The organism is Streptomyces sp. AC558_RSS880 (assembly GCF_019049255.1).
Lineage (GTDB): Bacteria > Actinomycetota > Actinomycetes > Streptomycetales > Streptomycetaceae > Streptomyces.
Window position 1 is genome coordinate 1 of record NZ_JAGMUJ010000047.1, and the last position, 57,671, is coordinate 57,671.

A 57,671-nucleotide genomic window follows, 5' to 3' on the forward strand; every position below is an offset into this window, starting at 1 on the left:
CCTCCCCCAGTGCCTTAAAGGCCTGGGAGGTGCCCCCAGGGCGGCACGGGTGGGCTGGGGGTACCCCCTCTGGGGGAGGCACCCCGCAAGCGCCGGGCCGCGCGACCCACCCCCGCCCAGCCCTCACACCGGGCACCCCATAAGCGCCGGCCCGCAGGACCACCCCCGCGCACCGGAAAACCAGTGACCCGTTGCCGGAAGGGCATGACATGCTCAGGACCGTGGAGACCAAGTCCGTCAGTCCCGTGTTCGTGGGCCGCAGCACCGAACTCGACACACTGAACACCGCCCTCACCCGCGCCGCCGCCGAGCCCCAGGCACTGCTCATCGGAGGCGAGGCCGGCGTCGGAAAGACCCGCCTCGTCGAGGAGTTCGCCGCCGCGGCCCGCCGCCGCGGCGCGATCGTCGCCCTCGGCGGCTGCGTCGAGATCGGCGCCGACGGACTGCCCTTCGCCCCCTTCTCCACCGCCCTGCGCCAACTCCGCCGCGAACTGCCCGGCCAACTGGCCGCCGCCGCCTCCGGACAGGAGGAGGAACTCGCCCGCCTGCTCCCCGAGATCGGCACCGCCGCCGCCCGCGAGGCCCGCCGCGACGAACAGGGCGTGGCCCGCCTCTTCGAACTCACCGCCCGCCTGCTGGAGCGCGTCGCCGCCGACCGCACCGTCGTCCTCGCCCTGGAGGACCTGCACTGGGCCGACGCCTCCACCCGCCACCTGCTCGCCTACCTGTTCCGCACCCTGCGCACCGGCCGCCTCGTCGTCCTCGCCACCTACCGTTCCGACGACATCCACCGCCGCCACCCCCTGCGCCCCCTCCTCGCCGAACTCGACCGGCTCCGCACGGTCCAGCGCGTCGAGCTCGGCCGCTTCAACCGCGAGGAGGTGCACCGGCAGATCGCCGGCATCCTCGCCCGCGAACCCGACCCCGACCGCGTCGACGACATCTTCGAACGCTCCGACGGCAACGCCTTCTTCGTCGAGGAACTCGCCGTCGCCGCCGACGAGGGCTGCTGCACCGGTCTCACCGACTCCCTGCGCGACCTGCTCCTGGTCCGCGTCGAGGGACTGCCGGAGAGCGCCCAGCGGGTCGCCCGGATCGTCGCCGAGGGCGGCTCCACCGTCGAGGACCGACTGCTGGCCGCGGTCGCCCGGCTCACCGAGGACGACCTCATCGAGGCCCTGCGGGCCGGCGTCAACGCGAGCATCCTCGCCCCCGCACCCGACCGCGACGGCTACCGCTTCCGCCACTCCCTGGTCCGCGAGGCCGTCAGCGACGACCTGCTGCCCGGCGAACGCTCCCGCCTCAACCGCCGCTACGCCGAGGCCCTGGAGGCCGACCCCACCCTCGTCCCCGCCGACGAGCGGGTGACCCGCCTGGCCAGCTACTGGTACCACGCCCACGACGCGGCCAAGGCCCTGCCCGCCGTCCTCGACGCCTCCGTCGAAGCCCGCCGGCGCCACGCCTACTCCGAGCAACTGGGCCTGCTGGAAAGGGCGATGGAGCTGTGGGACACCGTCCCCGACACCGTACGGGCCACCCTGCGCCCCCTCGACTACGCCGAGGTCTACCCTCCTCCCCCACTGCCTGAAGGGCGTGGGGGCACCTCCAGCGGCTGCGACCCCGGGACGACGCCGCTGCGCTACCTCGACCTGATGGCAGAGGCAGCCGTCGCCGGCCGCCTCTGCGGGGAACGCGAACGCTCGATGAAGATCACCAAGCGGGCGCTGCGCCTCCTCGACGAGGACCCCGACCCCCTGCGCGCCGCCTGGTTCTGGGTGCAGCGCTCCCGGCTCACCCAGGCCCTCGCCCGCGGCGACGGCTGGGCCGAACTCGGCACCGCACAGGACCTGGTGCGCGGACTGCCCCCCTCCGAGGTGCACGCCGAGGTCCTCGCCTCCGCGGCCAGCTGGTCGATGCTGCACGAACCCGGCCCGGAGGCCATGGCCGCCGCCGAACGCGCCGTCGAGTACGCCCGTATGGTCGGCGCCCACGACATCGAGCTCAACGCCCGGCTCACCCTCGGCGGCCTCATGGTCGACGCCGGTGACATCGAGTCCGGGCTCGCCGAGATGTACGAGGTCAAGGACCGGGCGACCGAACTGGGCGTGGACATGGTGGTGGCCCGCGCCCATGTCAACCTCCCGTCCGTCCTCGAAGGCGTCGGCCGCTCCCAGGAGGCCGCGGACCTCCTCCAGGAGGGTGTCCACGTCACCCGCAGGCTCGGGCTGCTGGACTCCGAGAGCTGGGTGTGGGGCAACCTCGCCGAGTCCCTCCACTCCCTCGGCCGCTGGGACGAGGCCGCCCGCGCCGCGGCCGACGCCCGGCGTCTCGAACAGAGCGCCAAGCAGCGTGCCGGGGGCTCGATGCGCCTGGCGTATCTCGCGTACGACCGGGGGGACACGGCCACGGCGGCCCGCCGGCTCGCCGACGCCCGCACCGTCTTCGGCACCCACGACCCGATGCCGCAGTACGCCCTCCCCATGAAGCGGGTCGCCATCGGCATCGCCGCCGCCGAGAGCCGCCTGGCCGACGTCCGTGCCGAACTGCTCGCCGTGCTCGACGCCGGACTCCCACCCGGCACCCAGCGCTACGGCTGGCCCCTGCTGCTCGCCGCCACGACCGCCGAGGCGGACGCCCACGGTGACCCGGCGACCGAGCCGGGCCGCCCGGAGATCCTGGAACGGATCCGCAGGGCGGCCAAGAACCTGGCGACCGGAGTGCCCGTGTGGCAGGCCTACGACCAGTGGCTGCGTGCCGAGTTGCTGCGCGCCGAGGCCAGGTTCGAACCGGACGAGTGGTCCGCGGCCGTCGAGGCGGTGGAGCCACTGGGGCGGCCCTACGACCTCGCACGCGTCCGGCTCCGGCTCGCCGAGGCGCTGCTCGCCACCGGAGCGGGCGACGACGAGCGTGCCCGCGCCACGGAACTGCTGCGGCTGGTCGACGCCGTCGCCGGCCACCTCGGCGCCGAACCGCTGGCCCGCTCCGCCGCCCTGCTGGCGCAGCGCGCACGCCTCGCGCTGACCCCCGCCGTCCGGGATGCGGCTCCCGGGCCCGCCGATCCGGCCGAGGCGCTCGGACTCACCAGCCGGGAGCGCGACGTGCTGCGCCTGGTGGCCGCCGGCCACACCAACCGCCGTATCGCCGGGGAACTGTTCATCTCCCCGAAGACGGCCAGCGTCCACGTCTCCAACATCCTCGCCAAACTGGGCGTCTCCGGACGGGGCGAGGCGGCGGCGGTGGCGCACCGGCTCGCTCTGTTCGCGGCGGAGACGGATGAGCGGCTGGCGGCGGGACAATAGGTGGACGACCCGGTCGCCCTTGGGAAGGGGAGCGATGTTCAACGCCTTCGAGGAACTGTTCGCCCCTGGCCGTAAGCACACCCGCGACGAGCAGAACCGCCTGGAACTGACCCGGGAGGACGTCGGTGACGCCGACCCCGGACGCGGACCGATAGACCTCGCCTCCGGAAAGGTCACCGTACGCCGGTCGACGGCGCCGGAGGAGGAGCCCGAGGAGGAGCCCGAGACGGACTGAGCGACTAGCTCACCTCCAGCTCCAGGATCCGGTCGTCCCCCTCCTTCGGATTGCCACGCCCGTCCGTATTGCTGGTGACCAGCCACAGCTTGTTGCCGCCCGACGCCGCCACCGTGCGCAGCCGGCCGTACTCGCCCTCCAGGAAGGCCTGCGGGGCCGCCGACGCCTCCGTGCCCTTCAGCGGGATGCGCCACAGCCGCTCGCCGCGCAGGCCCGCCATCCAGACCGAGCCCTCGGCGTGCGCGATGCCGCTGGGGGAGGCCTCGTCGGTGCTCCACTGGTCGACCGGGTCGTGGAAGCCGCCGTCGTCCGACTCGCCCTCCGCCTCCGGCCAGCCGTAGTTGTCGCCCGGCCTGATCGCGTTCAGCTCGTCCCAGGTGTTCTGGCCGAACTCCGCGGCGAACAGCCGCTGCTTGCCGTCCCACGCCAGGCCCTGCACATTGCGGTGGCCGTACGAGTAGACCGCGGAGTCGGGGAACGGATTGCCCGGGGCCGGCTCGCCCTCCGGGGTCAGCCGCAGGATCTTGCCGCCCAGGGACTCCTTGTCCTGGGACAGCCCCGTGTCACCGCTCTCGCCCGTGCCCGCGTACAGCATCCTGTCCGGGCCGAAGGCGATCCGCCCGCCGTTGTGGACCTCGCCCTTGGGGATGCCCCGGAAGACGGTGTCCGGCGCTCCCAGCTGCTCACCGGCCGGTTTCCCCTCGTCGTAGATCATGCGGACGATGCGGTTGTCGGAGGCCGAGGTGAAGTACGCGTAGATCATGTGGTCCGAGGCGTACGCGGGGGAGAGGGCGATGCCGAGCAGGCCGCCCTCGCCGGACGGTGACACCCCGGGCACCTCGCCCAGCTCGGTCTTCTCGCCGGTCTTCCCGTCGACCCGGGTGATCGTCGCCTCGTCCCGGGAGGAGACCAGCAGGTCGCCGTCGGCCAGCGGGGCCAGGCCCCAGGGGGAGCTCAGGCCCGTGGTCACCGTGCGGACCACCTTCACCGAGCCCTTCGCGGGCGGTGTCTCCTCCGCGCTCCCCTCCGGCGACGAGGACGGCGACGTCGCCGCCGTACCGGTCGGGGAGGCGCTGCCGTCTCCGCCCGGCGGTCCTCCGTCGTCGGAGGAGCAGCCGGCGGTCAGCAGGAGCGCGGCGGCGGCCAGTACGGCCGTCACGGCTCGTCGTTGCACGATCTCGTCCCTTCGACGCGGCGGGGTCCTACCTGTCATACACCGCTCGTGCTCCCGAAGTTCCCGATCGCGGACCCCCGAACCGCGAGATCGCCGCCGCCGGTCCGCCGTTCAGTCCCACGACCCCTGTGCCGCGGGCAGTTCCGCGATCTCCACGAGGTCGCGCTCCGTCAGGCGCAGGTCCACCGCGGCCGCGTTCTCCGCGACCCACCGCTCCCGCTTGGCGCCGGGGACCGGGATCACCTGGCGGCCCCGGCTCAGCACCCAGGCCAGCGCCACCTGCGCCGGGGTGACGTGCTCGCCGTGCCGGCGGGCGACGCGGCGCAGGCCGGCCACGATCGGCTGGTTCGCGGCCATCATCTCGGCCGTGAAGCGGGGGTGCCGGGCGCGCAGGTCGTCCGCCTCGAAGCCCACGCCGGGCGTCAGCGTCCCGGTCAGGAAGCCGTTGCCCAGCGGCATCGCCGCCAGGAAACCGATTCCCCGCGACGCGCACCACGGCAGCAGTGCCCGGAGCGCCTCCGGCGACCACACCGACAGCTCCGCCTCCACCGCGCTCACCGGGAAGACCTGCTGCACCCGCTCCAGCTGCCGGATCGTCGTGTCGTGCAGCCGCGCCCCCGGCCGCCGCGCCGAGCGGGCCCCCACCGCGCACAGCCCCAGCGCCCGTACCTTGCCCGCCCGCACGAGCTCGGCCATCGCACCCCAGGTCTCCTCGACCGGGACCTCCGGGTCGGCGCGGTGCAGCTGGTAGAGGTCGATGACGTCGGTCTGGAGCCGGCGCAGCGACGCGTCGCAGGCCCTTCTCACGTATCCGGGGCGGCCGTTGGCCACGATGTGCTGATCACCCACCAGCAGCCCGACCTTCGTGGACACGAAGGCGTCGGAGCGCCGCTCCTTCAACACCCGCCCGAGCAGCAGTTCGTTGGTGAACGGGCCGTACATGTCGGCGGTGTCGAGGAGCGTCGAGCCCGCGTCCAGCGCCCGGTGCACCGCCCTGAGCGACTCCTCGCCGCGCTGCCGGGACGTGCTGTAGGCCCAGCTCATCGGCATGCACCCGAGTCCGACGGCCCCCACCGCGAGCGCCCCCGCGCCGATCGTCCTGCGCTCCACCTGGTCGTGACCCTCCCTCTCCGGCCCCCCAACCTAACCTCTGCGCCCCCGGGCTCCTGAACTAGCCTCCGGACCATGACTGCTGCTGACGTATGGCTTCCCATTCCGCCGGACGAGATCGAGGGCCTTCCCGAGGGGCCGCACTACCGTTTCTGGGACGGCGCCGAGGAGTTCCCCGCCGACCCGGCCGACTGCGCCTTCTACGTCGTGCCCTACATGAAGCCCGCCGAGATCGGTGTGCGCCCGATGCCGCTGATGCGCTCCGTCCGCGTCGTGCAGACCCTGTCGGCCGGCACCGACCACGTGGAGCCCGGCCTGAAGGGCCTGCCCGCCGGCGTACGGCTGTGCAACGCGCGCGGTGTGCACGAGGCCAGCACCGCCGAGCTCACGCTCGCGCTGATCCTGGCCTCCCTGCGCGGCATCCCCGATTTCGTGCGGGCGCAGGACAAGGGGGAGTGGCGCGGCGGGTTCCGGCCCGCGCTCGCCGACAAGAACGTGCTCATCGTGGGGTACGGCTCGATCGGCGCGGCCATCGAGGACCGGCTCGTTCCGTTCGAGCTCGCGCGGGTGGCGCGCGTCGCGCGCTCCGCACGCACCACGGAGCGCGGGCCGGTGCACCCGCTCACCGAACTGCCCGCCCTGCTCCCGGAGGCGGACGTCGTCGTCCTGTCCACGCCGCTGACCGAGGCCACCCGGCACCTCGCGGACGCCGCGTTCCTGGCCCGGATGAAGGACGGCGCCCTGCTGGTGAACGTGGCCCGCGGCGGCGTCGTCGACACCAAGGCGCTGCTCACCGAGGTGGAGAGCGGCCGCATCACCGCGGCCCTCGACGTCACCGATCCCGAACCGCTGCCCTCGGAACATCCCCTGTGGCGGGCGCCGGGCGTCCTCATCAGCCCGCACGTCGGCGGACCCACCTCCGCCTTCCGGCCGCGCGCCGAGCGGTTGCTGGTCGATCAGTTGCGCCGTTATCTGAACCAGGAGGAGCTCGGCAACGTGATCCTGGTGACGGGAGCGGAAGCCCCGTAGTCCGCTTCGGGTACCGTCCGCGTTTCTCCGGGCGCGGTGGGTACTCATATATCAGTTGATCGTTACGGAGCGTAGAGAACCTATGTCCCTGAGTGACGATACTGGTGTATCGTCCCGACAGGGGCCGCGCCGCTGACCAACGGCGCGGGGGCAGGACACTGCGGACAGTGAGGGGGGCGACGGACGATGCACGGCCCATGGACGAGCGATCCGACGCGGCGGAGCCGTCGGCGACGACCGTTGCGCACGGCCGCGCGCAGCCGCGGTCACCACAGCGGCCACCGCACCCGGCACAGCGGCCCTCACGACGGTCCCGGCCGTCACCACCCCGGGCGCGGCAGCCGCCGCGGGCGTGCCCACCCGGTGCACCAGGGACCGAAGGGCCCGGGAGCGGAGCGGACCGGGAGGTGCCGGTGAGCGCGCCGACCCCCACCTCCACGCTCGACGGAGCACTGCGGCAGCAGCCCGCGCCGACGGCGCCGCCGTCCGGCGCACCGGCCGTCGGCCGCCGGCCCGGTCCGGCCGCCCAACTCGTTCTGGCCCTGGTCTGCGCCGCCTACGCCGTCGGCGCCGCGTTCGGCTGGGGCTCGGAGCGCCTCGCACTGATCATGGGCGACTTCGGGCTGTGCGCCGCGGCCGGTGCCGCCGCCGTGTCCTGCTTCGTCTACGCACGCAGCCCCCGCACCCGGTTCCGGCCCGCCTGGGTGATGTTCGGCCTCTCCTCGGCCATGGCCTCCCTGGGCAACCTGGTCTGGGGGTGGTACGAGGTCGTCCTCGGGCTTCCCGTGCCCAGCCCCAGCTACGCCGACCTGTTCTTCCTGTGCTTCGCGCCACCCGCCATCGTGGGACTGCTGGTGCTCGCCAAACGGCCCGTGACCAAGGCCGGCTGGGTCTGTCTCTCCTTGGACGCCTGGCTGATCGGCGGCTCCCTGCTCACCCTCGCGTGGAGCCTCGCACTCGCCCAGGCCGCCCGGGCCGAGGGGCCGGACGTCGCGCACACCGCGCTGTCACTGGCGTACCCGCTGCTCGACATCGCCCTGGTCAGCATGGTGCTCGCGCTGCACTTCCGGCGCTCGGAGGTCAACCGGTCCGCGGTCAACACCGCGATCGGCGCGCTCGCGCTGACCGTGATGTGCGACGCCCTGTTCACCTCTCCGCTGCTGCACGCCGGCTACCGCTCCGGACAGCTGCTCGACGCGGGCTGGTTCGCCGGCTCGCTGCTCCTGGCGTACGCCCCCTGGACCGCGCCCCGCGGCGGACGGCCCGAGCCGGACGGGCACACACGCGTGGTCCGCGAGCACCTGCCCGGCCGGTGCGGCACGCCGGACCACCACCACGGGCCGCCGCCCGGCGGGCCCACCCGGTATCCGCTCTCCCGGCCCATCGCCGGTTCCCTCGCCGCACTCACGCCGTACCTCGCCGCGGCCGTGTGCACCCTGGGCATCCTCTACAACGTCCTCAACGGCCGCAGCGTCGACCGCGTGGTCCTGCTCACCGGGGGCACCGTGGTGCTCGCGCTCGTCGTGCGCCAGGGCATCATGCTGCTCGACAACATCACCCTGACCCAGGAACTGGCGCAGCAGGAGAACCACTTCCGCTCCCTGGTGCAGGGCTCCAGCGACGTCATCATGATCGCCGCCCCCAGCGGCATCCTCCGCTACGTCTCCCCGGCCGCCGCCGGGGTGTACGGCAGGCCCGCGGAGGAGCTGGAGGGGACCGAACTGGCCAGTCTCATCCACCCGGAGGACCTGGGCTGCGTCGTGCACGAGGTGCGCCGCTTCCTCGCCGCCGACCCGGTCGAGGAACCCACCACCCGGATCGAGTGCCGCTTCCGCTCCGGCAGTGGGGGAGGCTGGCTGAACGTCGAGTCGACCGTCAACCGGCACCACGGCGGCCTGATCTTCAACAGCCGCGACGTGACCGAACGCGTGCGGCTCCAAGCACAGCTCCAGCACAACGCGGAGCACGACCCGCTCACCGACCTGCCCAACCGCGCCCTGTTCACCCGGCGCGTCCAGCAGGCCCTGTCCGGCCGCCGCGCCTCGGACCGCGGGGCCGCCCTCAGAGGCACGGCGGTGCTCTTCATCGACCTGGACGGCTTCAAGGGCGTCAACGACACCATCGGGCACCAGGCCGGGGACGAGCTGCTCGTCCAGGCCGCCCGCAGACTCCAGGACGCGGTCCGCAAGGGCGACACCGCGTCCCGGCTGGGCGGCGACGAGTTCGCGGCCCTGATCGTCGGCGACGGCGCCCGTGACCGGGACGCCCGCGAGCGGCACATCCTGGAGCTCGCCGACCGCCTGAGAGTGACCCTCTCCCAGCCCTACGTCATCGACGGCAACGATGTCCGGGTCAACGCCTCCATCGGCGTGGCCTTCGCCGAACCCGGCCTCGGCGCGGGCGAACTGCTGCGCAACGCCGACCTCGCCATGTACCGGGCCAAGGCCGCCGGCAAGGGCCGCGTGGAGCTGTACAAGCCGCAGATGCAGCAGGACGTGGTGCGCAGGGCGGAGCTGGCCACCCGGCTGCGCGCGGCGCTGCACCACGGCGAGTTCGCCCTGCTGCACCAGCCGGTGGTGTCCCTGGAGGACGGCCGGATCACCTCGGTCTGCGCCCAGGCGCGCTGGCGCTCCTCCCAGGGCGTGCTGTTCACCCCCGCGGAGTTCCTGCGCGTGGCCGAGGACAGCGAGAAGACCGCCGAGCTGGGCCGCTGGGTGCTGGAGGAGGCCGTCGAACAGGCCGCCGAACGGCACGCGATCGGTCTGCCCGTCCCGGTGGCCGTCCGGCTGAGCGCGCACCGGCTCCTTGACCGGTCACTGCCCCTGGGATCGATCGAGGCCCTGCTGACCCGGTACGGGCTGCCGTCCGGCTCCCTGGTCGTCGAGCTGGCCGACACCGACCCCAGGGTGTCGCTCGACGAGCTGGAGCGCCGGCTGGCCGTGCTCAAGCGGCTCGGCGTCCGGATCGCGCTCGACGGCTTCGGCAGCGGACCCGGGACGATCATGGCCCTGAGGCGGCTCCCCGTCGACGTACTGAAGCTCGACCGGGGCCTGGTCGACGGCGTGGTGGAGTCCGCGCGGCTGCACAAGATCACCAGCGGTCTGCTGCGGATCGCCTCCGACCTCGGGATGCAGTCCGTGGCCGACGGCGTGGATCTGCCCGAGCAGGTCGCGGCCCTGCGCGCGATGGGCTGCACGCACGGCCAGGGCAAGGCGTTCTCCGGGCCGCTGGACGAGTACCGGCTGCGCAGGGCGCTGGCCGCCGGGCACTATCCGGTGCTGCCGGGACCGGCCGAACCCGTGTTCGTCGGCCGGGGTTCCGGGGTGTACTCCACCGGGGTGACCGCCGTACTCCAGGGCGGTCCGGCGCTGCGCTCACATAATGAGACTCCCGTCCCACCCACTTGACACTGGGTGCGCGCCGGGTGGAGGGTCAGTGCCATGCGCACCCGAATTCTCGTACTTGGAAAGCGCGTCGGCTGACGCTGAGCCTCCACCGCTCAGCGACCACCACCCGGCGCGCTCCCCTCGCTTGCCTTATGGCACGAGGGGTTTTTTGTTGCACAGGCACCTGCCGAGCAGCACGCGTGACCCGTACAAACTTCGCAAAAACCCTCAGCATCGAGAAGAGAATGCCGATGACCGAGCAGGCCACCGGGGCCCATCACCCGCAGCCCCGGCCCCGATCCGGAGGACAGTCCGCCCCCGTCGAGCACGTCACGGGCGCACAGTCCCTCATTCGCTCTCTCGAGGAGGTCGGCGCCGACACGGTATTCGGCATTCCCGGCGGCACCATCCTGCCGGCGTACGACCCCCTGATGGACTCCACGCGGGTGCGTCACGTGCTGGTCCGCCACGAGCAGGGTGCCGGCCACGCGGCCACCGGTTACGCCCAGGCCACCGGCAAGGTCGGGGTGTGCATGGCGACGTCCGGTCCGGGCGCCACCAACCTGGTCACCCCGATCGCGGACGCGCACATGGACTCCGTGCCGCTGGTCGCGATCACCGGGCAGGTCGTCTCCAAGGCGATCGGCACGGACGCCTTCCAGGAGGCGGACATCGTCGGTATCACCATGCCGATCACCAAGCACAGCTTCCTGGTCACCAAGGCGGAGGACATCCCCCGGGCGATCGCCCAGGCGTTCCACATCGCCTCCACCGGCCGCCCGGGTCCGGTCCTGGTCGACATCCCCAAGGACATCCTCCAGGCGAAGACCACCTTCTCCTGGCCGCCCACCATGGACCTGCCCGGCTACCGGCCCGTCACCAAGCCGCACGCCAAGCAGATCCGCGAGGCCGCCAAGCTGATCACCGCCGCGAAGCGGCCGGTCCTCTACGTCGGCGGCGGCGTCCTCAAGGCGCGGGCCACCGCCGAGCTGAAGATGCTCGCCGAACTCACCGGAGCGCCCGTCACCACCACCCTGATGGCGCTCGGCGCGTTCCCCGACAGCCACCCGCTGCACGTGGGAATGCCGGGCATGCACGGTTCGGTCACCGCCGTCACCGCGCTGCAGAAGGCCGACCTGATCGTCGCCCTCGGAGCCCGCTTCGACGACCGCGTCACCGGCAAGCTGGACAGCTTCGCCCCGTACGCCAAGATCGTCCACGCCGACATCGACCCGGCCGAGATCGGCAAGAACCGCCCCGCCGACGTGCCGATCGTCGGTGACGCCCGCGAGGTCCTCGCCGACCTCATCCAGGCCGTCCAGAAGGAGCACGCCGAGGGCGGCAAGGGCGACTACACCGCCTGGTGGAAGGACCTGAACCGCTGGCGCGAGACCTACCCGCTCGGCTACGACCAGCCCGAGGACGGCTCGCTCTCCCCGCAGCAGGTCATCGAGCGCATCGGGCAGCTGGCGCCCGAGGGCACGATCTTCACGGCCGGCGTCGGCCAGCACCAGATGTGGGCCGCGCACTTCATCCAGTACGACAAGCCCGCCACCTGGCTGAACTCCGGCGGCGCCGGAACCATGGGCTACTCGGTCCCGGCCGCCATGGGCGCCAAGGCGGGCGCCCCCGACCGCGCGGTCTGGGCGATCGACGGCGACGGCTGCTTCCAGATGACCAACCAGGAGCTCACCACCTGCGCCCTGAACAACATCCCGATCAAGGTCGCCATCATCAACAACGGCGCCCTCGGGATGGTCCGCCAGTGGCAGACCCTCTTCTACAACCAGCGGTACTCCAACACGGTGCTGCACTCCGGCCCCGGCGCGGACGGCACCGAGAAGAGCGCCGGCACCCGCGTCCCCGACTTCGTGAAGCTGTCGGAGGCCATGGGCTGCTACGCGATCCGCTGCGAGGACCCGGCCGACCTCGACAAGGTCATCGAGGAGGCGAACTCCATCAACGACCGCCCGGTCGTCGTGGACTTCATCGTCCACGAGGACGCGATGGTGTGGCCGATGGTCGCCGCCGGCACCTCCAACGACGAGATCATGGCCGCCCGGGACGTCCGCCCCGACTTCGGCGACAACGAAGACGACTGAGAGCCGTCAGGACTTTCAAGCAGAGGAAGCAGATCATGTCCAAGCACACGCTCTCCGTCCTGGTGGAGAACACCCCGGGCATCCTGGCCCGGATCGCCGCCCTGTTCTCCCGCCGCGGCTTCAACATCGACTCGCTCGCCGTCGGCGTCACCGAGCACCCCGACATCTCCCGCATCACCATCGTGGTGAGCGTCGAGGAGTTCCCGCTGGAGCAGGTCACCAAGCAGCTCAACAAGCTCGTCAACGTGCTGAAGATCGTCGAGCTCGAACCCGGGCAGGCCGTTCAGCGCGAACTCGTTCTGGTGAAGGTGCGCGCCGACAACGAGACGCGTTCCCAGATCGTCGAGATCGTCCAGCTGTTCCGCGCCAAGACCGTGGACGTCTCCCCGGAGGCCGTGACCATCGAGGCCACCGGCAGCAGCGACAAGCTGTCCGCCATGCTCAAGATGCTGGAGCCGTTCGGCATCAAGGAGCTCGTCCAGTCCGGCACGATCGCGATCGGACGCGGTGCCCGTTCCATCACGGACCGGTCGCTGCGCGCCCTGGACCGGTCGGCGTAAGACCCGTAAGCGGGCGGCCGGAAGATGACCGGCCGCCCGTATTCCGAGACCGAGAAACTTCCCTTCCCCCCACCGGCATACGGTGGGACGCAACACCCGCACACAAGGAGAGAACCCAGTGGCCGAGCTGTTCTACGACGCCGACGCCGACCTGTCCATCATCCAGGGCCGCAAGGTCGCGGTCATCGGTTACGGCAGCCAGGGCCACGCCCACGCCCTGTCGCTCCGTGACTCGGGTGTCGACGTCCGTGTCGGTCTGCACGAGGGCTCCAAGTCCAAAGCCAAGGCCGAGGAGCAGGGCCTGCGCGTGGTGAGCCCGTCCGAGGCCGCCGCCGAGGCCGACGTCATCATGATCCTGGTCCCGGACCCGATCCAGGCCGAGGTCTACGAGAAGCACATCAAGGACAATCTGAAGGACGGCGACGCGCTGTTCTTCGGCCACGGCCTGAACATCCGCTACGGCTTCATCAAGCCCCCGGCCGGCGTGGACGTCTGCATGGTCGCCCCCAAGGGCCCGGGCCACCTGGTGCGCCGTCAGTACGAGGAGGGCCGCGGCGTTCCCTGTATCGCCGCCGTCGAGCAGGACGCCACGGGCAACGGCTTCGAGCTGGCCCTGTCGTACGCGAAGGGCATCGGCGGCACCCGCGCCGGCGTCATCAAGACGACCTTCACCGAGGAGACCGAGACCGACCTCTTCGGTGAGCAGGCCGTCCTGTGCGGTGGCACCGCGGCGCTGGTCAAGGCGGGCTTCGAGACGCTGACCGAGGCGGGTTACCAGCCGGAGATCGCCTACTTCGAGTGCCTGCACGAGCTGAAGCTGATCGTGGACCTCATGTACGAGGGCGGCCTGGAGAAGATGCGCTGGTCGATCTCCGAGACCGCCGAGTGGGGCGACTACGTCACCGGTCCGCGGATCATCACCGACGCCACCAAGGCCGAGATGAAGAAGGTCCTCGCCGAGATCCAGGACGGCACCTTCGCCAAGAACTGGATGGACGAGTACCACGGCGGCCTGAAGAAGTACAACGAGTACAAGCAGCAGGACTCCGAGCACCTGCTGGAGACCACCGGCAAGGAGCTGCGCAAGCTCATGAGCTGGGTCGACGAGGAGGCGTAAGCCCCCGCGCCCCGCAGCGGTGCCGTTCGCCGGCGCCGCCGCGGGGCTCCGGCCCGGACCCGGCCTCTTCCGGGTGATCATTCCGCAGAGGCGCAAGACGACCCGCCCCGCGCCACTAGACTGCTGCACAACAAACGCGTCAGGCCCACAGTGTCGTGCGTCTTCCACGCGGCTAGCACTTCTTCACCGCCTGCGGCCGTCGGGACGGCCGTCCGCATTGGACTTGTGAGGACTCACGTGAGCTCGAAACCCGTCGTACTCATCGCTGAAGAGCTGTCGCCCGCCACCGTCGACGCACTCGGACCGGACTTCGAGATCCGCCACTGCAACGGTGCGGACCGCGCCGAACTGCTCCCGGCCATCGCCGAGGTGGACGCGATCCTGATCCGCTCGGCCACCAAGGTCGACGCCGAGGCGATCGCCGCCGCGAACAAGCTCAAGGTCGTCGCCCGCGCCGGCGTCGGCCTGGACAACGTCGACGTCTCCGCCGCCACCAAGGCCGGCGTGATGGTCGTCAACGCCCCCACCTCGAACATCGTGACCGCCGCCGAGCTCGCCTGCGGTCTGATCGTCGCCACCGCCCGTCACATCCCGCAGGCCAACGCCGCGCTGAAGAACGGCGAGTGGAAGCGGAGCAAGTACACGGGCGTCGAGCTCGCCGAGAAGACCCTCGGTGTCGTGGGTCTGGGGCGGATCGGCGCCCTCGTCGCGCAGCGCATGTCCGGCTTCGGCATGAAGGTCGTCGCCTACGACCCCTACGTACAGCCCGCGCGGGCCGCGCAGATGGGCGTCAAGGTGCTCTCGCTGGACGAGCTGCTCGAGGTCTCCGACTTCATCACCGTCCACCTGCCCAAGACCCCCGAGACCGTCGGCCTGATCGGCGACGAGGCGCTGCGCAAGGTCAAGCCGAGCGTCCGCGTCATCAACGCCGCGCGCGGCGGCATCGTCGACGAGGAGGCACTGTACTCGGCGCTCAAGGAGGGCCGCGTCGCCGGCGCCGGCCTGGACGTGTACGCCAAGGAGCCGTGCACCGACTCCCCGCTGTTCGAGTTCGACCAGGTCGTCTGCACCCCGCACCTCGGCGCCTCCACGGACGAGGCGCAGGAGAAGGCCGGTATCGCCGTCGCCCGCTCGGTGCGCCTCGCCCTCGCCGGTGAGCTGGTCCCGGACGCGGTGAACGTGCAGGGCGGTGTCATCGCCGAGGACGTCAAGCCGGGCCTGCCACTCGCCGAGCGCCTCGGCCGGATCTTCACCGCGCTCGCCGGTGAGGTCGCGGCCCGCCTCGACGTCGAGGTGTACGGCGAGATCACCCAGCACGACGTGAAGGTGCTGGAGCTGTCCGCGCTCAAGGGCGTCTTCGAGGACGTCGTCGACGAGACGGTGTCCTACGTCAACGCCCCGCTGTTCGCCCAGGAGCGCGGTGTCGAGGTACGGCTGACCACCAGCTCGGAGTCGGCCGACCACCGCAATGTCGTCACCGTGCGCGGCACCCTCTCCGGCGGCGAGGAGATCTCGGTCTCCGGCACGCTGGCCGGCCCCAAGCACGTCCAGAAGATCGTCGCGGTCGGCGACTACGACGTGGACCTCGCGCTCGCCGACCACATGGTCGTCCTGCGCTACGAGGACCGTCCGGGTGTCGTCGGCACCGTGGGCCGCATCCTCGGCGAGGCGGGCATCAACATCGCCGGCATGCAGGTCGCCCGCGCGACGGTCGGCGGCGAGGCGCTCGCGGTGCTGACGGTCGACGACACGGTGGCCGCCGGGGTGCTCGGTGAGCTCGCCGCGGAGATCGGGGCGACGTCCGCGCGCTCGGTCAACCTGGTCTGAGGTTCAGGGGGCGCAGCCCCGGACCCCCCGTTCGTCCTGAACGGGATCGTCATCGAACGCCGGACGGGCTGAGTGAGTCAGCCCGTCCGGCGTTTTCCGTGGAGGCCTCCGGCCGGATCCTGATGTGCCGCAGGCCCATCGCGGCCAGGCCCGCCGCCCCGAGGAGCAGCACCGCCCCCGCGACCGCCGCTCCCTGCATCCCGCTGGTGAACGCCTCCCGTGCCGCCGTCGCCAGGGCGTCCCCCGCGCGCCCCGGCAGCTCGCCGGCGACGGCCAGCGCGCCGCCCAGGGTCTCCTGCGCCGGGGCCGGGGCCGTGCCCGGCATCTCGTGGCGGTAGACGGCGGTGCCGATGGAGCCGAGGGCGGCCATGCCCAGCGCGCCGCCGAACTCGGTGCCGGTCTCCAGCAGGGAGGACGCCGCACCCGCCTTCTCGACCGGTGCCGAGCCGAGGGCCAGGTCGGTGAGCAGGGACATCACGATGACGATGCCGGCGGCCATCACCCCGCACGCGGCCAGCACCAGCCACAGCGAGTCCGTACCGGCCAGGGCCAGCAGCCCGTAGCCGCCCGCCGCGATGACGAAGCCGGCCGTCACGACGTACGCGCGCTCCACGCCCCGCTGGACGAGCTGGGCGGCGACCGGTGCGGCGGCGCCGATGAGCACCGACGGCAGCAGGCTCCACAGCGCGGCCTCCAGCGCGCTCTTGCCGAGGACCGACTGGAGGTACTGGGTGGTGAAGTACGCCGAGCCCATCATCCCGAAGGCCGACAGGGTGTTGAGGAGGAGCGCCGGGGTGAAGCCGTGCCCGCGGAAGAGGGCCGGCGAGATCATCGGCGAGGCCGCGGTGCGCTGCCGGTGCACGAACAGCGCCGCGAACAGCAGGCCGACGGTGATCGCGACGACGTACCGGACGTTCCAGCCCTCGGAGGGCAGTTCCTTCAGGCCGTAGACCACGGGCAGGACCGCCGCCATGGACAGCGGGACGCTCAGCACGTCGAAGCGGCCGGGGGAGGGGTTCTTCGACTCGGGGAGCAGGACCGGGCCGAGGACCAGCAGCAGGGCCATCGCGGGCAGGTTGACCAGGAAGACCGAGCCCCACCAGAAGTGCTCGACGAGGACGCCGCTCATCACCGAGCCGAGCGCGATCCCGGCCGTCATCACCCCGGACCACAGCCCGATCGCCTTGGCCCGCTGGGCGGGGTCGGTGAACATCGTGCGGACCAGCGCCATCGTCGACGGCATCAGGGTCGCGCCGCCGATGCCGAGGACCGCGCGGGCCGCGATCAGCGTCTCGGCGGTGTGCGCGTAGGCCGCGAGCAATGAGGCGGCGCCGAAGGCGGTGGCGCCGAGGAGGAGCAGCCTGCGGCGGCCGATGCGGTCGCCGAGCGCGCCCATGGTCATCAGCAGGCCGGCCAGGACGAAGCCGTAGATGTCGAAGATCCACAGCTGCTGGGTGCCGCTCGGTTCCAGGTCCGCGCTGATCTCGGGGATCGCGAAGTAGAGGACGGAGACGTCCATCGAGACCAGCAGCAGCGGAAGCATCAGCACGGCGAGCGCGGTCCACTCGCGGCGGCCGGCGCGGGGCGGATTCGTTGTCATGGCGGTGACTGTACGCACGTCTTATACGCTTGTCTAGAACGATCGTATAAGACATGTGTATGGACAGGCGGGTAGGGTGGCTCCATGGGACACCGTGAGGATCTGCTCGAAGGCGCCAGGCGCTGCCTGCTCGCCAAGGGGTTCGTGCGCACCACGGCGCGCGACATCGTCAGGGAGTCGGGCACCAACCTGGCGTCCATCGGCTACCACTACGGCTCGAAGGACGCGCTGCTCGCACAGGCCTATGTGTCCCTGGTCGAGGGGATGGGCGACGCCTTCGAGGGCGACGGGACGGTGGAGGAGACCCCACCGGGCTCCCTGGAACGCTTCGAGCGGGTGTGGTCGAACATCATCGGCACCATGAAGGAGCCCGGCTCGGTGTGGCGGCTCAGCATGGAGGTCCTCGCCCTCGGCGACCGGCTCCCCGAGGTCCGCGACCATCTGGCGGCGGCACAGCGCGAGGCCGGACGCGGTCTGGTCCCGCTGCTGATGGGCGGCCGGGAGGAGGACGTGTCCGACGAGACGGCCGACACCCTCGGCATGTTCTACGTGACCCTGATGACGGGCCTGATCGCCCAGTGGACCTTCGACCCGAAGTCCGCGCCCGACGGCGGGCAGCTCACCGCCGGCCTGCGCCGGGTGATGGAGGCCGCCGCTACAGACGCGCGGCCTTGAGCGCCATGTGCAGCAGCAGCCGGTCCTCACCGTCGTCCAGGTCCAGGCCGGTGAGCTGTTCGATGCGGGACAGGCGGTAGTAGAGGGTCTGGCGGTGGACGCCCAGCTCCGCCGCCGTACGGCCGGCCTGGCCCGCGCGGTCGAGGTAGACCTCGGCGGTGCGGGCCAGTTCGGTGTGCGCGGGGGAGAGCAGAGGGCCGACGGCGGGGTCGTGGGCGGCGCCCGGGGGCAGCGCGGTCAGCAGCCGGAAGGGGCCGATCGACGCCCACTGGGCGACCGGTCCGAGCCGTGGCTCGGCCAGTGCCGCGCGCGCCGACGCCGACGCCTCCGTCCAGGCCGCGCCCAGTTCCGCGAGACCCGCGCGGGGCGCGGCGATCCCGGCGGCCGCGGGAGGGCCGCTCCGCCCTCCCGGGCCACGCGAACCCACCCGCTCCAGCAGCCGTGAGGCCGCCGTCGTCGCCGGGGCCAGTACGTCCGTCGAACGCAGCCGCAGCAGCAGGGCCAGCGACAGGGCGGTGGCGCCCCACGGCAGGGTGCACAGCGCCGTCGCCCCCGGCACCGTACGGACCGAGGGGGCGTCGTCCGGATCGGTGGCGGGCCAGGGGGCGACACAGACCACCGTGTGCGGACCGTCGGCGCGGTTGCCGAGGGCGGTGCGCAGCTCGGCGACCGCCATCTCCCGCTGCCAGTCCCGCTCCGCCGTCAGCACCGCCCGCAACTCGCGCGTGAGGTCGGCGCCGTGCTGCGCCTCGTCCGCGAGCAGCGCCCCGATCCGGGCCGTCACCCCCATGGCCGCGCCCAGCTGCCGCTCGGAGGGGCCCGGGTCGTAGTCGAGCAGCCAGACGTAGCCGAGGACGACTCCCCGATGGCGTACCGGCAGACAGATCCGTCCCCGGTGGACACCCGCCTCGGGAGTGCGCGGAATGCGGACCGGGCCGGTCGCCCGGGTGATGCCGAAACCCTCGAACCAGGCGCGGACGGCGGCCGTCGAACGGCGGGTCAGGATCGAGCGGGTGCGCACCGGGTCCAGCACGGACGGATCGAGGTCGCCCTCGCTGTCGTACGCCCCGAAGGCGATCAGCTCGAAATCCCGGTTCTCCAGGGTCGCCGGAGCGCCGAGCAGCTCCGAGATCTCGTCCACCAGCTCCTGGTAGTCGTCCCTGTGTTCCGACGTCACCCGGGCATTCTGCCGCAAAGCCCCGAGTCCTTCATACATCTGTCTGAGATCCGCGGCGCGGATGCGTGACAGCTGTCGATGGCCCACGATCGGGGGCATCCGTAGGTTTCACGGTGGTTCTCCGTGCCGTACCCGAATCGTCGGGTGACGGCCTCATGCAGCTTGTGGAGGTGCCCCGTGCTGGGTCCCGTGATTCTCGCCGCGTCGCGCAGCGACCGGATGCGACGCCTGATCTCGGCGGCCCCGGTGACCAAGCAGGTCGTCGACCGCTTCATCCCCGGGGAGACCGTCGACGAGGTCCTGCCGATCATCCGGGAACTCACCGGCAACGGCCTGGAACTCACCATGGACGTCGTCGGCGAGGACATCACCACCCCCGAGCAGGCCGCCGCCGCCCGTGACGCGTACCTGGAGCTGATCGACCGGCTCAAGCCGCTGGAGCTCGGCACCCGCGCCGAGATGTCGGTGAAGCTGTCGATGTTCGGCCAGGCCCTCCCCGGCGGCCACGAGCTGGCCCTCGCCAACGTCCGCCCGGTCGTCGAGGCCGCCGCCGAGATCGGCACCACGGTCACGCTGGACGCCGAGGACCACACCACCCTCGACTCGATGTTCGCCATCCACGAGGAGCTGCGGAAGGACGTCCCGCAGACGGGCTGCGTCATCCAGGCCTACCTCTTCCGCACCGAGGAGGACGCGCGCCGCCTCGCCGCGGCCGGCAGTCGCGTACGGTTGGTGAAGGGCGCCTACAAGGAGCCCGCCGAGGTCGCCTACCAGCAGAAGCACGAGATCGACAAGGCGTACGTGCGCATCCTGCGGACGCTGATGGAGGGCGAGGGCTACCCGATGATCGGGTCCCACGACCCGCGCCTGATCTCCATCACCCAGGAACTGGCCCGCACCGCCGGGCGCAAGCTCGACGAGTACGAGTTCCAGATGCTCTACGGCATCCGCAGCGACGAGCACCTGCGACTGGCCGCCGAGGGCCACCGCATGCGCGTCTACACGGCCTACGGCACCGACTGGTACGGCTACTTCATGCGACGACTGGCTGAGAAGCCCGCGAATCTGCGGTTCTTCCTGCGGAGCATGATCAGTCGTGGCTGAGACAACTCGGCTGTGCCGCAGCCCCGGCCCCGGCCGGGGGGCCGGGGGTTGTCCCCCGGGAAGGCACAGCATGCGACGGCTCGCGGAGAAGCCCGCCAACCTGCGGTTCTTCGCCCGAAGCATGATCACCAAGGGCTGACACCACACCGCTCACGACAAGGAGTTACGCCACCCATGGACGCTGTGACCCAGGTCCCCACCCCCGTCAACGAGCCGGTGCACGGCTACGCTCCCGGGACGCCCGAGCGCGCCCGGCTGGAGGCCAAGCTCAAGGAGCTGGCCGACAACCCGATCGACCTCCCCTGCACCATCGGCGGCGAGAAGCGGATGGGCGGCGGCGAGCGCTTCGACGTCGTGCAGCCGCACAACCACAAGGCCCGCCTGGGCACCTACGCCAACGCCACGCAGGCGGACGCCCGGGACGCGATCGACGCGGCCCTCGCCGCCGCGCCCGCCTGGCGCGCGATGTCGTTCGACGACCGTGCGGCGATCATCCTGCGCGCCGCCGAGCTGCTGGCCGGCCCCTGGCGCGAGACCATCGCCGCCTCCACCATGCTGGGCCAGTCCAAGACCGCCCAGCAGGCCGAGATCGACAGCCCCTGCGAGCTGGTCGACTTCTGGCGCTTCAACGTCCACTACGCGCGCGGCATCCTCGCCGAGCAGCCCCCGGCCAACTCCCCGGGCGTGTGGAACCGCCTCGACCACCGCCCGCTGGAGGGCTTCGTCTACGCGATCACGCCGTTCAACTTCAGCGCGATCGCCGCCAACCTGCCCACCGCGCCGGCCCTCATGGGCAACGTGGTGGTCTGGAAGCCGTCCCCGACGCAGACCCACGCCGCCGTGCTGCTGATGCGGCTGCTTGAGGAGGCCGGTCTGCCCAAGGGCGTCATCAACCTGGTCACCGGTGACGGCCTGGAGGTCTCCGAGGTCGCCCTGAACCACCGGGACCTGGCCGGCATCCACTTCACCGGCTCGACCAAGACCTTCCAGCACCTGTGGAAGACGGTCGGCCAGAACATCGAGAAGTACCGCACCTACCCGCGTCTGGTCGGCGAGACCGGCGGCAAGGACTTCGTCGTCGCCCACCCCAGCGCCGACCCCGCGATCCTCAAGACCGCGCTGACCCGCGGCGCCTTCGAGTACCAGGGCCAGAAGTGCAGCGCCACCTCGCGCGCGTACATCCCGGCGTCGATCTGGAACTCCGGCTTCAAGGAGGAGTTCGCGGCCGAGGTCGACGGCATCAAGATGGGTGACGTCACCGACCTGTCCAACTTCATCGGCGCCGTCATCGACGAGCGGTCCTTCGCCAAGAACAAGGCCGCCATCGACCGTGCCAAGGAGGACGCCTCCTGCACGATCGTCGCGGGCGGCTCCTACGACGACTCCGAGGGCTGGTTCGTCCGCCCGACCGTCATCGAGTGCGACGACCCGGAGAACGAGGTGTTCCGCACCGAGTACTTCGGCCCGATCCTCGCCGTGCACGTCTACGACGACGAGAAGTACGACGAGATGCTGACCCAGATGGAGTCGGTGTCCGACTACGCCCTCACCGGCTCGGTCATCGCCAACGACCGCGCGGCGGCGGCGTACACGATGGAGAAGCTGCGCTACGCGGCCGGCAACTTCTACATCAACGACAAGTCGACCGGCGCCGTCGTCGGCCAGCAGCCCTTCGGCGGCGGCCGTGCCTCCGGCACCAACGACAAGGCCGGCGCCCCGCAGAACCTGATGCGCTGGACGCTGACCCGCGCCATCAAGGAGACGCTGGTCCCGCCGACCGACTACGGCTACCCGCACATGGGCTGACGCCCACCCCGACCCCGGACGGGCCAGGTCACCCCCCGACCTGGCCCGTTCGGTGTTTTCGCAGGTGGGAGCGGTGTGACCCGGGCTGCCGTCTCAGATAGTAGGAAGTCCGAGTAATTGTGCAGACAGAAGCAGTCCGCTCCTCTAGTTTTGTAGGAGCCGAACGACTCGCTCGATCAAGCGAACGGCGGTCGTGAGCCGGGCCCCGCGCAGGCAACCCCTGCGGCCCGCCGCTCCCCGCCCCACTCGGCGTCTCGCAACCCCTTTCCGCACTCCACGTACGCCGAAGGAGTCGATGACCCATGGCCGAGACGACCGTCCGCCGCCGCGTCCGTCACACCTCCCGCACCAGTGAATCCGACCGCAAGAACGCCGCCGCGGCGCTCCAGCGCGCCCTCGACCGCAGGGACAACGGCGGCTCGACCGGCCACTGACACGCCGACGACGTCCGTATGCCGGACGCCGCATGTCATCCCGTGGGACGAGGAGTAAGGTGCCCGCATGTCTCGCAGCCTCAATCTCGCAGTGATCCCCGGTGACGGCATCGGCCAGGAGGTCGTGGCCGAAGGCCTGAAGGTCCTCTCCGCCGTCCTTCCGCAGGATGTGAAGCTGGAGACCAAGGAGTACGACTTCGGCGCCAAGCGCTACCACGCCACCGGTGAGACCCTCACCGACGCCGACCTCGACGAGCTGAAGCGGCACGACGCCATCCTGCTCGGCGCCATCGGCGACCCGTCGGTCCCCTCCGGCGTCCTCGAGCGCGGCTTCCTGCTCAAGCTCCGCTTCGCCTTCGACCACCACGTCAACCTGCGGCCGAGCAAGCTCCTCCCGGGTGTCGCCACGCCGCTCGCCGGGCAGCCCGAGATCGACTTCGTGGTCGTCCGCGAAGGCACCGAGGGCCCCTACACGGGCAACGGCGGCACCATCCGCAAGGGCACGCCGCACGAGGTCGCCACCGAGGTGTCCGTCAACACGGCCTTCGGTGTCGAGCGAGTGGTCCGCGACGCCTTCGCCCGCGCCCAGGCCCGCCCGCGCAAGAAGCTCACGCTGGTCCACAAGAACAACGTGCTGACCTTCGCCGGCCACCTGTGGACGAACGTCTTCAACAAGGTGGCCGAGGAGTACCCCGAGGTCACCACCGACTACATCCACGTCGACGCCGCGACGATCTACCTGGTCACCGACCCGGGCCGGTTCGACGTCATCGTCACCGACAACCTCTTCGGCGACATCATCACCGACCTCGCCGCGGCCGTCTCCGGCGGCATCGGCGTCGCGGCCTCCGGCAACATCAACCCGGACCGCGCGTACCCGTCCATGTTCGAGCCCGTGCACGGCTCGGCCCCGGACATCGCCGGCCAGGGCAAGGCCGACCCCAGCGCCACGGTCCTGTCCGTCGCCCTCCTGCTGCGCCACCTCGGCCACGACGCCGAGGCGGCCCGCATCGAGGACGCCGTCTCCGCCGACCTCGCGGAGCGCGGCGGCCTGCCCGCCCGCAGCACCTCGGAGATCGGCGACGCGCTCGCCGCACGAGTAGCCGGCTGACCCGGCGCTCCATCGAGAACACTCGAAGCCGCCGGGTCGCATCCGCACCCGGCGGCTTTCCCCTGTCCCCGCCGGGTGCCACCATCGATCACCGGGCCGCATCCACCCTGTTCCGTCCGCCGTCGCCCCCGGGCGATAATCGAACGCGGAGCCGCGGAATGAGGGAATGCTCGGACGTCCTAGCACTGGCCACCGGCCGTACGGGCGTGTGCGCGGCCCGTCACTACAACCGGTGAAGGACAACCACTCATGACGACGCCCACGATCGAGCTCAAGCCCTCGGCGCACCCGCTCTCGGACGCAGAGCGCGAGGCGATCCTGGCCAACCCCGGGTTCGGCCGCCACTTCACCGATCACATGGTGACGATCAAGTGGACCGAGGGCCGCGGCTGGCACGACGGCCAGCTCGTTCCGTACGCGCCGATCTCCCTCGACCCCGCGACCACCGTCCTGCACTACGCGCAGGAGATCTTCGAGGGCCTGAAGGCCTACCGCCAGCCCGACGGTTCCGTCGCCACCTTCCGCCCCGAGAAGAACGCCGAGCGCTTCCAGCGCTCCGCCAAGCGTCTCGCGATGCCCGAACTGCCGGTCGAGACCTTCATCGAGGCGTGCGACGCCCTCGTCACCCAGGACAAGGCATGGGTGCCGGCGCACGGCGGCGAGGAGTCCCTCTACCTGCGTCCGTTCATGATCGCGACCGAGGTCGGGCTGGGTGTGAAGCCCGCCAACGAGTACCTGTTCCTGGTCATCGCCTCCCCGGCCGGCGCCTACTTCCCGGGTGGCGTGAAGCCGGTCTCCATCTGGGTCTCCGAGGACCGCGTCCGCGCCGTCCCCGGCGGCATGGGCGACGCCAAGACCGGCGGCAACTACGCCGCCTCCCTGCTCGCCCAGGCCGAGGCCGCCACCAAGGGCTGCGACCAGGTCTGCTACCTCGACGCGGTCGAGCACCGGTGGGTCGAGGAACTCGGCGGCATGAACCTGTACTTCGTCTACGGCGACAGGATCGTCACCCCGACCCTCAGCGGCTCCATCCTGGAGGGCGTCACCCGTGACTCCCTGCTGGGCGTCGCCCGCGACCTCGGCTACGAGGCCGTCGAGGAGCGCGTCTCCGTCGAGCAGTGGCAGCGCGACTCGGAGAACGGCACCCTCACCGAGGTCTTCGCCTGCGGTACGGCGGCCGTCATCACCCCGGTCGGCACGGTGAAGCGGGCCGGCGCCGAGTGGCGGCAGAGCGGCGGCGAGCCCGGCGAGGTCACCCTCCGCCTGCGCCAGGCCCTCCTCGACATCCAGCGCGGCACGGCCGAGGACAAGCACGGCTGGATGCACCCGCTCGGCTGAGGGTCCGCGCCCACTGGGTGAGGGCCGCCCCCGACTTCCGGTCGGGGGCGGCCCTTTCTCTCAAGTGCCCGATGGCGCAAGGCGGTTCAGCGTCTCGCGGACGCCCGAACCCGTGTCCGGGTTGTACTGAGAACGGCGGATTGACCGGCCGGCCGGCGGTGCGGTTGGCTCTGGGGAGCCCCCGGCGCGGGGCCGGGGGAGCGGCGTCCACGGGGACACGGGGACACGGGGAAACTGGGGGAGAGCCATGCACAGAGCCATGCGGGGGGCGTCCGTCGCGGTGGTCGCGGGGGCGATGGTCGCGCTGTCGGCGACCTCGGCGGCCCCGGCACCAGGGCCGGGGCCGGCCACCGAGCGGGTCACGCTGTCGGCGACGGGGGAGCAGGGCGACGGCCCCGCCTACGGCCCCCGGCTGAGCGCCGACGGCCGGTTCGCGGCCTTCAGCGCGGACGCGTCCAACCTGGTGCCCGGCGACACCAACGGGCACACGGACGTCTTCGTGCGCGACCTGCGCGAGGGGACCGTCGAGCGGGTCAGCGTCGGCCCGGACGGCGCGCAGGCCGACGGCGGTTCGTCCGCGCTGGGGATCAGCGCCGACGGCCGGTACGTCCTGTTCCGCTCCCAGGCCCGGAACCTGGTGCACTGGGACGGTCCGCCCGCGGACGCCGGGGCCCACGACATCTACCTGCACGACCGGCGCACCGGCGGTACCGAGCGGATCAGCGTCGGCCTCGACGGAGGGTCCGCCTACGCGGGCGGCGCCGTGATGTCGGCGAACGCCCGCCACATCGCCTTCAGCGCCAAGGCCGACCGGATGGAGGCCGCCCCCGGCGACCTCTTCGGAGCCGTGTACGTCCTCGACCGGCGCACCGGCGCCGTGGAGCGGACCAGCAACCGGAACCGCCCGACCGACCGGACGAGCCTGGACGGCATCAGCGCCGACGGCGCCTTCGTGATGTACACCCAGACGGTGCCGCGCAGTTCGTACGGCGCCACCTGGGTGCACGACCGCCGCACCGGCACCGAGGAGCAGGTCAACGTCCGCGCGGACGGCACCCCCGCCCAGCGGCACGCCATGCCCGCCTCGCTCTCCGCCGACGGCCGTACCGTCGCCTTCCAGTACTGGGGCGACGACCTGGTCCCGGGCGAGGAGCCCGGGGACGACACCCACCTGTACGTCCGCGATCTGCGTGACGACGTCACCCGGCGGATCGACCCCGGCCCGGCCGGCGAGCACCGGCCCCAGGAGCCCGTGCTCAGCCCGGACGGCCGGTACGTGGCCTACCGGGCGGAGCCGCGTCTCGCGGACGGACGGCTCGGTCCTTCCAACGTCTACCTCCGCGACCTGCGCACCGGCGGCACCCGGCTGGTCAGCGAGTCCGTCACCTCGGGGCCCGTGACGGACGCCTCCGTGACGGTCTCCTGGCTGGGCGCCGGCGCCCGGCGGATCGGCCTCGGCAGCGCCTCCGCCCAGCTCGTCCCGGACGACACCGACGGCCACCACGACGGCTTCGCCCGCCGCCTGCGCTGACCACGCACCGTCCGCATCCTGAGACGGATCGTGAGCGCGGGGGCGGCTTGTGCCAGACTGCCCCCGTGCTCTCGTTCGCCACGATTATTGGCAGCAGGCGCGCCGGTCCGCAGTGACCGCACGTACGACACCGTACGGGCGGACACCGTCGTCCTCGACCCGCGCGCAGACCTCTCGCACCCGCGAGAGGTTTTTCTGTTTCCTGGCCCCACCCGCGGCCGGGAACGGGGCGCGAGGGACCATGGGGGAACGGTGGAACCGGTCATTCCGGTAGACCGAGATCAACTCAGGAGCCTTCAGACCATGACCGCAACCAGCGAGCCCGACGACTCGTTCCACGTCTTCGACACCACCCTGCGCGACGGCGCCCAGCGCGAGGGCATCAACCTCACGGTCGCCGACAAGCTCGCCATCGCCCGGCACCTGGACGAGTTCGGCGTGGGCTTCATCGAGGGCGGCTGGCCCGGCGCGAACCCGCGGGACACCGAGTTCTTCGCCCGCGCCCAGCAGGAGATCGAGTTCCGGCACGCCCAGCTGGTCGCCTTCGGCGCCACCCGCCGCGCCGGCGCCACCGCCGCGAAGGACCCCCAGGTCAGGGCGCTCCTCGACTCCGGCGCACAGGTGATCACGCTGGTCGCGAAGTCCCACGACCGCCATGTCGAGCTCGCCCTGCGCACCACCCTCGACGAGAACCTGGAGATGGTCCGCGACACGGTGTCCTTCCTCAAGGGGGAGGGCCGCCGGGTCTTCGTCGACTGCGAGCACTTCTTCGACGGCTACCGCGCCAACCCCGAGTACGCGAAGGCGGTGGTCCGCGCCGCCTCCGAGGCCGGCGCCGACGTCGTCGTCCTGTGCGACACCAACGGCGGCATGCTCCCGGCGCAGATCCAGGCCGTGGTCTCCACCGTGCTCGCCGACACCGGCGCCCGGCTCGGCATCCACGCCCAGGACGACACCGGCTGCGCGGTCGCCAACACCCTCGCCGCCGTCGACGCGGGCGCCACCCACGTCCAGTGCACCGCCAACGGCTACGGCGAGCGGGTCGGCAACGCCAACCTGTTCCCGGTCGTGGCCGCCCTGGAGCTGAAGTACGGCAAGAAGGTCCTCCCGGACGGCCGGCTGCGCGAGATGACCCGCATCTCGCACGCCATCGCCGAGGTCGTCAACCTCACCCCGTCCACCCACCAGCCGTACGTCGGTGTCTCCGCCTTCGCGCACAAGGCCGGACTGCACGCCTCCGCCATCAAGGTCGACCCGGACCTCTACCAGCACATCGACCCCGAGCAGGTCGGCAACACCATGCGGATGCTGGTCTCCGACATGGCCGGGCGCGCCTCCATCGAGCTCAAGGGCAAGGAGCTCGGCATCGACCTCGGCGGCGACCGCGAACTGGTCGGTCGGGTCGTCGAGCGGGTCAAGGAGCGCGAACTCAAGGGATACACGTACGAGGCGGCCGACGCCTCCTTCGAGCTGCTGCTCCGCGCGGAGACCGAGGGCGGGCCGCTGAAGTACTTCGACGTCGAGTCCTGGCGCGCGATCGTCGAGGACCGCCCCGACGGCACCCACGCCAACGAGGCCACGGTCAAGCTGTGGGCCAAGAGCGAGCGCATCGTCGCCACCGCGGAGGGCAACGGCCCGGTCAACGCCCTGGACCGCGCCCTGCGCGTCGCCCTGGAGAAGATCTACCCGCAGCTCGCCAAGCTGGAGCTGGTCGACTACAAGGTCCGCATCCTCGAGGGCAAGCACGGCACCCAGTCCACCACCCGCGTCCTGATCTCCACGTCCGACGGGGCGGGGGAGTGGTCGACGGTGGGCGTCGCCGACAACGTCATCGCCGCGTCCTGGCAGGCACTGGAGGACGCCTACGCGTACGGGCTGCTGCGGGCCGGCGTGGAACCGGCCGCATAGGTATCCGGTCCGGCAGGGGTGCCGCCGGAAACCTCTGCCGGTCCAGATGTCCGTTTTCTTCGGGATTCGGGTAGCTTCGAACATATGAAGGACGCGTCGTTGCGTACCCTCGTACGCCTGCTGATCGTGCCGGTGGCCGCCGTACTGGCGGTCCTGATGGCCGGTGCGCCCGGGGCGCAGGCGGCCACGGACCTCTCGGAGATCGCCCGCGAGCTGCGCGAGAGTCCCGTCTACGTCGACCCCGAGGCCCGGGACGTCCTGGCCGAGTCCGACGCCGAGGCCCTCGCCGACAAGATCGAGGACGCGGGCGAACCGGTCTTCGTGGCGGTCCTCCCGGCGGACTACCCGACGCAGAACCTCTTCCAGAACCTGCGCACCGAGACCGGCGTCACCGGTCTGTACGGCATCCGCCTCGGCGACGAGTTCGACGCGCGCGCCGACAGCAGCGTGCTCAGCCGCCAGGGCGTGCGGAACCTGGTGACGTCCGTGCAGGGCGCCGGTGACGCCAAGGCCCAGCTGAACGACTTCGTCGACAGCGCGCTGCGCAGCACCGGCGGCTCCGCGCCGAACTCGTGGAGCGACGGGTCCGGCGGTGACGTCCCCGTCGGCGGGCTGATCACCGTCGGAGCGCTGGTGGCGGCCGGCGGCGCGGGCATCTACGCCGTGTCCCGCCGCAACCGGCGGCGCCACGAGGAGGAGCAGCGGGCCGCGCTGGAGAAGCTGCGGGTGGTGGTGGACGAGGACATCACCGCGTTCGGCGAGGAACTCGACCGCCTCGACTTCCACCCGGCCGAGCCCGGCGCGGACGACGCGATGCGCGCGGACTACGCGCACGCGCTGGACGCCTACGAGAAGTCCAAGTCGTTCATGGCCGCGGCCCGCAAACCGGAGGACGTCCGGGCCGTCACCCAGGCCGTGGAGGACGGCCGCTTCTCCCTCGCCTCCCTCGCCGCGCGCCGGGAGGGACGCCCGCTGCCGGAGCGCCGCCCGCCCTGCTTCTTCGACCCGCGCCACGGCCCCTCGGTCGCCGACGCCGTCTGGACGCCGCAGGGCGGCGCCGAGCGCGAGGTCCCGGTGTGCGCGGCCGACCGGGCCCGGCTGGCGGACGGCCTCGATCCCGCCGTCCGCGAGGTCGACACCGAGTACGGGCGCCGGCCCTACTGGGACGCCGGTCCCGCGTACGGCCCCTGGGCCGGCGGCTACTTCGGCGGCGGACTGCTGCCCGGCCTGCTCGTCGGCACCATGCTCGGCGGCATGATGGCCGGCCCCGCCTACGCGGCCGACTACGGCGCCGGTTACGGCGACTTCGGCGGCTACGAGGGCGGCGACGTCTCGGGCGCGGACTTCGACGGCGGAGACTTCGGTGGCGACTTCGGCGGGGGCGGCGGCTTCGGCGGAGGCGACTTCGGAGGCGGCGGCGGGGACTTCGGCGGTGGCATCTGACCGGCCGGGGGACCCTGCCTCGGCCACCCGCGTTCCGCCGCGTACCGCTCCCCGGCGGCATGCCACCACCCGGGCGGCGACGCGCCGCCCGGGACGACGGAGCCGGCCCGCCCGGGATCCAGCCCGAGCCGCCGCAGCGCCTCCGCGTCGACGGACACGGTGATCCACCCCCGCCACCGCCCGTCCCGACCCGGCCCGCACGCGTGATCCAGCCGCAGTTCCTCCGCGGTGAACGGCATCCAGTCGATCCCCCGCTCACGCAGTCAACCGCACACGGCCGCCCAGGGGCGAGGGCAACCCGGCAGGTTCTCGTACTCGGCGACGACGACCCACCCGGGCCGTGAGAGCGCGTTGCTGACCGTCATACCGGCCATGATGCGCCTTCCCCGTGACCGAGTGCGCCACCGACCGTCGGGGAAGCGTGATTCCGGGAGACGTACTTCCTCGATGGGGAGCGGAGCGAACTCACCGCGTTCGTGGCCGACGAGGGACCGGAGGCGACCACGGCCGTCGTCTCCGGGCGGCGGCGACAGGGCGAGTCGTTCCTCCTCGACTCACCGGATCGGTCACGTCATCGTGGAGGTCCCGGCCGCCGGAAGGCGCGGTTTCGCCCTCCGTCGGTGCGAGTTCGGGGTGCGGAGAGATTGGTCCGGCAAGGCGGCGGCCCGGACGCCTCGTCGGGCTCCGGGCCGCTGCCGTGGTGAACTCGGGTGCCCCGAGGGGCCGGCGGGGCTCACGCCTGCCTGATCGCCGAGATGTCGAAGTTCAGCTTGATCTTGTCGGAGACCAGGACGCCGCCCGTCTCCAGCGCCGCGTTCCAGGTCAGGCCCCACTCGGAGCGCAGGATCTCCGCCTTGCCCTCGAAGCCGACGCGCTCGTTGCCGAAGGGGTCCTTCGCGGCGCCGTTGAACTCCAGGTCGATGCTGAGCGGCCGGGTGGTGCCCAGGATCGTCAGGTCACCGGTGATGCGGTAGTCGTCGCCGCCGAGGGCCTCCGCCTCGGTGGTGCGGAAGGTCATCGTCGGGAACTCGTCCGTCTTGAAGAAGTCGGCGCTCTTCAGGTGGCCGTCACGGTCGGCGTTGCCCGTCTCGATGCTGTCCATCACCACGTCGATGGTGGCCGTGGACTTGGAGGGGTCGGTGCCGTCCAGGTGCAGCGTGCCGGTGAAGTCCTGGAAGCTGCCCTTGACGTTGGTGACCATGGCGTGCCGGGCGACGAAGCCGAACGTGGAGTGCGCGGGGTCGATCGTGTACTCGCCGGTCAGCGCGGCCAGGTCCGGGCTCGCCGTGGAGCCGGCGGTCGCGGTGGCGGTCTCGTTGTCCTTGCGGTTGAAGATGCCCATGGTGGTCCTCCCGGAGAATGACGTTTAACGTTCAACTAATCCGACGGGCTCCACCGTAGACCCATTCCTTTGAACTTTCAACATGTCTGACGAAGATGGCGCGATTGGGCCGCCGCGACGCGTGGTACTCGCCGGTCGTGTCCTCGGTCGCGGTCCTGGTGGAGCTGGTGCGGCACGATACGTCGGGCGGCCAGGTGAAGTGCTGGGAGCACTTCGCGCGGAGCGCCGCCCGCCTCCCGGAGCGCCTGCCCGACGGCTCCGGCGGCACACCCCTCGACCTGACCGTCTACTTCCTCGGCGAACGCGAGCGGGTCGAGCCGCTCTCCCCGCACGTCCGGTTCGTCATGCTCCGGCCGGTGCTCAGCTCGGCGGCGACGCGCTCGGCCGACCGCGCGGAGGACGTCTGCGACCTCGCGCCGTACCACCCGCGGCTCGCCGCCCTGCTGCCCCGCCACGACGTCTGGCACCTGACGCACAGCTTCGCCTTCGCCGCCACCGCCGTACGGCTCCACCGCCGCGCGGCCCGGCGGTCCGCCCCACGGCCCCGGCTCATCGGCTCCGTGCACACCGACGTACCGCTGCTGGCCTCCGTCTACGCCCGCTACCTGGCCGAACGCTGGCTGCCCGGGAGTCATCCGGGGGCGGAGGACCTGCTCGCGGACCGGGCCGAGAGCGCGCTGCGCCGACGCCGGGACCGGCTGCTGGACCCCTGCGAACGCGTGCTCGTCCCGACCCCGGAAGGCCGCGCGGAACTCGCCCGCGTCCTCGGCCCGCACCGGGTCGCCCTGCTGCGCCGGGGCGTCGACCACGGACTCTTCCGGCCCGACCCCACCGCACGGGCCTGGCTGACCCGCGCGTACGGCGTCCCGGCCGACCGCCCGCTGGTGCTGTTCGCCGGCCGGCTGGACGCCAGCAAAGGCGTGCCGCTGCTGACCGAGAGCGTCCGGCTGCTGCGCGCCCGGGGCGGTGCCGCGCACCTGGTCATGGCGGGTTCCGGCGCCGAGGAGGACACCGTGCGCCGCGCGCTCGGCCGGGACGTCACCCTGCTCGGGCCGCTCCCGCAGGACCGGCTGGCACGGGTGTACGCCGGCTGCGACGTCTTCGCCTTCCCGTCCCGTACGGAGACCAGTGGCAACGTCGTCGCCGAGGCGATGGCGTGCGGCCTGGCGGTGGTCCTGCCCGAGGGCGCGCGCACCACCCGCTGGCTGGCCGCGCCGGGGCTCGACGGCGTCGTCGTCCCGGCCGACGCGCCGTCGGCCTGGGCGGACGCCCTGCATCCGCTGATCGGGCAGCCCGCCGTACGGGAGGCGGTACGGCGTCGGGCCGCGGAGACGTCCAGGACCGCCCATCCCGGCTGGGACCGTGTGCTCGAGGAGGATCTCCTCCCGGTCTGGACCCGTCCGGCCGCTCGTACGCCCCGTCGCGTCGGCTTCCGGACCGCTTGAGCCACCCCGCCCGGGGGCACCCGGGCACACGTCGTGGGCGACCGCGCGTCCGCCGCCGGGTTTCTTCGCCCCCGCCGCCCCTTCCCTTCCCGTCCCTGGGGGCTCCGCCCCCGGACCCCCTTCGCGCCCGCGCGGCGGAGCCGCGTGCCGGCACAGCCCCGCGCCCCTTGGTGCTACCGCCGCCCGTGTGACGCCGCGATGACCGGTGACGTGTCCAAGGCCGCGATGCCCGCCACCACCAGGGCCAGACCCGTCAGCGTCGCCGCCGAGACCGGCCAGCCCGTGCGGATCGTCTCGTCGAAGAGGAGCGTGCCCATGGCCACCGCGACCACCGGCTCGGTCGCGTCCAGGACCGTCATGCTCGCGGCCAGCGGACCCTGCTGGAAGGCGCTCTGGATGAGCAGCAGGCCGCCCACGCTGGCGGCGACGAGCGCGTAGGTCTGCCAGGCGGCCAGGGCCGTGGGCAGCCCGTGCCGGAGCCGGTCCACCGTCGCGGCCAGCAGCACGGACTGGGTGCCCATCACCGCCCCCGCGGCGAGCGCCGTCGCCGAGGCCCGCCGCGGGCCGGACAGCACCCGCGCGGCCGCGAGCGCACCGCACACCACGGCCGCGACCGCGCCGACGGCCAGCAGCCAGGGCAACAGGCCGGCCGCCCGGGGGTCGCCGCCGTGGGGGCGGGCGGAGAGCAGCGCCAGCGCCAGCCCCGCCGCCACCGCGAGCGTGCCGGACCACTCCCACCAACCCAGCCGCAGCCGGTACAGCCGCGCCGACAGCGGGACCGCGAAGACCAGCTCGGCGACGATCAGCGGCTGCACCAGACTCAGCGGCCCGAACGCCAGCGCCAGCGACTGGAATCCGTACGCCACCACGGCCAGCCCGATCCCGCACAGCCACAGGGGATCCCGCGCCAGCCGCCCCAGCAGCCGCGCGGTGAGCGCCTCCGCGTCCGGCCGTGCCGCCGCCACCCACTGCTGCATGACCCCCGCGACGGCGAAACACACACCGGCGGCGAGCGAGGCGAGGACGGCGATCGCCATGGCGGAAGAGCCCCCGGGGTCGGGCTAGTCCGGGGTCCGGCCGGTCGGCGCGCCCCGCGTCGTCCCCCGGGTGTGGACGTACAGCGCGCGCCGGTCGCCGATGTCGAGGCGCTGGGGGAGCGGCAGTTCGTGGCGCACCGGCCGCGCGTGGTCGGCGAGTTGCCGGCGCGGGTTGTAGACCTGGTTGAACTTCCACAGCATGCGGGCGAAGTTCGTCTGCCCGTGCGCGAGGTTGCGGGCGAGCACGCGCGCCGCGCCGAACGCCGTGCGCATTCCCAGATGCTTGCGGTTGATGACCGCCTGGGTCCGCACCAGCTCCTCGTAGAAGCGCTCCAGCGGCAGCGTGGTCGGCACCACCGCGTGCTGGATGTCGAAGAGGCGGTAGTCGCGGGTGGTGAGCCGGCGCGACTCGGTGTGCCAGATCTCCGTACCCGGATACGGCGTCATCACCGTGAAGTGCACGATCTCCGGCACGGCCAGCGCGAACTCCCGCACCACCCGGAAGCGTTCCTCGTCCCAGGCCGGATCCACGATCAGGTTGATCGCGACCCTGATGCCGAGCCGCCGGGCCGTCTCCAGCGCCTTCAGGTTCTCGTCCGGGCTGACCCGCTTGCGGTACAGGTCGAGCCCCTCGGCGTCGATCGCCTCCATGCCGAGGAACATGTAGCGCAGCCCCAGCCGCGCCCACCGCTCGAACACCTCCGGGTGGCGCAGCAGGACGTCGGCACGGGTCTCCAGGTAGTACTTCTTGCGGATGCCGCGCCGCTCCACCTCGGCGGCGATGGCGTTCCCGTGCTCGGGCCGGATGAAGGCCACGTCGTCCACGACGAACACGTTCGGCTCGCGGATCCTCGCCAGCTCCTCCGCCGCCGCCTCGGGCGAGGCCTTGCGGTAGCTGCGGCCGTAGAACGTCCACGCCGAGCAGAACGAGCAGTCCCAGGGACAGCCGCGGGTGAACTCGACGGACGCGCACGGGTCGAGCTCGCCGATGAAGTAGCGGCGCCGGCCGCGCATCAGGTCGCGGGCCGGGAGCGGTCCGTCGATGCCGTGCAGCATCAGCGGCGCCGGCCCGCGCCCGGCCGCGGTGACGACGCCCGGCACGCCCTCCACCCCGCCGTCGCGCACCGCCTCCAGCAGCGGCGCGACCGCCGGCTCCCCCTCCCCGCGGACCACCGCGTCGACCGCGCCCGCCGCCTGCTCGATGACCTCCTCGGCGACGAACGAGACACTGTGCCCGCCGAGGAACACGAAGCAACCCGGCACCTCCCGCTTCACCCGCGTCGCCAGCGCGATCGCCTCGGGGATGTTCGCCAGGTAGTTCAGCGAGATGCCGAGCGCCTCGGGACGGAAGGACCGCACCTCGTCGCGCAGCCGGTTCACGCCCAGCACCTGGAGGTCGACGACCCGGACCTCGTGACTGGCCGCACGGGCGGCGCCCGCCACCCGCTCCAGGCCGAGCGGTTCGAGGCGGAGGAAGATCTCGGAGTACATCAGGGCGCTGGGGTGGACGAGCAGCAGACGCATGGTGACCTCGCCACGGGGCCGGACGGACCGGGTACGGAAACGGACCGGGTACGGAAAGGGTCTCCCCTTCGTATCCCGGCACACGCCGCCGCGTCCCCGCCGTACGCCCGCCTGGCCGCATCCCGCGGCCCGCAGGAGTGGTCCTGCGGTGCGGCGCACCGCGGCCCCCGAGGGCCCGGACACCGCCCGCCGGCGGGGCCGGAGCGGGCCGGGCGGACGGGCTCCAGCGCTGGCGCGGTGCACCGGAGTGGGGGTGTCCTGGATGACGAGGACCCGCAGCGACAGCGCATGGGAGACCGACTCGTGACCACCACCGGCTCCGGTTCCACCTACGACCCCCCGGCGGACCCCGCACACGGCGTCGCCCGTGCCGCCGCCTCCGCCCCGTCGGCGGCGCGCGGCCACGGGCCGCCGACGCGCACGGAGCGGCGCGTCGCCCTCGTCACCGGCGCCTCCTCGGGCATCGGCGCGGCCACCGCGCGGCGCTTCGCCGCCGGGGGCTGGCACCTGCTGCTCAGCGGCCGGGACCGGCGGCGGCTGGAGGAGACGGCGTCCGGAACCTCGGCGGTCCTGCTGCCCGCCGACCTCGCCGCGCCGGACGGGGCCAGGATGCTGGCACAGGCCGCGCTGCGGGAGACCGGACGCGTCGACGTGCTGGTCGCCGGGGCGGGCATCGGCTGGGCGGGACCGTTCCTGACGATGCCGCACACCGACATCGACCGGGTGCTGTTCCTGGACCTCAACGCGACGCTGCACCTCGTACGGGAGGTGCTGCCCGCGATGGTGGAGGCCGGCGGCGGCCGGGTGGTGCTCGTCGGCTCGGTGGCCGGCTCGGTGGGCGTACGGGAGGAGGCGGTGTACTCCGCGGCCAAGGCCGGGCTCGCCGCGTTCGCCGAGGCGCTCCGGCAGGAACTGCGCGATACGGGCGTGGGGGTGACGCTCGTCGTGCCCGGCCCCGTCGAGACGGGCTTCTTCGACCGCCGCGGCACGCCGTACCAACGCTCCCACCCGCGCCCCACCTCGCCCGGCCGGGTCGCGGCCGCCGTCTGGAACGCCGTCTCCCAGGGCCGCGACGACACCTGCGTCCCCGCCTGGCTCGCCCTCCCGCCCCGGGTGCGCGCCCTCACCCCCGGCCTCTACCGCAGGCTCCTGAACCGCTTCGGCTGAGACCCCGGCGCGAGCGGGCCACCGCGACCGCTACGCTCCGGGTGGGCGGACCGACCCGAACGGGTGCATGTGACCCCCGTGAATGTGAGGCGGCTCTCAGATGACGTCTTTGTGTGACTCCTACAAGCCGGACGCCCTCTGAGCAGTCGGAACGGCTGCATGTCGCCATGGTTCTGTTCAGGGGTACCAGGAAAACGCCACGAGGACTGTGAGGAGTCGACGGCTCGCATTTCCAGGTGGGCTTCGTAAGGTCACTACATGACCGTTTTGGATGAGGCGCCGGGTGAGCCGACCGACGCGCGCGGACGCGTGGCCGAACTGCACGAGATCCGTGCCCAGGCACTGGCCGGCCCGAGCGAGAAGGCGACCCAGGCGCAGCACGCCAAGGGCAAGCTGACCGCGCGGGAGCGCATCGAACTGCTGCTGGACCCGGGGTCCTTCCGTGAGGTCGAGCAGCTGCGCCGACACCGGGCCACCGGCTTCGGTCTCGAGGAGAAGAAGCCGTACACGGACGGTGTGATCACCGGCTGGGGCACCGTCGAGGGCCGCACGGTCTTCGTCTACGCCCATGACTTCCGGATCTTCGGCGGCGCGCTGGGCGAGGCCCACGCCACCAAGATCCACAAGATCATGGACATGGCCATCGCGGCCGGCGCGCCGCTGGTGTCGCTGAACGACGGCGCCGGCGCCCGCATCCAGGAGGGCGTCTCGGCCCTCGCCGGTTACGGCGGCATCTTCCAGCGCAACACCAGGGCGTCCGGCGTCATCCCGCAGATCAGCGTGATGCTCGGCCCCTGCGCGGGCGGCGCGGCCTACAGCCCCGCCCTGACGGACTTCGTGTTCATGGTCCGCGACACCTCGCAGATGTTCATCACCGGGCCGGACGTCGTCAAGGCGGTCACCGGCGAGGAGATCACCCAGAACGGCCTCGGCGGCGCGGACGTGCACGCCGAGACCTCCGGCGTCTGCCACTTCGCCTACGACGACGAGGAGACGTGCATCCACGAGGTGCGCTACCTCCTGTCCCTGCTGCCGCAGAACAACCGGGAGAACCCGCCGCGCGTGGAGTGCTCCGACGCCGCGGACCGCCGTGGCGACGTCCTCCTCGACCTGGTCCCCGCCGACGGCAACCGGCCGTACGACATGGCCAAGGTCATCGAGGAGATCGTCGACGACGGCGAGTACCTGGAGGTCCACGAGCGCTGGGCGCGCAACATCATCTGCGCCCTGGCCCGGATGGACGGTCAGGTCGTCGGCATCGTCGCCAACCAGCCGCAGTCGCTGGCGGGCGTGCTGGACATCGAGGCGTCCGAGAAGGCCGCCCGCTTCGTCCAGATGTGCGACGCCTTCAACATCCCGATCCTCACCTTCCTGGACGTCCCCGGCTTCCTCCCGGGCGTCGACCAGGAGCACGGCGGCATCATCCGCCACGGCGCCAAGCTGCTCTACGCCTACTGCAACGCCACCGTGCCGCGGATCTCGCTGATCCTGCGCAAGGCGTACGGCGGTGCCTACATCGTCATGGACAGCCAGTCCATCGGCGCCGACCTCACCTACGCCTGGCCGACGAACGAGATCGCCGTGATGGGCGCGGAGGGCGCGGCCAACGTCATCTTCCGCCGCCAGATCGCCGAGGCCGAGGACCCCGACGCCATGCGGGCGCGCATGGTCAAGGAGTACAAGTCCGAGCTGATGCACCCGTACTACGCGGCCGAGCGCGGTCTGGTCGACGACGTGATCGACCCCGCCGAGACGCGTGAGGTGCTGATCCGTTCGCTGGCGATGCTGCAGACCAAGCACGCCGACCTGCCGTCCCGTAAGCACGGCAACCCGCCGCAGTAACCCGGCGGACATCTCTCCCAGGGAGACTGAGAGCCATGAGCACACCTGACATCCGTGTCGAGAAGGGCCACGCCGGGCCGGAGGAGGTCGCCGCGATCACGGCGATCCTGCTGGCGCGGGCGGCCGCGCAGCCGTCCGCCGCCGCGCCGGCCCACGGCGGCCGTGCGCGGGCGGGCTGGCGCCGTCTGGAACGCGAGAACGGCTTCCGGGCGCCCCACAGCTGGCGCTGACCTCACACACATGAAGAGGCCCCTCCTTGCAAGGAGGGGCCTCTTCATGTGCCCGGGGGCGCGGGGCTGTGACGCCATGCGGCTCCGCCGCGTGGGCGCGACCGGCCACGGACCTGCCGCACCCGGCACGCAACAGCCCCCGGCAACCCAGTGGCCGCAGGGGGCGTTGCGCAACTCGGCGCTACGAGGTGCCGCCTGTGGCGGCGGTAGCCGTCAGCGCAGGCGCGCCATCAGCGCGTGCTCCACGAGAGTGATCAGCGCCGACTTCGCGTCGGCACGGTGGCGCGCGTCCGTGGTGATGATCGGGGTGTCGGGCCCGATCTGCAGCGCCTCCCGGACCTCGTCCGGCTGGTACGGCTGCTGGCCGTCGAAGCCGTTGAGCGCGATCACGAAGGGGAGACCCGAGTTCTCGAAGTAGTCGACCGCCGGGAAGCAGTCGGCGAGACGCCGGGTGTCCACCAGCACGATCGCGCCGATGGCGCCACGCACCAGGTCGTCCCACATGAACCAGAAGCGGTCCTGGCCGGGCGTGCCGAACAGGTACAGGATCAGGTCCTGGTCCAGGGTGATGCGGCCGAAGTCCATGGCGACCGTGGTGGTCGTCTTGTCCCCGGTGTGGGTGAGGTCGTCGATGCCTGCCGAAGCAGACGTCATGACGGCCTCCGTGCGCAGCGGGTTGATCTCCGAAACGGCCCCGACGAACGTGGTCTTGCCCACGCCGAAGCCACCCGCCACCACGATCTTCGCCGAGGTGGTGGAGCGGGAAGGACCGCCGCTAGAGCTTGCGAAGTCCACTGAGCACCCTTTCGAGCAGTGTCACGTCTGGCTGGCCGCCGGCGCTCTCGTCGCCGCCGGGCTGATGGATGGCGACCAGTCCCGCCTCCGCCAAGTCGGCGACGAGGATCCTGGCCACGCCGAGAGGGATGGTCAGCAGGGCCGAGATCTCGGCCACCGACTTGATTTCCCGGCAGAGGGTGCAGATCCGCTGATGCTCGGGCAGCTGGCCCTGCATCTGGTGCGGCTGCGCGGTGGTGTGTACCAGCGCCTCGATGGCGAGCTGGTACCGCGGCCTGGTGCGGCCGCCCGTCATCGCGTACGGGCGCACCAGGGGATTGTTCGACGCCCCGGCGGGCGTCGGCTCGGGTGCTCGGCGCTGCGGCTGCACCGGCTGGATGCGCGGGGCGTGCGGCTGGTCGTACGGCGAAGGGCCGGGGCCCTGTGGCGCGTACGGCTGCCGGTGGCTCGGGGCGGAGGGGTAGCCGTACCCGCTCTGGGCGCCGTCGTTCTGGCCCTGTACAGGACCGTACGACCAGTCGCCCGACGATGAACCGCCTGGGGGTGTTGCCACTTTCTCCTCCTCCGACCGTGCCTGGCACCCATCACTGTGGAGCCGCGTCCCGAAACCTTACGACCCCGGGACGCCAAAACGCACCGTCTGTCCTCTAGTTGAGAAGGCTCCCTTGGAGCTCCGCTCGAAGGTCCGGGGTCAGGACCGTACCGGCACGGTCGACCAGAAGGGCCATCTCGTACCCAATGAGGCCGATGTCCGCCTCCGGATGTGCGAGAACCGCGAGCGACGAACCGTCGGAAATGGACATGATGAACAGGAATCCCCGCTCCATCTCCACAACCGTCTGGTTCACGCTGCCGCCCTCGAAGATCCGGGAGGCGCCTGCCGTCAGAGACGTCAGACCGGAGGCGACGGCCGCGAGCTGGTCGGCGCGGTCACGGGGAAAGCCTTCGGACATCGCCAGAAGGAGTCCGTCGGCGGAGACCACCACCGTGTGGGACACCCCCGGGGTGTTGTCCACGAAGTTGGTGATCAACCAGTTCAGGTTCTGTGCCGCCTGGCTCATCGGGCTCACACTAACGCTCCTGGTTGTAGGTGCTGTCAGGACCGAAGCCCTGGCCGTTCGTTTCACTGCCCGCGCCGCGGCCCCGTTGGACACCGCGTCGCAGGTTGCTCAGCCTGCCCCGGACGTCTTCCGGGGCGCGGGAGACCTGGGGGCCTCCCTGAGGGGTGGTTTCGGCGGCTCCCTGGACCAGGTTGGCCTTGGGGACCCGTCGCGGCAGACCGGAGGAGGTCACTCCGCCCGCCTTGGGCTTCCGGAGCGCCGATGCCTGCTGCCAGCGCTCGTCGTTCGCCGAACGCCAGCCGCTGTCGCCGTCACTCTCCGGAGTGGAGGCCGGCGGCTCCTGGTTCACGTGCCGCGGCCCGCCCGGGCCGTTCGCGCCGCCCGCGGTGGATCCGCGGCGGGGAAGCCCGGCGTCGGTCAGCGCGTGGACGTCGGAGGCAGCCGGTTCCGGACGGTCGAAGCCTACGCTGTCCTGCTCACGCGCGTCAGCGGCCTGCGTATTTTCCGATTCCGGGGCCTGAGCAGAGTACTGGTCGGGGTGGCCGTTCCGGTAGCCGTCCTGCTGCGGCCAGTCGTCCGCCTGGCGCCGACCGGTGAAGGAGGAGAAGGGGTCGGCGGTACCCGCCGCCGCGCCGCCGTCCTGGACCTGCTGCCCGTAGGAGGGGTCCGGGTAGCCGCCGTTGGCCGGGAAGGCGTCGTTCTGCGGCACCTGGCCGTCCGGCGCGTAGAACCCCTCGCCGTACGCCTGCTGCTGCGGCTCCTCGTACGCCGTCCGCTGCCCGTTGTCGTACGCCTGCTGGTCGTACCCGGCGGTCTGCTGTTCCTGGTAGCCGCCGTCGAAGCCGTTGCCGTCGTAACCCTGGCCGTTGCCGTAGCCCTGCGGGGCGGCGAACTCGTCCGGGTACGCGGGCGCCTCGGGGGCCTCCTGGGCGTTCGCGGAGGCCAACTCCGGCTGATGGGGCTGCGCCTGGGACTCCAGGGCCGCCCGGCGCTCCTCGCGCATCAGGGAACGGCCGACCGGGTCCAGATCGCGGATGTCGTCCGGGACCTCCGTGTAGCGGCTGTCGTCGAAGCCCAGCTCCGCGGCGGTGCGCAGCGGCTGCCGGTTGAAGTCCTCACCCTGGAAGTTCTGCTCCGGGATGATCTGCGAGACCGTGAACTCGTCGCGCTCCGTCTGCTGCTCGCCGCCGCCACCGTGGGTGATCGCGTCCGGCAGCATGACCAGCGAGGTGGTGCCGGCCTGCTCGCCCGAGGGGCGCAGCTGGACCCGGATGCCGTGCCGGTCGGACAGCCGGCCGACCACGAACAGGCCCATGCGCTGGGAGATCGCGGCGTCGACGGTGGGCGGGTTGGCCAGCTTGTGGTTGATGTCCGCGAAGTCCTCGGCGGTGAGGCCGATGCCCTTGTCGTGGATCTCGACCATCACGCGGCCGTCGGGGAGACGGGTCGCGGTGACGCGGACCTTGGTCTGGGGCGAGGAGAACGTGGTGGCGTTCTCGAGGAGCTCGGCGAGCAGGTGCACGAGGTCGGTCACCGCGCGGCCGTGGATCTCGGCCTCGGGAACGCCGGACAGCTCGATGCGCTCGTACTGCTCCACCTCGGAGGAGGCGGCCCGCAGCACGTCGACCAGCGGCACCGGCTGGTCCCAGCGGCGGCCGGGCTCCTCGCCCGCGAGGACCAGGAGGTTCTCGCCGTTGCGGCGCATACGGGTGGCCAGGTGGTCCAGGCGGAAGAGGTTCTCCAGCTGGTCCGGGTCGGCCTCGTTGTTCTCCAGGTCGGTGATCAGGGTCAGCTGGCCCTCGATCAGCGACTGGTTGCGGCGCGACAGGTTGGTGAAGATCGCGTTGATGTTGCCCCGCAGCAGCGCCTGCTCGGCGGCGAGCCGGACGGCCTCGCGGTGGACCTGGTCGAAGGCGCGGGCGACCTCGCCGATCTCGTCGGTGGTGGAGATCGGGATCGGCGCGACCTTGGTGTCGACCCGGCCGGGGTCGGTGCGGGAGAGCTGGTCGACCAGCATCGGCAGCCGCTGCTCGGCGATGCCGAAGGCGGCGTTGCGCAGCTGGCGCATGGAGCGGCTCATCTGGCGGGCCACCATGCCGGCCAGGATGAACGCGGCGAGCAGGGCGATGACGACGGCGGCACCGGTGATGAGGGCGTCGCGCTGGGCGTCGTCGGCGATCTGGGAGGCCTCGCTCACCGCGGTGCCGGTGAGGTCGGACTCGATCTCGCGGTAACCGTCGAACTTGAGGGTGTTCACGGCCCACCAGTTGGCGGGGGTGATGCCCTGGGTGGCGAGTTCGCCGCGCGCGGCCGCGTCCGTGGAGGGGAGCCGGCCCAGCTCGGAGATCATCGTCTCCGGCTTCGCGGGCGGTGCCACGTAGTCCGGGTCCCGCTGCTTGGCGTCCCGGGCCATGGCCGTGCCCTCGGCCTGGATCCGCTGCGCCGTCTGCTCCAGCTTCTCCACGTCGGCCTCGGTGCCACCGCCCCGGTACTCCTCGACGGCGATGCGCTCGAGGTAGGCGTAGGAGGTGAGAGCGACGCGCTGGCTGGCGAGCTGGCTGTCGGTCGGGCCGGGCTTCACCAGCATGTGCATGCCGATGGAACGCTGCAGCGACAGTGCCGACTTGGTCAGCGAGATCGCGTAGACCGTACGTCCGTAGCTGGTGATGTTGCCGGTGCCGAGACCGAGGTCGTTGGCGAACTCCATCAGGGGGTGGGCGACGGCGACGTAGCCCTCCTCGGTCGCGACACCCTTGAGCTTGGAGGTGTAGGCCGCGGCACGCAGCGCGGTCAGCTGGGGCTCGGCCTCGCGGAACAGCTCCATCCGGCGCTTCAGGCCGGGCTTGTCCGGCATGCTCAGCGCGGCCTCGTCGAAGGCGTCGGCGGCCTTGTCGGTCGCGGCGCGGGCCTTGGTGACGTCCGGGTCGTTCTTGCCCTTGCCCTGCAGCAGGGGGACCGCGGTGACGTCCCGCTCGTTGTAGAGGGCGTTGGCGTAGGTGAGGGAGGCCTGCACCAGACGCGCGGTGTTCTCCGCGTCCTCGGCCTCGTTCCAGGTGTCGATCGAGCTCTTCACCTGGAAGCCGCCCATGACCAGGCCGACCAGCACGGGTATGAGCAGGATCGCGTTCAGCCTGGTGGTCACGCGCCAGTTGCGCGGGGAAAGGCGTCCTCCGCTCTTGGCGGGCGCGGCCGTCGGTTCGGGACCGGGTACGGGGGCGGGCGCCGCTGTGCGCGACGGCGGCGTGAAGTTGCCCCGGGCCGACGGCTCGGGACTGTTCTTGCTTCGCCTCACTCGACCAACAACCTCTCGGCGGTCGGCACCAACGTTGTGCCGCAGTGTCTCAGAGCCCGGTGTGCCATCGACTACGGAGTACGTCTTTGACCAATGGGCAGTTCAGGCATTCCAGCATGCCGACCAGCGCTCTTCCAAACACTGGAAGGCGAGGAATCCGAGTGATGTAAGTCCTAGATAAAACGGTCATAAAGAACGAGCTTCAGCAAAAGGCGAGCGCTTCGTGCGCGCAGCGGTACTGCGCGACCGCGTCGCGTGTCGACCTCCCTTGATTCCTCTGCCGAAACGTTATGAACACCGAGGCCGACCGTGTCGAAGGACACGGCCGGCTCCGGTGCGTCTACGGCAACTGCCGTATGCCACTTTTTGTTTGGCTCTACCTGAGACGCGCCATGAGGGCGTGCTCGACCAGTGTGATCAGCGCACTCTTCGCGTCCGCGCGGTGGCGGGCGTCGGTGGTGATGATCGGGGTGTCGGGTCCGATCTGGAGCGCTTCGCGCACCTCTTCCGGCTGGTAGGGCTGCTGCCCGTCGAACCCGTTGAGGGCGACCACGAAGGGCAGTCCGCTGTTCTCGAAGTAGTCCACCGCCGGGAAGCAGTCCGCCAGTCGGCGGGTGTCCACCAGGACCACCGCGCCGATGGCGCCGCGCACCAGGTCGTCCCACATGAACCAGAAGCGGTCCTGGCCGGGCGTGCCGAACAGGTACAGGATCAGGTCCTGGTCCAGGGTGATACGGCCGAAGTCCATGGCCACCGTGGTGGTGGTCTTGTCCCCGGTGTGGGTGAGGTCGTCGATGCCCGCGCTGGCGGAGGTCATCACGGCCTCGGTGCGCAGCGGGTTGATCTCCGAGACGGCGCCGACGAACGTGGTCTTGCCCACGCCGAAGCCGCCCGCCACCACGATCTTCGCGGACGTGGTGGTACGGCTGTCGGAGACCGTCCCGCCGCTAGAGCTTGCGAAGTCCACTGAGCACCCTTTCGAGCAGTGTCACATCCGGGGCGCCGGTCGTCTCGTCGCCGCCCGGCTGGTGCACGGCGACGAGTCCCGCCTCCGCCAAGTCGGCCACCAGGATCCGGGCAACACCCAGTGGCATGTTGAGCAGCGCCGAGACCTCGGCGACCGACTTCACCTCACGGCACAGATGGCAGATGCGCTGGTGCTCCGGAAGGAGCCCCATGAGCGCTGCCGGGTCGGCCGTCGTACTGATCAGTGCCTCGATGGCCAGCTGATAACGCGGCCTGGTCCGGCCGCCGGTCATCGCATAGGGACGCACCAGCGGCTGGTCGCCCTCGTCCTCGTACGGTTCCGCGTACGGATCATGAGAGGCGGTGGGCGGGGTCATGGGTCCTCCGGACGGGACAGCAAGTCGGTCAGTCAAGCCGTCTGACGGGGCCGGTGGGGGGAATGTGGCGGCCGGACGGTGATTTGGTGAGACGGGTGGTGCCGGGGCCGATCAGTGGAGCAGACTTCCTTGTAGTTCGGCGCGCAGGTCCGGGGTGAGGACCGCCCCCGCGCGGTCGACCAGGAGCGCCATCTCGTAGCCGACGAGGCCGATGTCGCACTCGGGGTGCGCGAGAACGGCCAGGGACGAGCCGTCCGAGACGGACATGAGGAAGAGGAATCCCCTCTCCATCTCGACGACCGTCTGGGCCACGTTGCCGCCTTCGAAGATCCGGGAGGCGCCGGCCGTCAGGGAGGTCAGTCCCGAAGCGACGGCCGCGAGCTGGTCCGCGCGGTCGCGCGGGAACCCCTCGGACAGTGCCAGCAGGAGACCGTCGGCGGACACGACGACGGTGTGGGACACCCCGGGGGTGTTGTCCACGAAGTTGGTGATCAACCAGTTGAGGTTCTGTGCCGCCTGGCTCATCGGGCTCAACTAACGCTCCTGCTGGTGAGTGGGGTTCGGGAAGGTGCCGGTCTGGGTGGTACCGGCCTGACGACCCTGTGCGATACCCCGACGGAGATTGGTCAGCCGGCCGCGCACGTCATCGGGGGCGCGCGAGACCTGAGGACCGCTCTGGTGCTGTTGCTGCTGAGCCGTGCCCGGGACGAGGTTCGCCTTGGGCACCCGGCGCGGCAGGCCGGAGGTGGTGACGCCGCCCGCGGCCGGCTGCCGGACGCGTTCGGCCTGCCGGACCAGCTCGTCGTTGGGCGAGCTGCGCCAGGCGGTGGAAGCGGACCGCTGCGGACCGGTGGGGCCCTGCGGCTGCTGGTGCTGCTGCGGCTGCTGGGGTGCCGGAGCCGAGCCGTTGCCCTGCTCCTGTCCGCCGCCACCGTGGAACCAGTTGGTCTCCAGCGTGTCGTACAGCGGCGTACGGCCGTCGCCCGGACCGGACGCGGGCGGCAGTGCCCACGCGTCGGACACCGCGCGCTCGTCGGGCCGCTGCTGCGGGACCGACGGACGCGGGGCGACCGGGCCGGCTCCGTGCGTGCCGTTCGGCTGCGGACGCTCGAACTGGCCGGTGACGGCCGGTCCCGCGGCGTTCGGACGCTCCGGGAGGGAGTGACGGCCCGTGGAGCCGTTGTCCTGGCCCGGCACCGGGAACTGACCGGTGGAGCCGTTGTCCTGGCCCGGCATCGGGAACTGACCGGTGGAGCCGTTGTCCTGGCCCGGCACCGGGAACTGACCCGTGGAGCCGTTGTCGTAGCCCTGCGGGACGGGGAACTGGCCCGTCGCGGCCGGGTTCTGCCCGCCCGGACCGCCCTGCGGGGCGCCGAAGACGTCCCCGCGGGCGTACTGGCCCGTGTTCTGGACGCCGTTCGCACCGGGGGCGCCGTAGGCGGGCGCACCGGGGTTCTGACGCTCGTCGAACCGGGGGATCTCCGCCGTCGCGCCGGGGCCCTGCCGGTCGTCGAACCGGGGCATGGCCGAGGTCCGGGAGACGTCCGGCTCCTCGTGCCCGCGCGGGACGTCCAGCGAGGCGCGCGGCACCGGCGGCTGGGCGTTCTCGTCGCTCCAGCTGGGCACGCGCGGCTGTTGCTGGTCACCGCCGGGCAGCTCCGGGCGCGCACCACCGCGCGGCGGCAGCTGCGGACGACGGCCGCGCTCGGGCTTCCCGCTGCCACGCTGCGGCGGCACCTGGGCGCGACCGCCGCCGAAGGCGTCCTGCTCCTGCTGCTGTCCACCCGGGCCGGCGGCCTGCATGCCCTGCGGGGTACCGGACGCCTGGCCGCCGAAGCCGGCCGGAGCCGGACGGCCCTGCGCGGCCGGACGGCCCTGCGGAGCCGCACCGGGAGCACCCCGGTCGAACAGCGACGGCGTGGAGTTGCCCGGCTGGCCCTGCGGCCCCCGCGCTCCGTCGGGCCGGCCCGCGCCGTCCCGCCCGGGCAGCGCGGCCCGCGGACCCTGACCGGCACCGAGCAGGCCACCGCCGGACGCGCCGGCACCGAGAGCACCGCCCGCGGACTGACCGGCGCCGGCGGCACGCCGTGCGGCCGCGGCACCCGCGGCCGCCTGCGCGGCGGCGGGGCCACCGCCACCCGCGCCCGGCTGACCCGGCTTGCCCTGCGGCTTCTTGCCGCCCTGGGCGACGTCGACGGGCAGCATGACCAGCGCGGTCGTACCACCGGAGTCGGACGGACGCAGCTGGATGCGGATGCCGTGGCGCTGCGACAGCCGGCCGACCACGAACAGACCCATGCGGCGGGAGACGGAGACGTCCACGGTGGGCGGCGCGGCGAGCCGCTCGTTGATCGCCGCCAGGTCCTCCGGCGACAGACCGATACCGGTGTCGTGGATCTCGATCAGCACCCGGCCGTCGGGCAGCGCGTGACCGGTGACCTTGACCTTGGTCTGCGGCGAGGAGAACGAGGTCGCGTTCTCCAGCAGCTCGGCGAGCAGGTGCACGAGGTCGTTGACCACGCGGCCGGCCACTTCGGTGCTCGGCACGGAGGCCAGCTCGATGCGCTCGTACTGCTCCACCTCGGAGGCGGCGGCACGGAGCACGTCGACCAGCGGGACCGGACGGGTCCACCGGCGGCCGGGCTCCTCACCCGCGAGGACCAGCAGGTTCTCACCGTTACGGCGCATACGCGTGGCGAGGTGGTCCAGCTTGAACAGCGAGGACAGCTGGTCCGGGTCGGCCTCGCGGGACTCCAGCTCGGAGATCAGCGACAGCTGGCGCTGGATCAGACCCTGGGAGCGGCGCGAGAGGTTGGTGAACATCGCGTTGACGTTGCCCCGCAGCAGGGCCTGCTCGGCGGCGAGGCGGACCGCCTCGCGGTGCACGTCGTCGAAGGCCGCGGCCACCTTGCCGATCTCGTCCCGGGAGTGCACACCGACCGACTCCACGGACGTGTCGACGTCCTGCGGGTCGGACTCGGAGAGCTGCTTGACCAGGTCGGGCAGGCGTTCCTGGGCGACCTTGGTGGCGGTGTCCTCCAGCCGGCGCAGCGAGCGGATCATGGAGCGGGCCACCACGAAGGCGCCGACCAGCGACACACCGAGCACGAGCAGGATCAGCACACCGGAGATGATCGCGTCGCGCTCGGTGGCGCTGCGCAGCTCACGGGCCTTCTGTTCCATGTCCTCGAGCAGCGTGAGCTCGATGTTCTTCATCTGCTGGATCTTGGTGGAGCTGTCGTCCAGCCAGTCCCGGTAGGACCGCTTGCCGACCGACGAGAGGCCGTACTCCGAGGCCAGGGCGCGCCCGGCGTACTCGTCGGTGGCCTTGATCGTGGCGTTGCCCTCCTCGATCGGCAGCAGCAGCTCGGTGGCGGCGACGTCGCCGTAGATGCTCTTGAAGCTGCGGATCTCGGACTTCTGGCTGGCCAGCGCCGACTCGGCGTAGAGCCGGTCGTTGGCGGAGAGCTCGCCCTTGGTGGTGTTGCTGGCGGGCAGCGCCGCGGCGAGGACCGCGCGCTGGATCGACGCGTACTCCTTGGCGGAGGAGAAGGACGCCAGGGCGCGGGTGCGCTGGATCATGTCGGGGTTGCTGGTCGCCTCCGCCATGTCCTGCGAGAGCTCGACCAGCTTCTCGATCAGACGGTGGTAGCCCTCGACGGTCTGCGTGGAGTTCCGCTCCGACTGGAACGCCGTGTTGCGGATCTTCTCGAGCTCGCCCAGTTCACCGGCGAGCTGCACCAGGTTGTCGCGGACGCCCTTGAGGTTGCCGTCCTTGCTGGCGTCGTCGATCTCCTCGGAGCTGTCGATGAAGAGGTTGCGCGCCCGGTCGGTCTTCTCGCGGTAGCCCTTGACCGAGAAGTCGGTGGCCTTGCCGCCGTGCGCCAGCGGGCCGGCCGACTGGTCGCGCTCCTCCTGGAGCGCGGCGGCCAGTTCGGTCGCCTGCTTGGTCATGTCCGTCAGCAGCTTCATGTTGTCGAGCTGCTGGATGTCGTCCATCGACTGGTTGATGCGCAGCGCGCCCAGCGAGGTGGCCGCGACCACCGGGAGGGCGAGCAGCGACACCAGACGGGTCGAGATCCGCCAGTTCCGCAGGGCTATTCGCGGCCCCGGGCCGGTCGGCCCCTTCGGCGCGGCCGGCGCCGTGCCCGGCGCTCCGGCCGACGCGGCGGGGCCTTCGCCGCCGTTTCCGGGCGTGGTCGGGCCCTGGTTCTGGGCGTGCTGGGGCGAGGAGCTGACGGCCTTGGGGCCAGTCCCGCCGTGCGGCTCCGGCTCCGCCGAAGCGCTGCCATCCCTCTTGAAACGTCCCTGCACTAGCGTCGCAACCTCTGAACCAGGCACCCCTCCGCGTGAACGGTGAGGCACGGTGTCGGCGTCATAGGGGCGCCCTGAATACGCCCCCGTGGTGGTCGTGAGTGACCGGCGCTGGCTTCCCCCTTCTCGCCCGCCACTCGGCGCGTCTGTGCGCCCCCTGTGCGCCGGCTCGATCCTGCGGCGGTCCGTGGAATTCCAGCACAGTGCAGGACCTCCAACAAGGCCCATGGCCTTACCCGTGAGATACGTGACACCACGTGAGTGACGAGTCACCGGGGGTAGAAAGCGACCTCCCCAATAAGGGACATATGGTTGCGAGTCGGCGGGGTGGCCCGGGTGTCCCAGTCGCCATGATCAGGAGCGGAATGGTGGCTTCAGTGGGTGAATGTCCGATTCCGTCTCGACGGGACCCGGGTCGGAATGGGGGATTTGTCCGGTGATCCGTGAGCAAACTCACACCTGGATCAAGGTCTCCGGTCGCGATCGGCGGGGAATTGCATGTTTAGCCTGACGCTTTACAGGGATGGCAAAACCGACAACCCGCGCCCTCACCGGGGTCTCCGACCCCCTCCGGGCGCCCGTGAACAGGACAGGGTCAAGTAAACAGTGAAGACGACGACGATGTTCCACAAGATCGCCAACCCGCGGCGCACCACGCTGGCCCACCTGGACGGCGCCGACGAACTGCAGAAGCCGGTCCAGCAGGAGCACACCGTCGACCTTCCGGCCCAGACTGCCAATCCCAAGCGCACCGTCCTCATGGAGATCCCGGTCGCGGCCGACGCCGCGCAGTGACACCGGTCCATACGGACACCGGCCGCGAAACACTCAAGGCCCACCGGACGAGGGGCGCCCCGCGGCAACGGGGGCGCCCCTCGTCGTTGCGCGGGGCGAGGACCCCTGCGCGTTAGCCTGGAGCGTCAGACTTCAGCCGATCGGTCAAGGGGACAAGCATCCCGTGCGCATCGCCAGATTCTCCATCGACGGGAACGTCGCCTTCGGCGCGGTCGAGGGCGAGAAGCAGGACGAACTCGTCCTGGACATCATCAAGGGCATCCCGTTCGCGGACTTCGAGCTCTCCGGCACCAAGGTCCCGGTGAGCAAGGTCAGGCTGCTGCCCCCGGTGCTCCCCAACAAGGTGGTGGCCTTCGGCCGCAACTACGCCGAACACGCGAAGGAACTCGGCAACGAGGTCCCCGACGCCCCCTTCGCCTTCTTCAAGCCCTCCACCTCCGTGATCGGCCCCGGCGACGACATCCAGTACCCCTCCTTCTCCCAGGAGGTGCACCACGAGGCCGAGCTGGCCGTGGTCATCGGCCGGATGTGCCGCGAGGTCCCGCGCGAACGCGTCAAGGACGTGATCTTCGGCTACACCTGCGCCAACGACATCACCGCGCGCGACGTCCAGAAGCGCGAGAAGCAGTGGGCCCGGGCCAAGGGCTTCGACACCTCCTGCCCGCTCGGCCCCTGGGTGGAGACGGACCTCGACCTCGCCGCCGCGGGCGACCTGACCATCCAGCTCACGGTCAACGGCGCCCAGCGCCAACTCGGCCGCACCAGCGAGATGATCCACTCCATCGAGGACCTGATCGTCAACATCTCCGAGGCCATGACGCTGCTCCCCGGCGACGTGATCCTCACGGGCACCCCGGCCGGCGTCGGCCCCCTCAACGTCGGCGACGAGGTCGCCGTCACCATCGAAGGCATCGGCACTCTCACCAACAAGGTTGTCAAGCGTGGCTAGCGCACCCGTCCGCGTACGTTTCTGTCCGTCGCCCACCGGTAACCCCCATGTGGGCCTGGTCCGCACCGCCCTGTTCAACTGGGCGTTCGCCAAGCACCACGGCGGCACCCTGGTCTTCCGCATCGAGGACACCGACGCGGCCCGCGACTCCGAGGAGTCGTACAACCAGCTGCTGGACTCCATGCGCTGGCTCGGCTTCGACTGGGACGAGGGCCCCGAGATCGGCGGCCCGCACGCGCCGTACCGCCAGTCGCAGCGCATGGACCTCTACAAGGACGTCGCGGCGAAGCTCCTGGACGCCGGCCACGCGTACCGCTGCTACTGCTCCCAGGAGGAGCTGGACAGCCGCCGCGAGGCCGCCCGCGCCGCCGGCAGGCCCTCCGGGTACGACGGCCACTGCCGCGAGCTGACCGACGCCCAGGTCGAGGACTACAAGGCCCAGGGCCGCGAGCCGATCGTCCGCTTCCGGATGCCCGACGAGACGATCACCTTCACCGACCTGGTCCGCGGCGAGCTGACCTTCACCCCGGAGAACGTCCCGGACTACGGCATCGTCCGCGCCAACGGGGCTCCGCTCTACACGCTGGTCAACCCGGTCGACGACGCCCTGATGGAGATCACCCACGTCCTGCGCGGCGAGGACCTGCTCTCCTCCACCCCGCGCCAGATCGCCCTGTACAAGGCGCTGACCGAGCTGGGCATCGCCAAGCGGACCCCCGCCTTCGGGCACCTGCCGTACGTGATGGGCGAGGGCAACAAGAAGCTCTCCAAGCGCGACCCGCAGTCGTCGCTCAACCTCTACCGCGAGCGCGGCTTCCTCCCCGAGGGCCTGCTCAACTACCTCTCCCTGCTCGGCTGGTCGCTCTCCGCCGACCAGGACGTCTTCTCGATCGACGAGATGGTCGCGGCCTTCGACATCGCGGACGTGCAGCCGAACCCGGCCCGCTTCGACCTGAAGAAGTGCGAGGCGATCAACGGCGACCACATCCGCATGCTGGATGTGAAGGACTTCACGGAGCGCTGCGCCCCCTGGCTCAAGGCCCCCTTCGCCCCCTGGGCCCCGGAGGCCTTCGACGAGGCCAAGTGGCAGGCGATCGCCCCGCACGCGCAGACCCGCCTCAAGGTCCTCTCCGAGATCACGGACAACGTCGACTTCCTGTTCCTGCCGGAGCCGGTCTTCGACGAGGCGTCCTGGAACAAGGCGATGAAGGAGGGCAGCGACGCTCTGCTGCGCACCGCGCGGGAGAAGCTGGAGGCCGCCGACTGGACGTCCCCCGAGTCGCTGAAGGAGGCCGTCCTGGCCGCCGGCGAGGCCCACGGCCTCAAGCTCGGCAAGGCCCAGGCCCCGGTCCGCGTCGCCGTCACCGGCCGCACGGTCGGCCTGCCGCTCTTCGAGTCCCTGGAGGTCCTGGGCAAGGAGAAGACGCTGGCCAGGATCGACGCGGCGCTGGCGAGGCTGGCGGCGTAACGCACGGACGCACGCGCGAAGGGCGGCAGCCGGGAAGGCTGCCGCCCTTGCCGTACTTCCGCACGGCCGGTGCCGACCGGCGTCGCCGCCGAGTTCTCCGCAGACGGGACACATGCGCCGTGAGGACATCGACCCGCGCTTCTTCGGGGACAGACCGGCCTGCGACCGGGCCGTCGTCGAGCAGCCGCAGCGCCGGCTCGTGGTCGCCGGTCACGAGGCCCGGGACGACGAGGGCGGCATCGCGGCCGTGGACGACATCCGCGGTCGGATCCGGCTGACCTTCCAGCGCCCGGCCGGGACGCTGCGCGAAGCCGGGTTCGCCCTGAGCGACCTGGTCCGGATCAGGATCCTCACGGTCGACATCGAGGCCGTGACGGCCAACTACGACGTCGTGCTGAGCGTGCCGGCCGAGGCGGACTGCCGTCCGGCCGGTCTCCCGGCGGAGGTCAGGGCCCTGTCCGATCCCCGGATGCTCCTCGAGGTCGAGGGTCTCGCCGCCCGGTGACCGCCGCGCCACCCGGCCGGTTCCCCCGCGCCCACCGCTCGGGCCGCCACCCCCTCTTCGACGCTGCGTCCGTCGGGGGACAACCCCCGGGCCCTCAGCCGGGTCCGGCTGTACCGTCGGTGGCATGGTGATCCGAGCAGTTGTCTGGGACGTCGACGACACGCTTTTCGACTACACCACCGCCGACCGCGAGGGCATGCGCGCCCACCTGGTGGCCGAGGGGCTGCTCGCCGGGTACGGGTCGGCCGAGGAGGCCCTCGTGCGCTGGCGCGAGGTCACCGAGCGGCAGTGGGCGCGGTTCGCCGCGCGGGAGGTGGACTTCGAGACGCAGCGGCGCGACCGCACCCGGGTCTTCCTGGGCCGCCCGGAGCTGACGGACGCCGAGGCCGACGACTGGTTCCGGCGGTACGTCACGCACTACGAGTCCGCCTGGAGCCTCTTCCCGGACGTGCTGCCCGTCCTGGACGCCCTCGCCACCAGCCACCGGCATGCCGTGCTCTCCAACTCCAGCCTCCACGTCCAGGACCGCAAGCTGCGCGTCCTCGGCGTCCACGACCGTTTCGAGGCCATCCTGTGCGCCGCCGAGCTGGGCGTCTCCAAGCCCGAGGCCGGCGCGTTCCTCGCCGCCTGTGACGCGCTGGCGCTGCCCCCGGACCAGGTGGCGTACGTCGGTGACCACCCGGAGATCGACGGCCGGGGCGCCGCGGAGGCCGGGCTGCTGTCGGTGTGGATCGACCGGGGCGGTGCCTGCGCGACGGTCGAGCCGCCGGTGGGACCACGTCGTATCGCCTCCCTCGCCGAACTCCCCGTGGTGCTCGCCGCCGATACTCGTTTTGGAGCCCCGTCCACCTTCGGGTAATGTTCTTCCTGCGCCGAGGGGAGCGGGCCGGAAGGCCGGAACCCCCAAGCGCCAAACTAGAACAAGAACCCCTCAGGGGCTTGCGTTCCAGTGGCCTATGGTGTAATTGGCAGCACGACTGATTCTGGTTCAGTTAGTCTTGGTTCGAGTCCAGGTAGGCCAGCTCGCAGAGCTCATCTGCACCCGCGGATCTCATCCGCAAGCCCCCGTTGTGTAGCGGCCTAGCACGCTGCCCTCTCAAGGCAGTAGCGCCGGTTCGAATCCGGTCGGGGGTACTGGTTCCGATCATCTCGGGACTGCTAGGGCCCCCGTTGTGTAGCGGCCTAGCACGCCGCCCTCTCAAGGCGGTAGCGCCGGTTCGAATCCGGTCGGGGGTACTGACTGGTCTAAACCATCATTGGTCTATGGTGTAATTGGCAGCACGACTGATTCTGGTTCAGTTAGTCTTGGTTCGAGTCCAGGTAGACCAGCAGGATCTGCGGCAACGTATGATCCACGCCCCCGTTGTGTAGCGGCCTAGCACGCCGCCCTCTCAAGGCGGTAGCGCCGGTTCGAATCCGGTCGGGGGTACACAGTGAAGGCCCTCCACCTCGGTGGAGGGCCTTCGGCGTTCCGGAACGGGACCGTACCCGGAAACCGGAGGAAGAGCCCGCCGCGGCGTTGGGGCGGGCCCGTTCCCACGGGGCGGTACGGACGGGTTTCAGGAGCGGCGCAGTGCCTCGGAGAGGCGGCCGGCGGCATCGATGACGGCCTGGGCGTGCATCCGGCCCGGGTGGCGGGACAGGCGCTCGATGGGGCCGGAGACCGAGACGGCGGCCACCACACGGTTCGACGGCCCGCGCACCGGCGCGGAGACGGACGCCACGCCCGGCTCGCGCTCACCGATCGACTGGGCCCAGCCCCGGCGACGTACGCCCGAGAGGGCCGTCGCCGTGAACCGGGCGCCCTGCAGGCCCCGGTGCAGCCGCTCCGGCTCCTCCCAGGCCATCAGGATCTGCGCCGAGGAGCCGGCCTTCATCGTGAGCGTGGAGCCCACCGGCACCGTGTCCCGCAGGCCCGAGAGGCGCTCCGCCGCGGCGACGCAGATGCGCATGTCGCCCTGGCGGCGGTAGAGCTGGGCGCTCTCGCCGGTCACGTCGCGCAGGTGCGTGAGCACCGGGCCCGCCGTGGCGAGCAGCCGGTCCTCGCCCGCCGCCGCGGCCAGTTCGGCCAGGCGCGGGCCGAGAATGAAACGGCCCTGCATGTCGCGCGCCACCATACGGTGGTGTTCCAGCGCCACGGCCAGGCGGTGGGCCGTGGGTCGTGCCAGTCCGGTGGCCCCGACCAACCCCGCGAGGGTGGCCGGACCGGACTCCAGAGCGCTCAGGACGAGGGCCGCCTTGTCCAGAACGCCGACGCCGCTACTGTTGTCCATGCAACGATACTTGCGTCTCACTCTGTGAAACGCAAGTTCAATTTTCGGTGGAACCCGCCACCCTGGAAGCACGGAAGCAACGCGGCCCGTGGACCACCGGGCCTGGCGGCGGACGCCCGGAAGCAGGGGTGCGGGCGCCGTCTCCCCACAGATCTAGTTGGGCCGGCGCACCACCTGCCGGCCGGAGGGACAGCGATGGGTAGGACACTCGCGGAGAAGGTCTGGGACGACCACGTCGTCCGGCGCGCCGAGGGCGAGCCCGACCTCCTCTTCATCGATCTGCACCTGCTGCACGAGGTGACCAGCCCGCAGGCCTTCGACGGCCTGCGCAAGAGCGGCCGCCGGGTGCGCCGTCTCGACCTCACCATCGCGACCGAGGACCACAACACCCCGACCCTCGACATCGACAAGCCGATCGCCGACCCGGTCTCCCGGATCCAGCTCGAGACGCTGCGCAAGAACGCCGCCGAGTTCGGCGTCCGGCTGCATTCGCTGGGCGACGTCGAGCAGGGCGTCGTGCACGTCGTGGGCCCGCAGCTGGGTCTGACCCAGCCCGGCATGACCGTCGTCTGCGGCGACTCGCACACCTCCACGCACGGCGCCTTCGGCGGACTCGCCTTCGGCATCGGCACCTCCCAGGTCGAGCACGTCCTGGCCACCCAGACGCTGCCCATGGCCCGTCCGAAGACCATGGCGATCACCGTCAACGGCGAACTGCCCGAGGGCGTCACGGCCAAGGACCTGATCCTGGCGATCATCGCGAGGATCGGTACCGGCGGCGGCCAGGGATACGTCCTGGAGTACCGCGGCGAGGCCATCGAGAAGCTCTCGATGGAGGCCCGGATGACCATCTGCAACATGTCGATCGAGGCCGGCGCCCGCGCGGGCATGATCGCTCCCGACGAGACGACGTTCGCCTACCTCGAGGGCCGTCCGCACGCCCCGAAGGGCGAGGACTGGGACGCGGCCGTCGCCTACTGGAAGACGCTGAAGTCCGACGAGGACGCCGAGTTCGACGCCGAGGTCGTCATCGAGGCCGCCGAACTGTCGCCGTTCGTCACCTGGGGCACCAACCCGGGCCAGGGCGCCCCGCTTTCGGCGTCCGTCCCCGACCCGGCTTCGTACGAGGACGCCTCGGAGCGGCTCGCCGCCGAAAAGGCCCTGGAGTACATGGGGTTGGAGGCCGGCCAGGCGCTGCGCTCCATCAACGTGGACACCGTCTTCGTAGGTTCCTGCACCAACGGCCGCATCGAGGACCTGCGCGCCGTCGCGGACATCATCAAGGGCCGCAAAGTCGCCGACGGCGTGCGGATGCTGGTCGTCCCCGGCTCCGCGCGGGTGGGCCTGCAGGCCGTCTCCGAGGGTCTGGACGTGGTCTTCAAGGAGGCCGGCGCCGAGTGGCGGCACGCGGGCTGCTCGATGTGCCTGGGCATGAACCCCGACCAGCTCGCCCCCGGTGAGCGCTCCGCCTCCACCTCCAACCGCAACTTCGAGGGCCGGCAGGGCAAGGGCGGCCGCACCCACCTGGTGTCCCCGCAGGTCGCCGCCGCCACCGCGGTCCTCGGTCACCTGGCCTCCCCGGCCGACCTCGCCGCCGCCCCCACGCCCGCTGGAGTCTGATCAGCCATGGAAGCATTCACCACCCACACCGGCCGGGCCGTCCCGCTGCGCCGCAGCAACGTCGACACCGACCAGATCATCCCCGCCCACTGGCTCAAGAAGGTGACCAGGGACGGGTTCGAGGACGGGCTGTTCGAGGCCTGGCGCAAGGACCCGTCCTTCGTCCTCAACCAGCCCGAGCGCGCGGGCGCGACCGTGCTGGTCGCCGGCCCCGACTTCGGCACCGGCTCCTCCCGTGAGCACGCCGTCTGGGCGCTGCAGAACTACGGCTTCAAGACCGTGATCTCCTCCCGCTTCGCCGACATCTTCCGCGGCAACTCGCTGAAGAACGGCCTGCTGACGGTGGTCATCGACCAGAAGACCGTGGACGCGCTGTGGGAGCTCACCGAAGCCGACCCCACCGCCGAGATCACCGTCGACCTCCAGACCCGCGAGGTGCGCGCCGAGGGCGTCACCGCCTCCTTCGAGCTCGACGAGAACTCCCGCTGGCGGCTGCTGAACGGGCTCGACGACATCTCCATCACGCTGCAGAACGAGGCGGACATCGCCGCGTACGAGGCGAAGCGCCCGTCGTTCAAGCCGAGGACGCTCACGGCCTGACCCCCACCCCGGCCGAAGTCCTCGCCAGAGGCCGACTTTCGGCCACCGGATCACCCCGCCCGTACCCCCGATCACCTCGATCGGGGGTACGGGCGCGTCTGCA

44 protein-coding genes and 5 tRNA genes are annotated in these 57,671 nt (G+C 71.5%); 33 read left to right on the forward strand and 16 right to left on the reverse strand.

Annotated features, from left to right (window positions below; genetic code table 11):
• Window positions 1–209 precede the first annotated feature (209 nt).
• Complete coding sequence (locus tag KUM38_RS18830) at window positions 210–3,299, forward strand: AAA family ATPase (protein WP_217130569.1); 3,090 nt, start codon at window positions 210–212, stop codon at window positions 3,297–3,299.
• 34 nt (window positions 3,300–3,333) lie between these two features.
• Entirely contained in the window at window positions 3,334–3,534 is a 201-nt protein-coding gene (locus KUM38_RS18835) for a DUF6191 domain-containing protein (protein ID WP_217130570.1), read from the forward strand.
• A 4-nt stretch (window positions 3,535–3,538) separates the two neighbouring features.
• Here KUM38_RS18835 and KUM38_RS18840 read toward each other — a convergent pair whose 3' ends face one another.
• Both KUM38_RS18840 and KUM38_RS18845 read right to left on the reverse strand, forming a co-directional pair.
• Entirely contained in the window at window positions 3,539–4,747 is a 1,209-nt protein-coding gene (locus KUM38_RS18840) for a sorbosone dehydrogenase family protein (RefSeq protein WP_217130571.1), read from the reverse strand.
• Between the two features lie 72 nt (window positions 4,748–4,819).
• Complete coding sequence (locus KUM38_RS18845; RefSeq protein ID WP_217130572.1) at window positions 4,820–5,818, reverse strand: aldo/keto reductase; 999 nt, start codon at window positions 5,816–5,818, stop codon at window positions 4,820–4,822.
• 75 nt (window positions 5,819–5,893) lie between these two features.
• Here KUM38_RS18845 and KUM38_RS18850 point away from each other — a divergent pair, with 75 nt between their 5' ends.
• From KUM38_RS18850 to serA, 6 genes are all read left to right on the forward strand, one after another.
• Window positions 5,894–6,847: a 2-hydroxyacid dehydrogenase gene (locus KUM38_RS18850; RefSeq protein ID WP_217130573.1), complete on the forward strand. Its 954-nt coding sequence runs from the start codon at window positions 5,894–5,896 to the stop codon at window positions 6,845–6,847.
• A 413-nt stretch (window positions 6,848–7,260) separates the two neighbouring features.
• Complete coding sequence (locus KUM38_RS18855; RefSeq protein WP_217130574.1) at window positions 7,261–10,254, forward strand: EAL domain-containing protein; 2,994 nt, start codon at window positions 7,261–7,263, stop codon at window positions 10,252–10,254.
• 230 nt (window positions 10,255–10,484) lie between these two features.
• Window positions 10,485–12,335, forward strand: coding sequence for an acetolactate synthase large subunit (locus KUM38_RS18860; protein WP_217130575.1), 1,851 nt, complete (start codon window positions 10,485–10,487; stop codon window positions 12,333–12,335).
• Window positions 12,336–12,370: 35 nt separating this feature from the next.
• On the forward strand, window positions 12,371–12,895 hold the full coding sequence (gene ilvN / locus KUM38_RS18865; protein WP_030216544.1) for an acetolactate synthase small subunit: 525 nt from the start codon (window positions 12,371–12,373) through the stop codon (window positions 12,893–12,895).
• A 118-nt stretch (window positions 12,896–13,013) separates the two neighbouring features.
• A complete protein-coding gene (gene ilvC / locus KUM38_RS18870) occupies window positions 13,014–14,012 on the forward strand; it encodes a ketol-acid reductoisomerase (RefSeq protein ID WP_217130576.1) in 999 nt (332 codons plus the stop codon).
• Between the two features lie 237 nt (window positions 14,013–14,249).
• The gene (gene serA / locus KUM38_RS18875; RefSeq protein WP_217130577.1) at window positions 14,250–15,839 is read left to right on the forward strand and encodes a phosphoglycerate dehydrogenase; all 1,590 of its coding nucleotides are present in this window, start codon (window positions 14,250–14,252) and stop codon (window positions 15,837–15,839) included.
• Between the two features lie 49 nt (window positions 15,840–15,888).
• On the opposite strand, the gene KUM38_RS18880 is transcribed toward serA, so the two are convergent.
• A complete protein-coding gene (locus KUM38_RS18880) occupies window positions 15,889–17,439 on the reverse strand; it encodes an MFS transporter (RefSeq protein WP_217130578.1) in 1,551 nt (516 codons plus the stop codon).
• A gap of 84 nt (window positions 17,440–17,523) precedes the next feature.
• On the opposite strand from KUM38_RS18880, the gene KUM38_RS18885 reads away from it, so the two are divergent.
• The gene (locus KUM38_RS18885; protein ID WP_217130579.1) at window positions 17,524–18,114 is read left to right on the forward strand and encodes a TetR/AcrR family transcriptional regulator; all 591 of its coding nucleotides are present in this window, start codon (window positions 17,524–17,526) and stop codon (window positions 18,112–18,114) included.
• Here the strand turns inward: KUM38_RS18885 and KUM38_RS18890 are convergent.
• Window positions 18,095–19,330: a helix-turn-helix domain-containing protein gene (locus tag KUM38_RS18890; RefSeq protein WP_217130580.1), complete on the reverse strand. Its 1,236-nt coding sequence runs from the start codon at window positions 19,328–19,330 to the stop codon at window positions 18,095–18,097. The genes KUM38_RS18885 and KUM38_RS18890 overlap by 20 nt on opposite strands.
• Before the next feature lie 138 nt (window positions 19,331–19,468).
• Between KUM38_RS18890 and KUM38_RS18895 the strand changes: the two genes are divergently transcribed.
• The 8 genes from KUM38_RS18895 to KUM38_RS18925 all read left to right on the forward strand — a co-directional run bounded on the left by KUM38_RS18895 (window position 19,469) and on the right by KUM38_RS18925 (window position 29,966).
• The gene (locus KUM38_RS18895; RefSeq protein ID WP_217130581.1) at window positions 19,469–20,395 is read left to right on the forward strand and encodes a proline dehydrogenase family protein; all 927 of its coding nucleotides are present in this window, start codon (window positions 19,469–19,471) and stop codon (window positions 20,393–20,395) included.
• A 174-nt stretch (window positions 20,396–20,569) separates the two neighbouring features.
• Window positions 20,570–22,201, forward strand: a complete 1,632-nt coding sequence (gene pruA, locus KUM38_RS18900) for an L-glutamate gamma-semialdehyde dehydrogenase (protein WP_217130582.1) — start codon at window positions 20,570–20,572, stop codon at window positions 22,199–22,201.
• A 302-nt stretch (window positions 22,202–22,503) separates the two neighbouring features.
• Entirely contained in the window at window positions 22,504–22,635 is a 132-nt protein-coding gene (locus tag KUM38_RS42935) for a hypothetical protein (RefSeq protein WP_106982032.1), read from the forward strand.
• A 67-nt stretch (window positions 22,636–22,702) separates the two neighbouring features.
• Window positions 22,703–23,746 carry a 3-isopropylmalate dehydrogenase gene (locus KUM38_RS18905; protein WP_217130583.1) on the forward strand — a complete coding sequence of 348 codons (1,044 nt, stop codon included), beginning with the start codon at window positions 22,703–22,705 and terminating at the stop codon, window positions 23,744–23,746.
• Between the two features lie 249 nt (window positions 23,747–23,995).
• Window positions 23,996–25,084, forward strand: a complete 1,089-nt coding sequence (locus KUM38_RS18910) for a branched-chain amino acid aminotransferase (RefSeq protein WP_217130584.1) — start codon at window positions 23,996–23,998, stop codon at window positions 25,082–25,084.
• Between the two features lie 247 nt (window positions 25,085–25,331).
• The gene (locus KUM38_RS18915) at window positions 25,332–26,615 is read left to right on the forward strand and encodes a hypothetical protein (RefSeq protein ID WP_217130585.1); all 1,284 of its coding nucleotides are present in this window, start codon (window positions 25,332–25,334) and stop codon (window positions 26,613–26,615) included.
• Window positions 26,616–26,918: 303 nt separating this feature from the next.
• Window positions 26,919–28,523 carry a citramalate synthase gene (gene cimA / locus KUM38_RS18920; RefSeq protein ID WP_217130586.1) on the forward strand — a complete coding sequence of 535 codons (1,605 nt, stop codon included), beginning with the start codon at window positions 26,919–26,921 and terminating at the stop codon, window positions 28,521–28,523.
• Between the two features lie 84 nt (window positions 28,524–28,607).
• Window positions 28,608–29,966 (forward strand): hypothetical protein, encoded by a 1,359-nt coding sequence (locus KUM38_RS18925; protein ID WP_217130587.1) that lies wholly within the window; start codon window positions 28,608–28,610, stop codon window positions 29,964–29,966.
• Window positions 29,967–30,699: 733 nt separating this feature from the next.
• On the opposite strand, the gene KUM38_RS18930 is transcribed toward KUM38_RS18925, so the two are convergent.
• Complete coding sequence (locus KUM38_RS18930; protein ID WP_217130588.1) at window positions 30,700–31,308, reverse strand: YceI family protein; 609 nt, start codon at window positions 31,306–31,308, stop codon at window positions 30,700–30,702.
• A 137-nt stretch (window positions 31,309–31,445) separates the two neighbouring features.
• On the opposite strand from KUM38_RS18930, the gene KUM38_RS18935 reads away from it, so the two are divergent.
• Window positions 31,446–32,753, forward strand: a complete 1,308-nt coding sequence (locus KUM38_RS18935) for a glycosyltransferase (protein ID WP_217130589.1) — start codon at window positions 31,446–31,448, stop codon at window positions 32,751–32,753.
• A 173-nt stretch (window positions 32,754–32,926) separates the two neighbouring features.
• Here KUM38_RS18935 and KUM38_RS18940 read toward each other — a convergent pair whose 3' ends face one another.
• Both KUM38_RS18940 and hpnR read right to left on the reverse strand, forming a co-directional pair.
• Window positions 32,927–33,790: a DMT family transporter gene (locus KUM38_RS18940; protein ID WP_217130590.1), complete on the reverse strand. Its 864-nt coding sequence runs from the start codon at window positions 33,788–33,790 to the stop codon at window positions 32,927–32,929.
• A 24-nt stretch (window positions 33,791–33,814) separates the two neighbouring features.
• Window positions 33,815–35,314 carry a hopanoid C-3 methylase HpnR gene (hpnR, locus tag KUM38_RS18945; RefSeq protein ID WP_217130591.1) on the reverse strand — a complete coding sequence of 500 codons (1,500 nt, stop codon included), beginning with the start codon at window positions 35,312–35,314 and terminating at the stop codon, window positions 33,815–33,817.
• Between the two features lie 303 nt (window positions 35,315–35,617).
• On the opposite strand from hpnR, the gene KUM38_RS18950 reads away from it, so the two are divergent.
• The 3 genes from KUM38_RS18950 to KUM38_RS18960 all read left to right on the forward strand — a co-directional run bounded on the left by KUM38_RS18950 (window position 35,618) and on the right by KUM38_RS18960 (window position 38,553).
• Window positions 35,618–36,481 (forward strand): SDR family oxidoreductase, encoded by an 864-nt coding sequence (locus tag KUM38_RS18950; protein ID WP_217130625.1) that lies wholly within the window; start codon window positions 35,618–35,620, stop codon window positions 36,479–36,481.
• A 258-nt stretch (window positions 36,482–36,739) separates the two neighbouring features.
• Window positions 36,740–38,323 (forward strand): acyl-CoA carboxylase subunit beta, encoded by a 1,584-nt coding sequence (locus tag KUM38_RS18955; protein WP_217130592.1) that lies wholly within the window; start codon window positions 36,740–36,742, stop codon window positions 38,321–38,323.
• Between the two features lie 35 nt (window positions 38,324–38,358).
• A complete protein-coding gene (locus KUM38_RS18960) occupies window positions 38,359–38,553 on the forward strand; it encodes an acyl-CoA carboxylase subunit epsilon (protein WP_217130593.1) in 195 nt (64 codons plus the stop codon).
• Between the two features lie 213 nt (window positions 38,554–38,766).
• On the opposite strand, the gene KUM38_RS18965 is transcribed toward KUM38_RS18960, so the two are convergent.
• The 8 genes from KUM38_RS18965 to KUM38_RS19000 all read right to left on the reverse strand — a co-directional run bounded on the left by KUM38_RS18965 (window position 38,767) and on the right by KUM38_RS19000 (window position 49,358).
• Window positions 38,767–39,348: an ATP/GTP-binding protein gene (locus KUM38_RS18965; protein ID WP_030216560.1), complete on the reverse strand. Its 582-nt coding sequence runs from the start codon at window positions 39,346–39,348 to the stop codon at window positions 38,767–38,769.
• Window positions 39,329–39,901 carry a DUF742 domain-containing protein gene (locus KUM38_RS18970; RefSeq protein ID WP_217130594.1) on the reverse strand — a complete coding sequence of 191 codons (573 nt, stop codon included), beginning with the start codon at window positions 39,899–39,901 and terminating at the stop codon, window positions 39,329–39,331. The genes KUM38_RS18965 and KUM38_RS18970 overlap by 20 nt, the downstream gene beginning before the upstream one ends.
• 94 nt (window positions 39,902–39,995) lie before the next feature.
• Window positions 39,996–40,409 carry a roadblock/LC7 domain-containing protein gene (locus tag KUM38_RS18975; protein ID WP_004983065.1) on the reverse strand — a complete coding sequence of 138 codons (414 nt, stop codon included), beginning with the start codon at window positions 40,407–40,409 and terminating at the stop codon, window positions 39,996–39,998.
• A 10-nt stretch (window positions 40,410–40,419) separates the two neighbouring features.
• Window positions 40,420–43,701, reverse strand: coding sequence for a nitrate- and nitrite sensing domain-containing protein (locus KUM38_RS18980; protein WP_217130595.1), 3,282 nt, complete (start codon window positions 43,699–43,701; stop codon window positions 40,420–40,422).
• A 376-nt stretch (window positions 43,702–44,077) separates the two neighbouring features.
• Window positions 44,078–44,668, reverse strand: a complete 591-nt coding sequence (locus KUM38_RS18985) for an ATP/GTP-binding protein (protein ID WP_217130596.1) — start codon at window positions 44,666–44,668, stop codon at window positions 44,078–44,080.
• Window positions 44,649–45,044, reverse strand: a complete 396-nt coding sequence (locus tag KUM38_RS18990) for a DUF742 domain-containing protein (RefSeq protein WP_004924977.1) — start codon at window positions 45,042–45,044, stop codon at window positions 44,649–44,651. Before KUM38_RS18990 ends, KUM38_RS18985 begins: the two co-directional genes overlap by 20 nt.
• Before the next feature lie 111 nt (window positions 45,045–45,155).
• Window positions 45,156–45,569: a roadblock/LC7 domain-containing protein gene (locus tag KUM38_RS18995; protein WP_004983056.1), complete on the reverse strand. Its 414-nt coding sequence runs from the start codon at window positions 45,567–45,569 to the stop codon at window positions 45,156–45,158.
• A gap of 9 nt (window positions 45,570–45,578) precedes the next feature.
• Window positions 45,579–49,358 carry a nitrate- and nitrite sensing domain-containing protein gene (locus KUM38_RS19000; protein ID WP_217130597.1) on the reverse strand — a complete coding sequence of 1,260 codons (3,780 nt, stop codon included), beginning with the start codon at window positions 49,356–49,358 and terminating at the stop codon, window positions 45,579–45,581.
• A gap of 606 nt (window positions 49,359–49,964) precedes the next feature.
• Between KUM38_RS19000 and KUM38_RS19005 the strand changes: the two genes are divergently transcribed.
• The 10 genes from KUM38_RS19005 (at window position 49,965) to KUM38_RS19050 (ending at window position 54,504) form a co-directional block, all read left to right on the forward strand.
• Window positions 49,965–50,153: a hypothetical protein gene (locus KUM38_RS19005; RefSeq protein WP_217130626.1), complete on the forward strand. Its 189-nt coding sequence runs from the start codon at window positions 49,965–49,967 to the stop codon at window positions 50,151–50,153.
• A 163-nt stretch (window positions 50,154–50,316) separates the two neighbouring features.
• Window positions 50,317–51,102 carry a fumarylacetoacetate hydrolase family protein gene (locus KUM38_RS19010; RefSeq protein ID WP_217130598.1) on the forward strand — a complete coding sequence of 262 codons (786 nt, stop codon included), beginning with the start codon at window positions 50,317–50,319 and terminating at the stop codon, window positions 51,100–51,102.
• Window positions 51,086–52,570, forward strand: coding sequence for a glutamate--tRNA ligase (gene gltX / locus KUM38_RS19015; protein WP_217130599.1), 1,485 nt, complete (start codon window positions 51,086–51,088; stop codon window positions 52,568–52,570). Before KUM38_RS19010 ends, gltX begins: the two co-directional genes overlap by 17 nt.
• Window positions 52,571–52,682: 112 nt before the next feature.
• Window positions 52,683–53,075: a Rid family hydrolase gene (locus KUM38_RS19020; RefSeq protein WP_217130600.1), complete on the forward strand. Its 393-nt coding sequence runs from the start codon at window positions 52,683–52,685 to the stop codon at window positions 53,073–53,075.
• Window positions 53,076–53,199: 124 nt separating this feature from the next.
• The gene (locus tag KUM38_RS19025) at window positions 53,200–53,934 is read left to right on the forward strand and encodes an HAD family hydrolase (RefSeq protein ID WP_217130601.1); all 735 of its coding nucleotides are present in this window, start codon (window positions 53,200–53,202) and stop codon (window positions 53,932–53,934) included.
• Between the two features lie 91 nt (window positions 53,935–54,025).
• Window positions 54,026–54,097, forward strand: a tRNA-Gln gene (locus KUM38_RS19030).
• A 39-nt stretch (window positions 54,098–54,136) separates the two neighbouring features.
• Window positions 54,137–54,209 (forward strand) — tRNA-Glu (locus KUM38_RS19035).
• A 29-nt stretch (window positions 54,210–54,238) separates the two neighbouring features.
• Window positions 54,239–54,311 (forward strand) — tRNA-Glu (locus tag KUM38_RS19040).
• Between the two features lie 21 nt (window positions 54,312–54,332).
• Window positions 54,333–54,404 (forward strand) — tRNA-Gln (locus KUM38_RS19045).
• 27 nt (window positions 54,405–54,431) lie between these two features.
• Window positions 54,432–54,504 (forward strand) — tRNA-Glu (locus KUM38_RS19050).
• 130 nt (window positions 54,505–54,634) lie between these two features.
• Here the strand turns inward: KUM38_RS19050 and ndgR are convergent.
• The gene (gene ndgR / locus KUM38_RS19055) at window positions 54,635–55,348 is read right to left on the reverse strand and encodes an IclR family transcriptional regulator NdgR (protein ID WP_030866220.1); all 714 of its coding nucleotides are present in this window, start codon (window positions 55,346–55,348) and stop codon (window positions 54,635–54,637) included.
• 195 nt (window positions 55,349–55,543) lie between these two features.
• On the opposite strand from ndgR, the gene leuC reads away from it, so the two are divergent.
• A complete protein-coding gene (gene leuC / locus KUM38_RS19060) occupies window positions 55,544–56,968 on the forward strand; it encodes a 3-isopropylmalate dehydratase large subunit (RefSeq protein WP_217130602.1) in 1,425 nt (474 codons plus the stop codon).
• Between the two features lie 6 nt (window positions 56,969–56,974).
• Complete coding sequence (leuD, locus tag KUM38_RS19065; protein WP_217130603.1) at window positions 56,975–57,568, forward strand: 3-isopropylmalate dehydratase small subunit; 594 nt, start codon at window positions 56,975–56,977, stop codon at window positions 57,566–57,568.
• Window positions 57,569–57,671: the final 103 nt, after the last annotated feature.

Coding starts and splice junctions, on each gene's coding strand:
- KUM38_RS18830 (WP_217130569.1), top strand. CDS start 210: ATGCTCAGGACCGTGGAGACCAAGTCCGTCAGTCCCGTGTTCGTGGGC.
- KUM38_RS18835 (WP_217130570.1), top strand. CDS start 3,334: ATGTTCAACGCCTTCGAGGAACTGTTCGCCCCTGGCCGTAAGCACACC.
- KUM38_RS18840 (WP_217130571.1), bottom strand. CDS start 4,747: ATGACAGGTAGGACCCCGCCGCGTCGAAGGGACGAGATCGTGCAACGA.
- KUM38_RS18850 (WP_217130573.1), top strand. CDS start 5,894: ATGACTGCTGCTGACGTATGGCTTCCCATTCCGCCGGACGAGATCGAG.
- KUM38_RS18860 (WP_217130575.1), top strand. CDS start 10,485: ATGACCGAGCAGGCCACCGGGGCCCATCACCCGCAGCCCCGGCCCCGA.
- ilvN (WP_030216544.1), top strand. CDS start 12,371: ATGTCCAAGCACACGCTCTCCGTCCTGGTGGAGAACACCCCGGGCATC.
- KUM38_RS18880 (WP_217130578.1), bottom strand. CDS start 17,439: ATGACAACGAATCCGCCCCGCGCCGGCCGCCGCGAGTGGACCGCGCTC.
- KUM38_RS18885 (WP_217130579.1), top strand. CDS start 17,524: ATGGGACACCGTGAGGATCTGCTCGAAGGCGCCAGGCGCTGCCTGCTC.
- KUM38_RS18890 (WP_217130580.1), bottom strand. CDS start 19,330: ATGTATGAAGGACTCGGGGCTTTGCGGCAGAATGCCCGGGTGACGTCG.
- pruA (WP_217130582.1), top strand. CDS start 20,570: ATGGACGCTGTGACCCAGGTCCCCACCCCCGTCAACGAGCCGGTGCAC.
- KUM38_RS42935 (WP_106982032.1), top strand. CDS start 22,504: ATGGCCGAGACGACCGTCCGCCGCCGCGTCCGTCACACCTCCCGCACC.
- KUM38_RS18905 (WP_217130583.1), top strand. CDS start 22,703: ATGTCTCGCAGCCTCAATCTCGCAGTGATCCCCGGTGACGGCATCGGC.
- KUM38_RS18910 (WP_217130584.1), top strand. CDS start 23,996: ATGACGACGCCCACGATCGAGCTCAAGCCCTCGGCGCACCCGCTCTCG.
- KUM38_RS18915 (WP_217130585.1), top strand. CDS start 25,332: ATGCACAGAGCCATGCGGGGGGCGTCCGTCGCGGTGGTCGCGGGGGCG.
- cimA (WP_217130586.1), top strand. CDS start 26,919: ATGACCGCAACCAGCGAGCCCGACGACTCGTTCCACGTCTTCGACACC.
- KUM38_RS18925 (WP_217130587.1), top strand. CDS start 28,608: ATGAAGGACGCGTCGTTGCGTACCCTCGTACGCCTGCTGATCGTGCCG.
- KUM38_RS18930 (WP_217130588.1), bottom strand. CDS start 31,308: ATGGGCATCTTCAACCGCAAGGACAACGAGACCGCCACCGCGACCGCC.
- KUM38_RS18940 (WP_217130590.1), bottom strand. CDS start 33,790: ATGGCGATCGCCGTCCTCGCCTCGCTCGCCGCCGGTGTGTGTTTCGCC.
- hpnR (WP_217130591.1), bottom strand. CDS start 35,314: ATGCGTCTGCTGCTCGTCCACCCCAGCGCCCTGATGTACTCCGAGATC.
- KUM38_RS18955 (WP_217130592.1), top strand. CDS start 36,740: ATGACCGTTTTGGATGAGGCGCCGGGTGAGCCGACCGACGCGCGCGGA.
- KUM38_RS18960 (WP_217130593.1), top strand. CDS start 38,359: ATGAGCACACCTGACATCCGTGTCGAGAAGGGCCACGCCGGGCCGGAG.
- KUM38_RS18975 (WP_004983065.1), bottom strand. CDS start 40,409: ATGAGCCAGGCGGCACAGAACCTGAACTGGTTGATCACCAACTTCGTG.
- KUM38_RS18990 (WP_004924977.1), bottom strand. CDS start 45,044: ATGACCCCGCCCACCGCCTCTCATGATCCGTACGCGGAACCGTACGAG.
- KUM38_RS18995 (WP_004983056.1), bottom strand. CDS start 45,569: ATGAGCCAGGCGGCACAGAACCTCAACTGGTTGATCACCAACTTCGTG.
- KUM38_RS19020 (WP_217130600.1), top strand. CDS start 52,683: ATGCGCCGTGAGGACATCGACCCGCGCTTCTTCGGGGACAGACCGGCC.
- KUM38_RS19025 (WP_217130601.1), top strand. CDS start 53,200: ATGGTGATCCGAGCAGTTGTCTGGGACGTCGACGACACGCTTTTCGAC.
- ndgR (WP_030866220.1), bottom strand. CDS start 55,348: ATGGACAACAGTAGCGGCGTCGGCGTTCTGGACAAGGCGGCCCTCGTC.
- leuC (WP_217130602.1), top strand. CDS start 55,544: ATGGGTAGGACACTCGCGGAGAAGGTCTGGGACGACCACGTCGTCCGG.
- leuD (WP_217130603.1), top strand. CDS start 56,975: ATGGAAGCATTCACCACCCACACCGGCCGGGCCGTCCCGCTGCGCCGC.